Source organism: Pseudomonas jilinensis (assembly GCF_003586265.1).
Classification (GTDB): Bacteria; Pseudomonadota; Gammaproteobacteria; order Pseudomonadales; family Pseudomonadaceae; genus Halopseudomonas; species Halopseudomonas phragmitis.
On sequence record NZ_QJSA01000007.1, the window covers coordinates 111,770 to 168,167 of the forward strand.

Consider the following 56,398-nt stretch of genomic DNA (forward strand, 5'->3'; position numbering starts at 1 on the left):
ATCGGTCAGAATCACCCCGCGCTCAATGACGTTTTCCAGCTCGCGGATATTGCCGGGCCAGCGATAATGCAGGCACAGTTCCAGCGCCTTGTCGGACAGGCCCAGGGTGCGTTTGTTGTATTCGCGGTGGAACTTGCGCAGAAAGTGCTCGGCCAGCAGCGGCAGATCTTCGATACGCTCGCGCAGTGGCGGAATCTTCACCGGGAATACGTTGAGTCGATAGAACAGGTCGGCGCGGAATTTTCCCGCTTCCACTGCGTCAGCCAGGCTTTCGTTGGTGGCGGCAATCACCCGCACATCAATCTTGCGGGTGCGAGAATCACCAACGCGTTCCAGTTCGCCTTCCTGCAGCACACGTAGCAGGGTGGCCTGGGCCCGGGGCGTCAATTCAACCACTTCATCCAGGAAAATGGTGCCGCCATGGGCGCGCTCGAAGCGTCCGGCGCGAGTCTGGCTGGCGCCGGTGTAAGCGCCTTTCTCGACCCCGAACAGCTCGGCCTCGATCAGGTCCGGGGGGATCGCTGCGCAATTGATTGCGATGAATGGCTGCTCGGCGCGCTCACTGCGCAGGTGTACGCTGCGCGCGATCACTTCCTTGCCGACCCCTGTTTCGCCCAGTAGCAGTACCGAGACCTTGCCGTGAGCGGCCTTGTCGATCATCTTGCAGACCTTTTTGTAGGCCAGCGACTGGCCGATACCGTAGTACTGACCTTCCTGTTGCTCCAGACTGGTACGCAACGAGCTGAGTTGTGATTGCAGATCGTAGAGCTCTTCGATGATCGGGTCGGCACGGAAATACTGCTTGAATTCGGCAGTATCCTCCCACTCTTCGGCCGGCTTGCCGACGATCAGACATTTTTCATCGCCGCAGCCTTTGCAGCTCACTTCGCGGAAGATGATTTCCCGGCCCATGAACGAGGAGGTATAGGCGCAGGCATAGCCAAGCAGTGACCAGCACACCGGTTCGTCCATCATGCCCAGCTCGGTCTGGCAGATTTCCACCTCGAACGAGTCGATCCACTCCAGCTCGCCATAGAAGTGGCCGGACTGCTGATCGAGGTCGATCTGGATCGGCCGGACCTTGACCATGCCCTTGAGCGAGTGCAATTGCGGGCCGGCGAGGAAAATGTCGAGCTCGCTGCAGTCCGGGCGCAGCTTGCGCGCCAGCTCGGCGTCCTTGAGTCCGGACTGGTAGCCCAGGCGCAGAAAGAAACCCTTGGCCCGTTCGATGCCCAGGTTGTTGACCAGCTCACGGCGGAAGTTGGCCATGGCCGAGACCTGCATCAACAGCATGCGCTGTTCGCCGAACCAGATCTTGCCATCCGTGCTCTGGAAACGGATCTGTTCACTCAGATCCTGGAAATCCGAATACTGCAGCTGTGGCTTATAGTTGATCGCCATGGCGTCGGGCCCCGGTTGTTGTTGTGTGGGGTGGTGGTCAGTCTGTCTTGGCTTGAGACAGTGATCGCAAGGGTGCACTTTTCATCATCGCCTTGATCGTGCTCAAAAATCAATCAAATGATCAGTCGCGCAGAGGCTCATTAACCATATTAGGCCGCGTCTGAGCATTTGCTCAGATGCTTTGGTGGATTTGATCAAATCATCAAAGTTCACCTGCCGGCAATCATCCTCAATGGCTGGGAAAACGTCGCCGGCAGCATGAATGAAAAGAATTTTTCCTTTTTATATCAATATCTTGACTTGTGGTCTGGGTGCGTGAAGGCAACTCTGGCACAGCCGTTGCTCTATCACCCGTAGACAACAACGAGCACAGGTTAACGACCATGAGCCAACCCCAGCAGAGCTTTGACGAGATGACCCGCTATATCCGGGTTCGCAGTGAACCGGGTGCCCGCTTTGTCGAATTCGACTTTGCCATCGGTCATCCCGATCTGTTTGTCGAGCTGGTACTGCCACAGGCGGCTTTCGAGCAGTTCTGCAAGCACAACCATGTGGTGCACATGGACGAGGAAATGGCCCGTCAGGTCGATAAAGAGATGGTCAAGTGGCGCTTTGGCGAGAAGGGCCATCGCTGACCCGGTACTGCACACCCCTCTACAAAAACAAGATGGTACGGTTGCTATGAGTATTGAAATCAAAACCCATGCGGTGGAGCCGATCCGCCACACCTACGGCAATATCCAGCGCCGCTTCGGCGACAAGCCGGCTTCACGTTATCAGGAAGCCAGCTACGACATCGAAGCGACCACCAATTTCCATTACCGGCCGCTGTGGGACCCCCAGCATGGTCTGAATGACCCCAGCCGCAGCGCGGTACGCATGGCCGATTGGCACGCGGTGACCGATCCGCGCCAGTTCTACTACGGCGCCTACGTGCAAAACCGGGCCAAGATGCAGGAAGCCACCGAGTACAACTTCAGCTTCTGCGACAAACGCGGACTGCTGACCCGCTTGCCTGATGCCGTGCAGGAAAACCTGCTGCGTCTGCTGGTGCCGCTGCGCCATGTCGAGTTGGGCGCCAACATGAATAACAGCAGCGTGGCCGGTGACTGCGTGGCCGGGACCATGACCCAACTGCATATCTATCAGGCCATGGACCGTCTGGGTATGGGCCAGTACCTGTCGCGTATCGCCCTGCTGATCGATGGGGGTACCGGTGAGGCACTGGATCGCTCCAAAACCTACTGGCTGGATGACGCCTTGTGGCAGCCGCTGCGCCAACTGGTCGAGGACAGTCTGGTGATCAAGGACTGGTTCGAACTGACTCTGGTGCAGAACCTGATTATCGACGGTCACCTGTATCCGCTGATGTATCAGCACTTCGATCAGTGGCTGGCCGAACAGGGTGCCGAGGATGTGTCGATGCTCACCGAGTTCATGCGCGACTGGTTCAGCGAGTCCAGTCGCTGGGTCGATGCCATGGTCAAAACCGTGCGCGCCGAGAGCGAGGCCAACGCCGAGCAGTTGCAGGCCTGGATCGAGGTCTGGCAGCCGCGGGTGATCGCTGCGCTGGCGCCGCTGGCTGAGGCCAGTGTTGGTGCCCCGGCGCTGACCGAGGTAGCAGCCCAGTTTGCTGCGCGCCTGAAGAAACAGGGTTTCGCTGCACAGGAGATCGTCGCATGAGCCAGCTCGCTTTCATCGTGTTTCAGGACAGCGACAACGCCCGCTATCTGGTCGAGGCGATTGCCGAGGACAACCCCCACGCCGAAGTGCAGCACCACCCGGCCATGATCCGCATTCAGGCCGAGCAGCGCCTGGTGATCAACCGCCACACGGTTGAAGAAAAGATCGGCCGCGAGTGGGACGTGCAGGAAATGCTCCTGGACGTGATCAGTATCGGCGGCAACGTGGATGAGGATGACGATCACTTCATCCTCGAGTGGAAAAACTAGGAGATTCGTCATGGCGACCAAGAACAAGAAACTCAGTCTCAAAGACAAGTACCAGTACCTGACCCGCGACATGGCCTGGGAGCCTAGCTATCAGAAGAAGGAAGACATCTTTCCCTACGAACGCTTTGAGGGGATCAAGATCACCGACTGGGACAAGTGGGAAGATCCCTTCCGCCTGACCATGGATGCCTACTGGAAGTATCAGGCCGAGAAGGAGAAGAAGCTGTACGCCATCTTCGACGCCTTCGCCCAGAACAACGGCCACCTGAATATTTCCGATGCGCGCTACGTCAACGCCCTCAAGCTGTTTCTGACCGGTGTTTCGCCGCTGGAATACGGCGCGTTTCAGGGCTATGCCAAGGTTGGCCGGCATTTCAGTGGTGCCGGTGCGCGGGTAGCCTGCCAGATGCAGTCGATTGACGAGCTGCGTCACGTGCAGACCCAGCTGCACGCCATGAGCCACTACAACAAGCACTTCAACGGCCTGCACGATTTTGCCCACATGCACGACCGGGTCTGGTTCCTGTCGGTGCCCAAGTCGTTCTTTGACGACGCCCGTTCGGCCGGCCCGTTCGAGTTTCTGACCGCCATTTCGTTCTCGTTCGAATACGTGCTGACCAATCTGTTGTTCGTGCCGTTCATGTCTGGCGCGGCGTACAACGGCGACATGGCCACCGTGACCTTCGGCTTCTCGGCGCAATCGGACGAAGCCCGTCACATGACCCTGGGCCTTGAGGTCATCAAATTCATGCTCGAACAGCACGAGGACAACGTGCCGATCGTGCAGCACTGGATCGACAAGTGGTTCTGGCGCGGTTACCGCCTGCTGAGCCTGGTCAGCATGATGATGGACTACATGCTGCCGAACAAGGTGATGTCCTGGAAAGACGCCTGGGAAGTCTATTACGAGCAGAACGGTGGTGCGCTGTTCAAGGATCTGGAGCGCTACGGCATCCGTCCGCCCAAGTATCAGGACGAGGCCAACAAGGGCAAGCACCATATCAGCCATCAGCTGTGGTCGACCTTCTATCAGTACTGCCACGCGACCAACTTCCACACCTGGATTCCCAGCGAGGACGAAATGGCCTGGCTGTCCGAGCAGTATCCGGACACCTTTGACAAGTACTACCGCCCGCGCTTCGAGCACTGGCAGGCACTGCAGGAAAAGGGTGAGCGTTTCTACAACAAGACCCTGCCGCAACTGTGCCAGGTGTGTCAGGTACCGGCCCTGTTTACCGAGCCGGATGACCCGACCCAGCTCAGCCATCGCAGCCTGGTGCACGACGGTGAGCGCTATCACTTCTGCTCAGATGGTTGCTGCGACATCTTCAAGCACGAGCCGGAGAAGTACATCCAGGCCTGGCTGCCGGTGCACCAGATCTATCAGGGCAACTGCGAAGGTGCGGATGTCGAGACCGTGGTCGCCAAGTACTACCACATCAATATCGGCCAGGACAATTTCGAGTACCTCGGCTCGCCCGATCACCGGCGCTGGCAGGCGATCAAGGGTAACAAGCCGCTGGGTGCCGATGACTCCAAGGATGCCGCCTGAAACCAGAACCTGAACTGCCGCCCCGGTCACCGGCCGGGGCCACTACAAGAACAAGGTGACACCCCATGAGCGTAAAAGCCCTTTATCCCTACAGCGCCGAACCCAAGGACCTGCAGGCCAACTTCAACGGCATGCAACTGGTCTATGTCTACTGGCGCAAACACTTGATGTTCTGCTCGCCGTTCGCCTTTCTGGCGGCGCCGGACATGCCCTTGGGTGACTTCTTCGAGCAGGTCCTGCGCCCGGCCATTGCCGCGCACCCGGACAGCGCCGATCTGGATTTCAGCCGTGTCGAGTGGCAACTGGATGATCAGCCGTTTACCCCGGATCTGGCGGCCAGCCTCAAGGACAGCGGCATTGGCCACAAGAGCATGCTGACTTTGACTACCCCGGGCCTGGATGGCATCGGCGGCAGCGCAACCTGAGGGTATTGTCATGAGCTACACAGTCACCATCGAGCCCACCGGCGAGCAGATCGAAGTCGATGACGGCCAGACTATTCTTCAGGCTGCCCTGCGTCAGGGCGTCTGGCTACCGTTTGCCTGTGGCCACGGTACCTGCGCCACCTGCAAGGTCCAGGTGCTGGACGGCGATGTGGATATCGGCGAAGCCTCTCCGTTCGCGCTGATGGATGTCGAGCGTGACGAAGGCAAGGTGCTGGCCTGCTGCGCCACGGTGCAGAGCGATGTAACCATCGAGGCCGACATCGACGTTGATGAGGACTTCGAGGGCTATCCGGTCGAGGACTATCAGGCCACGGTCAGCGAACTGGTCGAGCTGTCGCCGACCATCCTCGGTGTCCGCTTGACGCTGGACCGGCCCATGACCTTCCAGGCCGGGCAGTACATCAACCTGGAGCTGCCAGGCATCGAGGGTAGCCGGGCGTTCTCGCTGGCCAACCCGCCGAGCCGGCCCGACGAGGTCGAGCTGCATGTGCGCCTGGTCGAAGGCGGTGCCGCTACCACGCATATCCATCAGCAGCTCAAGGTTGGCGACAGCCTCAAGCTGTCCGGCCCCTACGGCATGTTCTTCGTGCGTAGCTCGCAGCCCGGCGATCTGATTTTTATCGCTGGCGGTTCCGGACTGTCCAGTCCGCAATCGATGATCCTCGATCTGCTGGCGCAGGGCGATACGCGCCAGATCACCCTGTTTCAGGGCGCGCGCAATCGGGCCGAGCTGTACAACCGCGAGCTGTTCGAGCGCCTGGCCGCCGAGCATGCCAACTTCACCTATGTCCCGGCACTCAGCCAGGCCGCCGAAGACAGCGACTGGCATGGTTTCCGCGGCTATGTACATGACGCTGCCAAGGCCCATTTCGACGGCCGTTTTGCTGGCCACAAGGCTTACCTGTGCGGGCCGCCGCCGATGATCGATGCTGCCATCACTGCCCTGATGCAGGGCCGGTTGTTTGAGCGTGACATCTTCATGGAACGCTTCTACACCGCCGCCGATGGCGCCGGGGAGACTCAGCGCTCGGCCCTGTTCAAGCGCATCTGAAACAAAGCTGCGCGGGAGCGCAAGCGCCTGCGCAGCCGCGATAACCGCCGGCGCGCCAGCTTTCGCAGACTGGTGTGCCAACCATACGAACGGCAGTCGAGAACAACAACCATGACTGACACATTCGAAATGATCGAGCTGGTCAAGGGCCTGCACTTCAGTTGCTCACGTGAGCAGTCCCTGCTCAAGGCCATGGAGCTGGCCGGCAAGCGCTGCATCCCGGTCGGCTGTCGCGGCGGTGGCTGCGGCCTGTGCAAGGTGCAGGTGGTCAGCGGCGAATTCAGTTGCGGCCCGATGAGCAAAAAGCATGTCGATGAGCAGTCCCGCCGCTGTGGTCAGGTGCTGGCCTGCCGGGTCTACCCGTTGACCGATTTGACCTTTGAATACCGGCCGGCCGCCGAGCTGGCCAGCACCCAACAACAAGTCCAATGAGGTGATGAGATGAGAAAAGGTGTGATGCGTCCCGGCCACGTACAGCTCCGGGTGTTGGATATCGATGCAGCGGTCCGCCATTACGCGGACCTGATGGGGCTGATCGAGATGGACCGCGACGACCAGGGCCGGGTCTACCTCAAGGCCTGGACCGAAGTCGACAAATTCTCCGTGGTACTCAGGCCCGATGACGAGCCGGGCATGGATTTCATGGGCTTCAAGGTCGTCGACGATGCCACCCTCACCCAATTGGGCAAAGACTTGCAGGCCTGGGGCTGCGCGGTGGAAGAAATCCCCGCCGAAGAACTCAAGGGCTGCGGCCGCCGCCTACGCTTCCAGGCCCCGAGCGGGCACTTTTTCGAGTTGTATGCAGACAAGGAATACACCGGCAAGTGGGGCGTCTCCAACGTCAATCCGGAAGCCTGGCCGCGCGATCTGACCGGCATGAAAGCGGTACGTTTCGACCACTGCCTGCTGTATGGCGACGAACTGGCCGCCACCTATGACCTGTTCGTCAATGTGCTGGGTTTCTATCTGGCGGAACAGGTACTGGACGACAACGGCGACCGTATTGCCCAGTTCCTCACGGTGTCGATGAAAGAGCATGATGTCGCCTTCATCATGCACCCGGAAAAGGGCAAGTTCCACCACGCCTCGTTCTTCCTCGACACCTGGGAGCAGGTCTTGCGCGCCGCCGACCTGATCTCGATGACCGATACCTCGATCGATATCGGCCCGACCCGCCATGGCCTGACCCACGGACAGACCATCTATTTCTTTGACCCCTCGGGCAACCGTAACGAAGTGTTCTGTGGTGGTGACTATCACTACCCCGACCACAAGCCGGTGACCTGGATGGCCAAGGATCTGGGCAAGGCGATTTTCTACCACGACCGTCAGCTCAACGAGCGTTTCCTCAGCGTGCTGACCTGATACACCCCTGTTCGACGAGACTTGCGCAGCCATGAAAGAGATCAAGCATTACATCAACGGTGAATACGTCGGCTCGGCCAATGGCCGGCTGTTCGACAACGTCAACCCGGCCAACGGCAAGGTCATCAGCCGGGTGCACGAGGCCGGCCGCGAAGAAGTCGACGCTGCCGTCAAGGCTGCGCGTGCCGCGCTCAACGGCCCGTGGGGGCGGATGACGGTGGAGCAGCGCACGGCGATCCTGCACAAGGTTGCCGACGGCATCAACGCCCGCTTCGACGAGTTCCTCGAGGCCGAATGCCAGGACACCGGCAAGCCCAAATCGCTGGCCAGCCACATCGACATTCCGCGTGGTGCGGCCAACTTCAAGGTGTTTGCCGACCTGATCAAGAATGTCGCCGCCGAGGCCTTCGAAATGGCCACCGACGATGGCACCGGGGCTCTCAACTATGCGGTACGCCGGCCCAAGGGCGTGATCGGGGTGATCAGTCCGTGGAACCTGCCGCTGCTGCTGATGACCTGGAAGGTCGGCCCGGCGCTGGCCTGCGGCAACACCGTGGTGGTCAAGCCATCGGAGGAAACCCCGACCACCACTGCACTGCTCGGTGAAGTAATGAAAGAAGCCGGAGTGCCGGACGGTGTCTATAACGTGGTGCACGGCTTTGGCGGCAACTCGGCTGGCGCCTTCCTGACCGAACACCCGGACGTTGACGCCTATACCTTCACCGGCGAGACCGGCACTGGCGAAACCATCATGAAGGCCGCCGCCAACGGCGTGCGTCAGGTATCGCTGGAGCTGGGTGGCAAGAACGCTGGCATCGTGTTCGCCGACTGCGATATGGACAAGGCCATCGAGGGCACCCTGCGTTCGGCGTTCGCCAACTGCGGTCAGGTGTGCCTGGGCACCGAGCGGGTGTATGTGCAGAGACCGATCTTTGACGAGTTCGTCGCCCGCCTCAAGGCCGGCGCTGAAGAGTTGGTGATCGGCCCGCCGGACGATGAGCGCAGCAACTTCGGCCCGCTGATCAGTCTCAAGCACCGCGAGAAAGTGTTGTCCTACTACCAGAAGGCGGTCGACGACGGCGCTAACGTGATCACTGGTGGCGGCGTGCCGGACATGCCGGCCGAACTGGCGCATGGCGCCTGGGTACAGCCGACCATCTGGACCGGTCTGCAGGACGACTCGGCGGTGGTCACCGAAGAGATCTTCGGCCCCTGCTGCCATATCCGCCCGTTCGATACCGAGGAAGAGGCCATCGAGCTGGCCAACAGCCTGCCCTACGGCCTGGCTTCGGCGCTCTGGACCGAGAACGTGACCCGCGCCCATCGCGTTGCCGGGCAACTTGAAGCCGGCATCGTTTGGGTCAACAGCTGGTTCCTGCGTGACCTGCGTACCGCCTTCGGTGGCAGCAAGCAGTCAGGTATCGGTCGTGAAGGCGGTGTGCACTCGCTGGAGTTCTACACCGAACTGAAAAACATCTGCGTGAAGCTGTGAGGCGCCCATGACCGCACCTGTCAACAGCCCGGAAGTTGGTCGCAGCATCACTGCTGCCGGTTTCCAGACCAACCTGCACGACAGCGGCACAGGTTTTCCGCTGATGCTAATTCACGGCTCGGGGCCCGGCGTGACTGCCTGGGCCAACTGGCGCCTGATCATGCCGACCCTGGCAGAGTCGCGCCGTGTCATTGCCCCGGACATGCTCGGCTTCGGCTACAGCGAACGCCCGGAGCAGCCTGACTACCGCCGCGATGTCTGGGTCGAGCACGCCATCGGTGTACTCGATACCCTGGGCATCGAACAGGCCGATCTGGTCGGCAACTCCTTCGGCGGCGGCATCGCCCTGGCGTTGGCGATCAAGTACCCCGAGCGTGTGCGTCGGCTGGTACTGATGGGCAGCGTTGGGGTCAGCTTCCCGATTACTCCCGGCCTGGATGAGGTCTGGGGCTATGAGCCGTCGTTCGAGACCATGCGCCGGTTGATGGATACCTTCGCCTACGACCGCAGCCTGGTCACCGACGAGCTGGCCGAGTTGCGCTACCAGGCCAGCATTCGCCCGGGCTTCCAGGAGTCCTTCGCGCAGATGTTTCCGCCCCCGCGCCAGCGCTGGGTCGATGGTCTGGCCAGTGCCGAGGCCGACATCCGCAACCTGCCACACGAAACCCTGGTGATTCATGGCCGCGAGGATCAGGTGATCCCGCTACAGGCGTCACTGCGACTGGCCGAGCTGATTCCCAACGCCCAGTTGCATGTATTCGGCCATTGCGGCCACTGGACCCAGATCGAACATGCCGGTCGCTTCGCGCGGCTGGTGGAAGATTTTCTCAGCGAAGCCGACAGCGCTTCAGGAGCACACTGACCATGGATCAGACCCAGATCAACCAACTCGGCGACGAGCTTTACCAGGCCATGCTCAAGCGTGAAGCAGTCAGCCCACTGACCAGCCGTGGCTTCGATATCAGCATCGAAGACGCCTACCACATTTCCCTGCGCATGCTGCAAAACCGGCTGGATGCTGGTGAGCGGGTGATTGGCAAGAAGATCGGTGTCACCAGCAAGGCAGTGCAGAACATGCTCAATGTGCACCAGCCGGACTTCGGCTACCTGACCGACGCCATGGTTTACAACAGCGGCGAAGCCATGCCGATCAGTGAAAAGCTGATGCAGCCCCGCGCCGAAGGCGAAATCGCCTTCATCCTGAAAAAGGATCTGACCGGCCCGGGCGTGACCAACGCCGATGTTCTGGCCGCCACCGAATGTGTGATGCCGTGCTTCGAGGTCGTCGATTCGCGCATCCAGGACTGGAAGATCGCTATTCAGGACACAGTCGCTGATAACGCCTCCTGCGGCCTGTTCGTGCTCGGTGACCAGGCGGTCTCTCCGCGCCAGGTCGATCTGGTCACCTGCGGCATGGTGGTGGAAAAGAACGGCCAGGTCATCAGCACTGGTGCCGGCGCTGCGGCGCTGGGTTCACCGGTCAACTGCGTCGCCTGGCTGGCCAATACCCTGGGTCAGTTCGGCATTTCGCTGAAGGCCGGTGAAGTCATCCTGTCCGGTTCGCTGGTGCCGCTGGAGCCGGTCAAGGCGGGTGACTTTATGCAAGTCAGCATTGGTGGCATCGGTACAGCCAGCGTGCGCTTTACCTGACTGGATTGCCACGGGCCTGCGGCCCTCGCAATGACGAGCTAGTGCTACCGGCCTCTCTGCCGTCATTGCTAGCGCAGCGAAGCAATCCATGGTTGGCGACCTGAGCTTACCCGGGCGGTTGACTGGACTGCCACGGGCCTGCGGCCCTCGCAATGACGTAGTGGTTTATTCGCACCCACGCCGTCATTGCGAGCATAGCGAAGCAATCCATGGTGCAGGCAATGCCAGCCGCCACAACAGAACAAGTATTACCCCAACGAGGGCATAAACATGAGCAAGAAACTGAAAGCCGCGATCATCGGCTCGGGCAACATCGGCACCGACCTGATGATCAAGATCCTGCGCAACAGCGAGCATATCGCCATGGGCGCCATGGTCGGCATCGACCCCGAATCCGATGGCCTGGCGCGCGCTGCGCGCATGGGCGTGGCTACCACCCACGAAGGGGTGGATGGCCTGGTCAAGATGGCGGAATTTGCCGACATCGACTTTATCTTCGATGCCACTTCGGCCGGTGCCCACCGGCACAATGAGGTGTTTCTGCGCGGCCACAAGCCGGACCTGCGGATCATCGACCTGACCCCGGCGGCCATCGGGCCCTACTGTGTGCCGGTGGTCAACCTTGAGCAACATATCAACGAAACCAACGTCAACATGGTCACCTGTGGTGGCCAGGCCACCATCCCCATGGTCGCCGCGGTCTCACGGGTGGCCAAGGTGCACTACGGCGAAATCGTCGCCTCGATTTCCTCCAAGTCAGCCGGCCCTGGTACCCGCGCCAATATCGACGAGTTCACCGAAACCACCGCCAAGGCGATTGAAGTGATCGGCGGTGCCAAGCGTGGCAAGGCCATCATCATCATGAACCCGGCCGAACCGCCGTTGATCATGCGCGATACCGTCTATGTACTCAGCGAACTGGCTGACCAGGCCGCGGTGGAAGCCTCGGTGGAAGAGATGGTCCAGGCGGTGAACAGCTATGTACCCGGCTACCGCCTGAAGCAGAAGGTGCAGTTTGACGTCATCCCCGAAGACCAGCCACTGAACGTCCCCGGCCTTGGTCACCTGAGCGGGCTGAAAACCTCGATCTTCCTCGAAGTCGAAGGCGCTGCCCATTACCTGCCGGCCTACGCTGGCAACCTCGACATCATGACCTCCGCTGCGCTGGCTACCGCCGAGCGTATGGCGCAGTCGATGACCCAGGCCTGAGGAGACCATCATGAGCTTCAATCCCGGCAAGAAACTCTACATCTCTGACGTCACCCTGCGTGACGGCAGCCATGCCATCCGCCACCAGTACTCGATCAAGAACGTGCAGGATATTGCCCGTGCACTGGACCAGGCCAAGGTCGACTCGATCGAAGTCGCCCACGGTGACGGCCTGCAGGGCTCCAGCTTCAACTACGGCTTCGGCGCGCATACCGATCTGGAATGGATCGAAGCGGTCGCTGAAGTAGTGACCCACGCCCAGATCGCCACCCTGTTGCTGCCCGGCATCGGCACCATCCACGACCTGGATAACGCCTACAACGCCGGTGCGCGCATTGTGCGCGTCGCCACCCACTGCACTGAGGCCGATGTGTCCAAACAGCACATCGAACACGCGCGCAAGCTGGGCATGGACACCGTCGGCTTTCTGATGATGAGCCACATGCAGACCCCGCAGGGTTTGGCCCAGCAGGCGAAGATGATGGAAGACTACGGCGCCACCTGCCTGTATGTCGTCGACTCTGGCGGCGCCATGGGCATGCAGGATATCCGTGACCGCTTCCGCGCCCTGAAAGACGTACTCAAGCCCGAAACCCAGACCGGCATGCACGCCCACCACAACCTCAGTCTCGGGGTGGCCAACTCCATCGCCGCGGTGGAAGAGGGCTGTGACCGCATCGACGCCAGCCTGGCCGGCATGGGTGCCGGAGCCGGCAACGCACCGCTGGAAGTCTTTATTGCCGCCGCCGAGCGCCTCGGCTGGGAGCATGGCACCGACCTGTACACCCTGATGGATGCCGCCGATGACATCGTCCGGCCGCTGCAGGATCGTCCGGTGCGGGTCGACCGCGAAACCCTGGCCCTCGGTTATGCCGGGGTCTACTCCAGCTTCCTGCGTCACTCGGAAGTGGCGGCACAGAAGTATGGGCTGAAGACCGTCGACATTCTGGTCGAGCTGGGCAAGCGCCGGATGGTCGGCGGTCAGGAAGACATGATTGTGGATGTGGCACTGGATCTGTTGAAAAAACAGGAGCAATCGGCATGAAAGAGCAGAAAAGAACCCTGACCCGTGAGCAGGTGCTGGCGCTGGCTGAGCATATCGAGAATGCCGAACTGCAGGCCCACGACATTCACAAGATCACCAATGACTACCCGGACATGACCTTTGCCGACGCCTACGATATCCAGTGGGAAATCCGTCGGCGCAAGGAGGCCCGCGGCAACAAGATTGTCGGCCTGAAGATGGGCCTGACCTCCTGGGCCAAGATGGCGCAGATGGGGGTGGAAACCCCGATCTACGGGTTCCTCGCCGATTACTTCAGTGTGCCGGATGGTGGCGTGGTGGATACCAAAGAACTGATCCACCCGAAGATCGAGGCAGAAATTTCCTTCGTTACCAAGGCTCCGCTCAAGGGCCCGGGCTGTCATATCGGTGATGTGCTGGCAGCCACTGATTATGTGGTGCCGACTGTCGAGGTGATCGATTCACGCTACGAGAACTTCAAGTTCGATTTGATCAGCGTGGTGGCCGATAACGCTTCTTCGACCCGTTTCATTACCGGCGGGCAGATGGCCAATGTCGAAGACGTCGACCTGAAGAACTTCGGTGTGGTGGTGGAAAAGAACGGTGAGGTAGTCGATGTCGGTGCCGGTGCCGCAGTACTCGGGCACCCGGCCTCCAGCGTCGCCATGCTGGCCAACCTGCTGGCCGAGCGCGGCGAACACATCCCGGCTGGCAGCTTCATCATGACCGGCGGCATCACCGCGGCGATCACGGTCGAGGCCGGGGACAATATCAGTGTGCGTTACCAGGGGCTGGGCAGTGTGACCTGCCGGTTTGTCTGAGGAGAGAACTATGCCGATTGCACAATTGCACATTCTTGAAGGCCGCAGCGACGAGCAGAAGGAAACGCTGATCCGCGAGGTCAGCGAAGCCATCGCCCGGGCGCTGGATGCGCCGCTGCCGAGTGTCCGGGTAATCATCAGTGAGATGCCGAAAGCACATTTCGGGATTGGTGGCGAGCCGGCGAGCAAGGTCAGACGCTAAGACGGCTCCGGGAGGCAGCTATGGCATCCACGCGCACGTTACCGGCGCTGTTTCTGTCCTGCCGCGATGGCCGGCCTGCAGTATCTCGTCCGGCACCGTTGATCAGTCGGCTGGTTGAGCCGGGCACGGCGGTCGAGGCTGTGGTGTTCATCACCATTGAGCACACCGGGTGTGGTGCGCGGCTGTCCGCCGGCCCTGCCGGCAGTGAGCGGCTAGAGAGCCTGGCCAATCTGCTGGCTGAGCAGGGGCTTGCGGTCCAGGTCGAACGCTTGCCGCACCCGGCGCTGGCGGATGTCGCGGCGGAGTTGTGTGAACCGGCCCCGGGTGAATGCATCGTGCTGTGTTTGAGCCGGGACTTGGGCGCATGGCGGTGTCGCCAGGTCGGTCAGGCCCTGAGTACCTGGCGTGATGACCGTGTTTTGCTGGTGTGTCTGGATCGGGTGCGCGAAGACGCCCGGGCCGAAGCCCAACGACCGCTGCATGACCCGTACTGGCGTGGCTTGATGAGTCACTGGGTCGAGCAGCAGCAATGGCAGCAGGCTATGAGCGGCAATGTCGAGCTGGCCTATGAGTCGGGGTTCGACGATGACGGTACCGATACCTTGTGCCTGTTGCAGGCGGCATTCGGTCTGGGTGGTCAGCATATGCCCGAGCGCCTGTTTGGCTTCGACCTGGATGATCATCAACGCGCTCTGGCCGGTTACGGCTGGATGAACTGAGGAGGTCTGTATGGCTGAACTGAGTCAGCAGTCCAGCTTGCACTGGGAGGTGGCGCTGGCGGCGGCCCAGGCGGCAATGGCGCATGCCCGACAGCTGAACATCAAGGTGCATGTTGCCGTGGTGGACCGGGCCGGGCTGGAACTGGCCTATCTGCGCCACAACGACGCATTCCTGCATTCGGCCGATATCGCCCGTGACAAGGCCTATACCGCCGCCGGTTTCGGTTTCCCGACCAGCGCCTGGCTCGGCATTCTCGAGGCCAACCCGGCCATGCGTCTGGGTTTTCCCCAGCGCCCCCGGCTGGTGGTGTTTGGCGGAGGGCTGCCGGTTCTGGTCCAGGGGCAGTGCGTTGGCGGTATCGGTGTCTCCGGTGGTTCGGAAGCCGAGGACGAGGCCTGCGCCCGGGCCGGGCTACGGGCTATCGGTCTGGAGAGCGACTGACCGTCGGTCAGCGCAGTATATCGACTCAGGTCCATGGGCGTACCATGGGCCTATTGCCGTTTTGGCTGGACCACACAGCCCATAACAACAATGACAAGGAGGGAGCATGGCTACCCATCCGCTACCCCAACTGCCTTTCGCCAGCCGCAGCATTCTGGCTTCGACCGATTATGCCGAGGCCGAAGCGCTGATCAACAGCAATCTCAATGAGCAGCGCAGCGTGCTGCCCAGCCGGGCGCGGGCCCAGGCCGACATTCAGATCACCTTGCAAGCCCTGTCTGAAATCAAGCTGTTCGGTGCCCATTGGGGCGATGCCGTGACCGTGCGTTCCTCGCCATTGGCCTGTTGGCCCGGCATTTTGCCGTTGACCGGCGGCGTCAGTTGTCGTCAGGGTGGCCAGAGCGCTGGCGCCGGCGAACTGCTGCTGTTTGCCCCCGAACATGAGATCGACATTACCTGGCACGATGACACCCGTGCGGTGGTCATGGCGCTGAACACCGGTTTGTTGCGTGAACATCTGGCAAGCCAATATCAGCTGGAGTTGCCGCAGGTGCGCCAGCGGGTGCTGAGCATCGGTCGCGAGCATCCGGCCCTGGCCAGTCTTGGTCACCTGTTGCAATTGACCGATGCCGAATTGCGCCAGGGCGGTGGCCTGCTGAACTCGGCGCTGGCGCAGCGCCAGTTCCAGTCGCTGTTCTGTGAGACTTTGCTGCAACTGGTGCCGGAGTTGCAGGCTCTGCCTGAGCGCCAGGTCTTGCCCGGTTTGGTCAAGCGTGCGGTGGATTTCATTCATGCCCATCTGGATCAACCGCTGGGTATCGATGATCTGGTGCGGATCAGTGGTGCCAGCCGTCGCAGCCTGGAACAGGCTTTCCGCTTCAGCCTGCAGACCAGCCCGATGCGCTATGTTCTGCACTGCCGGCTTCAGGCGGCCCACCAATGCCTGCGTCAGGCCCATCCCGGTGAGCTGCAACTGGCCGACGTGGCTTTTCGCTTTGGCTTCTCCCAGCCTAGTCATTTCACCACTGCCTACAAGCAGGCCTTTGGCGAACTACCGTCGCAGACATTGGCGCGTTAGGAAAACACTGATTAAATCAGTTCCGGTGCTGGCCCAATTGTCGCAGACCTGTTCTGGACACGCCGTGAACCCATCCATGGGGGCTTGACGATACCCGTCCGGGGCATCGACAGTCCAGAACAGGTCTGCGCCAACAGGGCTTCTGGGCTTGCGTGCAATTAATCAGTGTTTCCTTAGACGACAACACCCGGCCAGGCCGGGTGTTGTCGTTAGTGCCGGTCGAATTGTTTACTTGAAGCAGTACTCGAACAGGCAGGTCTCGAAGCCGTAGCGGATGTTGAATTCGCCTTCCAGCACGTTGTTGCGCTCGACATAGGCGTCCCAGTCCTTGAGCAGTTCGGCCAGCTTCTCGGGCTTGGCCTCGGCCAGGTCGTTGCTTTCGGTCGGGTCGTCGGCCAGGTTAAACATCTGCCAGGCGCCCTTGCCGTAGGGTGAGGTCATCCAGCTCAGTTTCCAGTCACCCTTGCGCAGCGCCTTGCGTCCGAACAGTTCCCAGCCGATCGCGTGTTCCGGCAGGCTCTGGCCCTGCAGCGCCGGCAGAATCGAGATACCCTGCATTGGCTCGACCGGGCGCCCCTTGAACTCGGGGGCTGGATGCTCGACCCCTGCCAGTTCGAGGAAGGTCGGCATCAGATCCATGACATGCATGATCTCGCGGTTGATGCCGCCAGGCTGGTCAACACTGGCATGACGGATGATCGCCGGTACCTGTACGCCACCCTGGGTGGTCAGACCCTTGAAATACGGGAGTGGGGTCGAACCGACCTGGGCCCACTGGGCGCCGTAGTCGATGTAGGAACCCTTGCGGCCCATGTTTTCCAGGCTGTTGTCGAACGCCTCGTTCATCCACACGTCGTTGCCAGGCAGGCCCAGCGGGCTGTTGCCGTCGGCGCCATTGTCAGACAGGAAGATGATGAAGGTGTTGTCGTACTGCCCGGTCTGTTTCAGGTAGTCGAACAGCCGACCGATGTGATGATCCATGTTGTCGACCATTGCCGCGTAGACTTCCATGCTGCGCGCTTCGCGGGCTCTTTGCTCGTCGCTTAGTTGATCCCAGCTCGGCAGTACACCCTGCATCGGCAGGTGCGGTTCGACATTGGCGTCGATCAGCCCCAGGCGCTGCATGTTTGCCAGTCGCTGCTGGCGGATCGCTTCATAGCCGGCGGCATAACGCCCTTCATATTTGTCCAGCCACTCATCCGGTGCATGCAACGGCCAGTGCGGTGCGGTATAGGACAGCAGGGCAAAGAACGGCTTGCCGGTTTCCCGGTCGGTTTCGATGTAGTCGATCAGTTTGTTGGTGTGAAACTCGGTGGAGAAGAAGCCCTTGGGCACTTCGACCTGCTGGCCGTCTTCGCGGTAGATGGCCTTGGGGTCGACGCTGATGATCGCGGTCATGTCGTCGAAATGGCTGGCACCGCCTTGGACCAGAATGTATGAGCGGTCAAAGCCACGGTTTTTCGGGCTCAGTTCTTCAGTGCGGCCCAGGTGCCACTTGCCGGTGGTATAGGTGCTGTAACCAGCGTCCTGCAGCACTTCGGCCAGATTGGCCACGCGCTGATTTAGATAGCCCTCATAACCGGGCTGGCCCTGCTGGAACGGCTGCATCAGTTCGGCCATGTTGCCCAGCCCGGCAATATGGCTGTCAGTACCGGACATCATCATGGCCCGGGTTGGCGAGCAGGTCGGCGCAGTGTGGAAGTTGGTCAGGCGCAGGCCTTCGCCAGCCAGCGCATCGAGGTTGGGGGTGTCGATCTCACCGCCGTAGCTGCCCAGATCGCTGTAGCCCAGATCGTCAGCCATGATGATCAGGAAGTTGGGCCGCTCGGCGGCGTGGCTGGTGGCGCTGATGAGGCCGCAGGTGAGGGCGGCCAGGGCCAGGTGCTTGAACTTCATTGAGGTGTCCTCTCTTGTTGTTGTGACTCAGAAACGGAATGAACTGCGCAGGGCAACGAACTGGGTACTTTGCCCGCCGGCGCTGCGCACCACGCTGCCGGCCTTGAAGTACTGGTAGTCCAGATCCAGGGTCAGGTTGGCGGTCGGGGTCCAGCGGGCATTGAGCCGGTAGTTGGTGCCGATGTCGCGGCCGCCGACGGCGGTGCTGCCCGGCACTACCTGCATACCGGGCAGGTAGATGGCGTCGTCACTGCTCTGGCGCCAGTGCTTGAAGATCGCTGGTTCGATACGCAGATCGTGGCGTGGCGAGAAAGCCAGCATCGGGCCGACCAGCAGCAGGTTGGCCGGGTTGGTCAGGCCGGTTTCGCCATACACACCGCCACGCGGGAAGTGCGGGTCGAAAGTCTCGGCGCGGCCATCGGTGGGGTCGTCATCACCGGAAGACAGATCGACCCGCACCGCCAGACGCGGCTTCCAGACCTGGTCGAAGGTGTAGCCCGACTCGCTCCAGATACCCCAGGCGCGAATCGACTGACCGGCGAAGTGGCCGCGTTGATGCATGAAATCCCAGCTCCAGTCGTAGCCGTCATGCCGACCGAACAGCCGGGTACCGAGGGTGTAGCGTTTTTCCCGGCCAAGCGTGCCGAGCAGGGGGCGTTGCTTGCGTTCCAGACCCATGGCGTACAGGTCGATGCCGGTAACCTGGGTCTGCGGCAGGCTGGCGTAGAGGCCGTAGAAGCGGGTGTTGTTGTCGGACTTGTCATCGAAGTTGCCATCTTCGTGGCGCACGGTGCGCATGGCAAAGGCGTCCAGTGTGCGACCACCCTGACCGTTCAGGGTCAGGCGCAGGCCGTCGAAGGTCTGGCGGATATTCGGGGTTTCGGCGTAAGTCACCAGCGCGTGCACGCCATAGGCCATTTCCTGGCGTCCGGCGCGAACCCGCAGGCGCTGCTGGCCCAGATCGAGGTTGCTTTCAACGAAGGCCTGATGAATGTCGTTACGACTTTCATCGCGCGGGTTTTGCAGCTCCTTGCCCCAACTGCGGGTGTTTTCCAGTTGTACAAAGGCGCGCAGGCGGTCATCCAGCAGGTGCAGGTCGGCATGCAACTGGGCGCGTTGTTGCAGGTAATTGTCCTTGTGCACCGGGGTCAGGCCGAACAGCGGCTGGCGCACATTGTCGGCCCGGTAGCGCAGCTCGCCGCCCAGTTGCAGCCAGGCCGAGTCGTTCAGGCGGTGATAACGGTAGCTGTCGAACCAGTCGGTACGTTTGGCCGGGTCGTCGAGGAAGCGGTAATCCTCCAGCCAGCGCGGCAGGCCGGGGCGTAGCGGCCGGCTCTGCTCCAGCGGGTTGGCTCCAGGTGCCTGGGCCTGGGCCGGCGGGCTCACGGCGCCAGCTACCAGCAGGGCAGGGATGGACAGGGCAGTAATCAAGGTACGCATGTGCTTGTGGTCCCATCATTGTTGTTATCGGGACCTTGAGTATCCTGCGTGGACTGCGCCGGCGTTATCGCCAGTGCGCAGTGACTTGCGACGCTGCGCAACAAGCTGCGCTATGGCAGCTCATATCCGCGGTCGATATGGCTTCTCGACGAGACATGGGCGCGCTACTTTCGGGCATATACAAGAACAACATCACTCCATGGAGGCGTGTCGTGAGCTCAGAACTGCGCTGGTTGAATGCCTATCCCGATAGTGTGCGCTGGGACGCGCCGTTGCCACAGCGCAGCGTCGATGCGCTACTGGCCGAGGCGGTAGCGGCTTATGCCGAACGCCCGGCGCTCGACTTTCTCGGCAGCAAGCTCAGCTATGCCGAGCTGGACCAACTGATCCAGCGGGCCGCCTGTGGGTTGCAGCGCCTGGGCGTCGGCCCCGGCGTGCATGTGGGGCTGTATCTGCCCAACTGCCCGCATTACTTCATCAGTTTCTTTGCCGTGTTGCGGGCCGGCGGCACGGTGGTCAACTATTCGCCGCTGGATGCCGAGCGTACTCTGGCGCACAAGATCGAGGACAGTCAGACCGACATCATGGTCACCCTGGATCTGGCCGCGTTCTACCCGAAAATGGCTGCGCTGCTGACCAGCAGCCGTCTGCGCGCGTTGGTGGTGGGCCAACTGACCGAATTCAATACGGCGGTTGAGCCGGCGGTCGCGACCCAGTTGGGGCCGTCTGCCGAGGTGATCTATAGCGCCGATTGTCAGCGCTTCACCGCCCTGCTGGATAACAACGGCGAGCTCAAGGCCCATCCGTTGGATGATCCGAAAACCGTGTTGGCGGTGCTGCAATATACCGGTGGCACCACCGGTCTGCCCAAGGGCGCTATGCTGACCCACGGCAATATCAGCAGTTCCTGCGCGCAATTGCGCGAGATTCTCGCCAGCTATCTGCAGCCGGGCCAGGAGCGGGTGCTGGCGGTGCTGCCGCCATTTCATATCTATGCGTTGATGATCAACATGGTGTTCAGTCTGCACCTGGGAGCGGAGATCTACCTGCATCCGCGCTTCGATGCCGAGACGGTGCTGCGCGAGATCGACCGCAACCGGATCACCACCTTCCCCGGGGTGCCGACCATGTTCATCGGTCTGCTGGCCCATCCGCTGACTGCTGAGCTGGATCTGACTTCGCTGAAGATGTGCAACTCCGGCGGTGCTCCGCTGCCGCTGGATGTCCAGCAGCGTTACCAGCAGGTCGCCGGTTGCGCCCTGCGCGAAGGCTGGGGCATGACCGAAACCACCACCACCGGGACTTTTACGCCCAAGGATGCTGAGCCGCATCCGGGCTCCTGTGGTTTGCCGGTGCCGGGCTGCCGGATCAGGATTTTGCCGCTGGATGGCAGAGATCGTGAGCTGGCGCCGGGTGAGCGCGGCGAGGTATGCATCAGTGGTCCGAACATCACCGCTGGCTACTGGAAACGGGCCGACGCCAGCGCCGAGGCCATGACCGCCGACGGCTTTTTACGGACCGGAGATGTCGGCTATATGGATGCCGACGGCTGGGTGTATATCGTCGACCGCACCAAGGACATGATTCTGTGCAGTGGCTATAACGTCTACCCGCGGGTGATCGAGGAAGCCATCTACGAACATCCGGCAGTCGAGGAGGTTTCGGTGATCGGTATCGACGATCCCTATCGCGGTCAGGCACCCAAGGCCTTTATAAAGCTCAAGGCTGGTGCCGAGGCATTCGACTTCGCCACGCTGCAGGCGTTTCTTGAGTCGCGTCTGGGCAAGCATGAACGGCTGGCGGCCATGGAGATTCGCGAAGCGTTGCCCAAGACCCCGGTGGGCAAGCTGTCGAAGAAGGAACTGGTCGACGAGGAGCGCCAGCGCAGTCAGGCTTGCGCCTGAGCGCCCGGCCTTGCGTCAGCGCGCAAGATTTGCTGACGCCGGGCTGGACGCAGAGCCGTTGACCGGCGACCATGCCTGCAAACAATAACCCACAGGCATTCGGTTGATGGCTCATTCCAGCTGGTCACGCTCACTGGCCCCGATGCTGGCACTGTTGCTGCTGGGGCTGGCGATTGCCGGCTGGTGGTGGACCCAGAGCCCACGGTCGCCGGTAACGGTGTCCCAGCCCGAATCGGTGCTAGCCAGCCCGGCACCCTTGACCGCCGAGTTCGTCGGTAGCCAAACGTGCGCTGGCTGTCACACCAAGCAGCACAGCGCCTGGCAGGCGTCCCAGCATGCCCATGCGATGGCCCACGCCAGCGTCGAGACGGTGCTCGGCGACTTCAACGATCAGCATTTTGACTATGCCGGTGTGCGCTCGCGCTTCAGTCAGCGTGACGGCCGTTTTTTCGTCAACACCGATGGTCCCGACGGCAGTCTGAGCGAGTTCGAGGTGCTCTATACCTTTGGCCTGGAGCCGTTGCAGCAGTATCTGGTCGATCTTGGCGCTGGCCGCTTGCAAGCGCTGTCGATTGCCTGGGACACGCGCCCGGCAGAGCAGGGCGGGCAGCGCTGGTTCCACATCTATCCGGATGAGGCGATCAGTCATGCTGACCCGCTGCACTGGACCCGGCCGAGCCAGAACTGGAACTTCATGTGCGCCGACTGCCATGTCACTGACTTTCGCAAGCAGTACGATACCCAGAGCGACAGTTTCGCCAGCACCTGGGCCGAACTCGGGGTCGGCTGCGAGGCCTGCCATGGTCCTGGCAGTGCGCATCTGACCTGGGCCGCTGGCGAACTGGAACACCAGGATCAGGGGCTGCTGCGCCAGTTCAGCGAGCGCCGCGACATGCACTGGCTGTATGAGCTGGAGCGGGTCACTGCGCGGCGCAGTGTGGCGCCGGGCGAGCGCACCGAACAGGCCGTCTGCGCCCAGTGTCACAGCATGCGCAGCCAGGTGACCGAAGGTTTCCAGCACGGCGGCGCACTGCTCGATCACTACCGCCCGGAGCTGTTGCGTGATCCGCTCTATCATGCCGACGGTCAGCAACGTGAAGAGGTGTTCATCAGCGCCTCCTTTGCCCAGAGCCGAATGCATGCGGCCGGAGTCACCTGCAGCGATTGCCACGAGCCACACAGCCAGCGTCTGCGCGCCGATGGCAACGCACTGTGTGCCACCTGCCACAGCCCCAGGCATTTCGATCAGCCCAGTCATCATTTCCACTCGCCGGGTTCGCCCGGTGCCCAGTGCGTCAACTGCCATATGCCGCAAACCACTTACATGGTCATCGACCCGCGGCGCGATCATCAACTGAGTGTGCCGCGTCCGGACCTGACCCTGGCGCTTGGCACGCCGAATGCCTGCAGTGGCTGTCATAGCGATCAGACGCCGGACTGGGCCGCGCAACATATTGAAAACTGGTTCCCCTCCGGCCAGTGGCGTCAGGCCCATTTCGCCAGCGCCTTTGCCGCTGCCGACGCCGGTGATCCGGCGGCCCAGACTGATTTACAGGCCCTGGTGCGCGACCCGGCGCTGGCCCCGGTGGTGCGCGCCAGTGCTGCCCGGCGTCTGCTTCCTGGCATAGACCCGCAGGCCTGGGCCCTGTTGGCAGAGCAACTGCGCAGTGACGATCCGCTGCTGCGTCAGGGCGCGCTGGAAGCGTTCGAAAATGCGCCGCAGGAGCCGCGTCAGCAGTGGTTGCCAGCGTTGCTGGACGATCCGCAGCGCAGCCTGCGGGCCAGTGCCGCCAGGCTGCTGGCCGATGTGTCCTTGCCGGCGGCCCGGCAGCCGGCTTTCACCCGGGCGCTGGCGGAATACGAGGCTGAGTTGGGGCTGCATGCTGACCGGGCCGACTACCTCAACCAGTTCGGCCTGCTGCGTCTGCGCCAGGGCCGCGCCGGTGAGGCCGAGCAGTACTGGGATCAGGCGCTGCGCCGCGATCCGCAACATAGTGCCAGCCGCCTCAATCTGGCCGACCTGTTACGGGCTCAGGGCCGTGAGCTGGCGGTTGACCGGTTGCTGCGTGATGGGCTGCTGGCGCAGCCGCAAGAGGGGCTGCTGCATTATGCGTTGGGGCTGTCGCTGGTTCGTCAGCAGCGCAGCGATGAAGCTATCGCCGCGCTACGCCAGGCCTATCGGTTGCGCCCTGAGGATCCACGCATGGGGTATGTGCTGGCCGTAGCACTGGAGCCGCAGCGTCCCGAGGAGGCCTTGAGCTTGTTGGCGCAGGCCAGCGAACGTCACCCGTTCGACCGCAACCTGCTGTGGGCCGGGGCCAGCTTCAGCGTCAGGCACCAACAGCTGGCGGCTGCCCGTGACTATGCCGAGCGGCTTTTGGCGCTGGAGCCGGAGCACCCGGGGGCCCGGCAGCTGTTGCGGCAACTGCCGGCGCTGGATTCAGGCCGATAGCTGGTTAGGCCTTGCCCAAGCTTCGCGGGTTTTAAGACCGCTGGTCGGGCTGCCTGGCTTTGCCGCATAATGCCGACTTTTATCCGGGAGATGGATCGCTCATGTTGCTGGCTCTGGGTGCGGTGATTGTCGGACTGGCCTTGTTGGTCTGGAGTGCTGACCGGTTTGTCGATGGTGCTTCGGCAACGGCTACCCATGCCGGTGTGCCGCCCTTGTTGATCGGCATGCTGATCATCGGTTTTGGCACCTCGGCGCCGGAGATGGTGGTTTCGGCGCTGGCGGCGATGCAGGGCAATCCTGGCCTGGCGCTGGGCAATGCCTATGGCTCGAACATCGCCAATATAGGCCTGGTGATTGGTCTGGTGGCGCTGATCAGTCCGATTACCGTGCACTCTCAGGTGATTCGCAAGGAGCTGCCGATCCTGCTCGGGGTCACCGCGCTGGCCGGCTGGCAACTGCTCAATGGCCAGCTCAGCCGGCTGGATGCCTGGGTATTGCTGGCAGCGTTCTTTCTGCTGATGGGCTGGTCGGTCTGGCAGGGCATCCGTGGCCGTGGCGATGCCTTGGGCAGCGATCTGGAAGCCGAGGTCAAGGACCATGCCATGCCGTTGGGCCGGGCGCTGTTCTGGCTGTTGTTCGGCCTGGTCTTGCTGGTGGTCAGTTCGCGGATTCTGGTCTGGGGCGCGGTCAGTATCGCTCAGGGCCTGGGAGTCAGTGATCTGATTATCGGTCTGACCATAGTCGCGGTTGGCACCTCGCTGCCGGAACTGGCCTCGTCACTGGCGGCGATCCGCAAGAACGAGCACGATCTGGCCTTGGGTAACGTGATTGGCTCGGGCCTGTTCAATACCCTGGCGGTGGTCGGGATTGCTGCCGGCATCATGCCGTTGGCGGTTGAGCCGGCGGTACTGTACCGCGATTGGGTGCTGATGGCGGGCCTGACCGTGGCACTGTTTGCCATGGGCTTTGGCCTCAAGGGCCGGCAGGGGCGGATCAGCCGTCTGGAAGGCGGGCTGTTGCTGGCGGTGTATATCGGCTACAGCGGTTATCTGGTTTCGACCATCCTCAGTCCCTGAACTCTGCCGCCAGGGCTTGAAGCATCCGGTATGACTTTTGGTCGGCTTGACTGGGGCTCTGGGGTCGGCCCCGTGTATCATGCCTCACTGAACAGCCTGGAGTGTGATTCCGTTGAGCGATATGACTGACAGTAGCCGCGCCACCCCGCAGCACAAACCCCGGCCGATGATCGACCTGCTGGTCAGCATCGTCATCCCCTCGGTGATCCTGATGAAATTCAGTGGCGAGCAGCACCTGGGGCCAACGCAAGGCCTGCTGGTCGCCCTGGTATTTCCGTTGGGCTGGGGCCTGTTCGAGCTGGTGCGCTACCGCAAGTACAACTTCATCGCTTTGCTCGGTCTGATCAGCGTCGGTCTGACCGGCGGTATCGGCCTGCTCAAGCTTGATCCGCAGTGGCTGGCGATCAAGGAAGCGGCGGTACCTGGCATCATCGGCCTGGCGGTATTGATCTCGACTCGCACCCGCTATCCGCTGATTCGGACCCTGCTGTACAACAAGAAGGTACTCAATGTCGAGCTGATCCACGAGCGTCTGGTCGAGCGCGGGCTGGTCGAGGTGTTCGAAGCGCGTCTGCTCAAGGCCACTTATTTCCTGGCCGGCACCTTCTTCTTTTCCTCGACCATGAACTACATTGTCGCCAAATGGATTGTGGTCAGCCCGGCCGGCACCCAGGCGTTCAATGAGGAGCTGGGCAAGATGACCCTGGTCAGCTATCCGATGATTGCGATTCCGTCGATGATCATGATGATGCTCATCCTGTTCTACCTGTGGCGTACCATCCACGGCCTGACCGGGCTGAAGATGGAAGAGATTGTGGCCGAGCATCTGACTGAAAAGGCTTAATGCTCAAGGGCTGGGAGGTGTGATCACACCTCCAGCCAGTCTCCTCAGGCTACAGCCCCTCCAGCGCCGCGCGCAGGGTGGCGACGGTACGCTCGGGGTTGTGCAGCTTGTCCAGCCCGAACAGGCCGATGCGGAAGGTGCGGAACCCGGCCGGCTCGTCGCACATCAGCGGTACGCCGGCGGCGGTTTGCAGGCCATGGGCCAGGAAGGCGCTGCCATTGTGGATGCGTTCGTCGCCTGTATAACTGACGACTACGCCCGGCGCGCCGAAGCCTTCGGCGGCAACACTCTTGAAGCCTTTTTCGGCCAGCAGCTGGCGTACCGCCTGACCGAGCGCCAATTGCTCCTGCTTGACCTTGTCGAAGCCGTAGTCGCGGGTTTCCAGCATGGTGTCGCGGAACTGCTTGAGCGCATCGGTAGGCATGGTCGCGTGGTAGGCATGACCGCCGTTCTCGTAGGCCTGCATGATTTGCAGCCACTTCTTCAGGTCGCAGGCAAAGCTGTTGCTGGTGGTGTCCTGGATAGCTTCAAGAGCGCGTTCGCCGAGCATTACCAGGGCGCTGCAGGGTGATGCGCTCCAGCCTTTCTGCGGGGCGCTGATCAGGATGTCGACGCCGCAGGCCTGCATGTCGACCCAGACTGTGCCGGAGGCGATGCAGTCGAGTACGAACAGGCCGCCGACCTCATGTACCGCATCGGCGACTGCGCGCAGGTAGTCATCGGGCAGGATGATCCCGGCGGCGGTTTCCACGTGCGGGGCGAAGACCACGGCGGGCTGGTGCTGGCGGATCGCAGCGACGACCTCGTCAATTGGGGCCGGGGCGAAGGCACCCTGGCCACCGGCTTCGATCTGGCGAGCCTTGAGCACGATTTCCTCGGCCGGCAGGCGGGCCATTTCGAAGATCTGGCTCCAGCGGTAACTGAACCAGCCGTTGCGGATCACCAGGCAGCGCTGATCCTGGGCAAACTGGCGGGCTACCGCTTCCATACCATAGGTCCCGCCACCGGGTACTACGGCTACGGCGGCGGCGTTGTAGACATCCTTGAGGGTGCCAGAAATGTCGCGCATGACCTGCTGGAAGGTTTGCGACATGTGGTTCAGTGAGCGGTCGGTGAAAACCACCGAGTATTCGAGCAGGCCTTCAGGGTCGATGGCGGGAACCAGCTTGGACACGGGCATTCTCCGGATTCAGACGGACAAGACGCCCGGGCTTGCCCGGGCATTGATGCCACATCCTAACCTGATTTGCCGCAGGAATCAGTCTTGTTCGCGGCTCAAATGGAAGAAGAAGTCAGTCGGCTTGCCCTTGATGTCACCCAGGCCGATGACCACCTCGTCATTGACCTTGCGAAAATAGTCCATGATCGGTTGCTGGTCGTAGATCAGCGCTGCAGAAACCACTCCGGCGTATTTCATTTCACGCATCTGGGCTCGGCCCAGGCCCTCGAAGGTGGCTACGGTGCCGTCCGGGCCATGGACCAGCAGGGGCTCGACATCGGTCAGGGAGTTGAAGCGCTTGCCGTACCAGTTGATCGGGTCCGGTTCAGCGCCGCCGCCGAATTTGCCGCCTTTCCAGGTACCGAGCATGAGCTCGGGGCTGACCGGTTCGAGCTGCTCGAACAGCGGCATCAGCGTCTCGGCCTGGTAGGCCTGGCCGCTGGCGATCATCTCCAGCCAGCGCTGCTCCAGCTCATCAGCCAGGGCTGGGCTGCTCAGGACGGCACTCAGGCCGAGTGCGGTCAGGGTTTTGCGGGTCTTGCTCATGTCATGTCCTCGTGTTGTGACGGGGCATGAACGGACGGTCAACCGGTACACAGACTCCAGCAAGCATCACGGGCCGCATCGATGTCGGCCTGATCGAGCGTGATGTGGCCATCGCGCTCGCTCTTGATCAGGTGCACGAAGGCCCCCCAGACCAATGACATCAACACTTCCGGCCGCACATCCTGGCGGAAGGTGCCCTGCTGTTGCAGGCTGCGGTACTGGGCCAGGATCGGACGCAGGAGGTCGTGCTCCAGCGTGCGGCTGGCCTCGTCCAGATATGGACGATGGTCCTGCAGCTCAAGGAAACGATAAGCGTGCGGTGCTTCACGAGTGAAGGCCAGCATGCGCTGCCAGATCACATCGAACAGTTCTCGCGCCGGTCGGCTCAGGTCAAGGTCGCGGTACAGGCTCAGGTGCAGGGCCTGTTTTTCTTCGCGGAACAGTTCGTTGACCAGGGTTTCCTTGCTGTCGAAATACCGGTAGATGGTACCGGTGCCGACACCGGCCTGTTCGGCCAATACCGGCATCGGTACGCCATTGACGCCGCCTTCGGCAAAGACCTTGAGCGCCGCCTGAAGAATGGCGGTGCGCTTGTCCTTGATCCGTGGGCGGGGTTTGCGGGTAGCTGCTGAACGAGTATTCATTGGCGCATTCTACCTGCAATTGACCGTCTGTCCATCCCCTGGGTTTCAGGTGTAGAAGGTTTGGTAGGGCTGGAAAATGCAGATGTTGGTGCCGCCCATGCTGTTGCCGTCGGTTAACTCGGAAAAGTAGGTAAAGGCGCTGCCGGCCTTGAGTTCGACCGGGATGCGAATGCGATTGCGGTTCTTGCCGGCCTCCGGGTTGCTGAAGCGCTCAAGAAAGATGTTGTCCCACCAGTACAGGTTTTGCGGATCGAACTCCTTGCTGTTGCTGGCCTCGCAGATGCGGAAGACGGTCCAGCAATCGACGCCGCTTAGTTCCTTGAGCGAGTCGCAGGTCACTTCGACGCCGGTCAGCGCAGTGCCGGCTGGCAGCTGCTGGCCCTGACCGGGTTGATAGCTGGCCTTGAGCCGTTCGCGCTGCGGCAGATAGGCGGCCATCAGTTTGTCTGACGGGGCATTGTCCTGTACCCGGGAAATGGTCTTGACGCTGCCATCCTTGCACTTGACTTCGATGACGTACTCGCCGGGCTCCATGAATCCGCTGTAGAGGTTGATCATGTACCAGTGCGAGTTGGTGGTGCGGTCGAAGATATGGCCGTTGAGGTTGCTGATGGTATAGGGCTGGTTGGCGACTTCGGCCACGTAGCCGTTGGGGCCGCGGGCGGTGATGCTGTCGATCAGCTCATGCACCGGGTCGCCGCCGGTGGGATAGAAGGCGATCAGGAACTTGTGTTGTTCCTTGGGCAGCCCGGTGTTTTCGAAGTCCATGTAGACGTTGCAGGCCATCAGATCGTACAGCTCGACTTTACCTTGAGGCATGGTGTTCTCCTGGTTGTTGTGCTTATGAATGAATGTTCATTCAATATAGGAAGAGTAATCGCTGAGCCCGGGCTTGCCAAGTGTTTTCCTGACCAGAGGCTGTAAATGACAACGGGGCGCCAGGCGCCCCGTTGGGAGTTGAGCCGAGGCTCAGTTGCGGCGGCTTTCGACGACCGCTTTCCAGGTCACCGGATCATCTTCCGGCGGTGGCATGCGTGCGCGCTTGTCGGCACTGCGGATCAGGAACCAGGCCAGCAGGGTGAACAGGCCCACCGCCAGCAGGATCAGACTGGCAATCGCATTGATCTCCGGCTTGACCCCCAGACGCACCGAGGAGAACACCTCCATCGGCAGGGTGGTGGCGCCGGGACCGGAAACGAAGCTGGCCAGTACCAGGTCATCGAGTGACAGGGTGAAGGACAGCAGCCAGCCGGCGGCGATCGACGGTGCGATCATCGGTACGGTGATCAGCAGGAAGGTCTTCCACGGCGGCGAACCCAGGTCCATGGCCGCTTCTTCGATCGACTGGTCGAGCTCGCGCAACCGGCCGCTGACGACGATGGCGACATAGGCGGTACAGAAGGTGGTATGCGCGATCCAGATGGTCATGATGCCGCGCTCGGCCGGCCAGCCAATCAGCTGAGCCATGGCCACGAACAGCAGCAGCAGTGACAGACCGGTGATCACCTCGGGCATGACCAGCGGCGCGGTGACCATGCCGGAGAACAGCGTGCGGCCCTTGAAACGCTTGATCCGGGTCATCACGAAGGCGGCCAGGGTGCCCAGCGCCACCGCCGCGTTGGCGGTGTAGAAGGCAATCTGCAGGCTGCGTTTGACCGCATTGATCAGTTGGGTGTTGTCCAGCAGGCCAACATACCAGTGCACTGACCAGCCGCCCCAGACGGTTACCAGCCGTGAGGCATTGAACGAGTAGATGACCAGAATGACCATCGGGATGTAGATGAACGCCAGCCCGACCCAGAGCATGATGGTGGAGAAACTGAAGCGTGAACTGTTCATGCGTTCTTCTCCATTTCCTTGGCCTGGTTGTAGTGGAAGAAAATGATCGGGATCAGCAGGATCAGCAGCATCACGATCGCCAGCGCCGAGGCTACCGGCCAGTCGCGGTTGTTGAAGAACTCCTGCCACAGCACTTTGCCGATCATCAGGGTTTCCGGGCCGCCCAGCAGTTCGGGAATCACGAACTCGCCGACCACCGGGATGAACACCAGCATTGAGCCGGTGATGATGCCGGTCTTGGACAGCGGCACGGTGACCTTCCAGAACGCTTTGATCTTGCTGGCACCCAGATCCATTGCCGCTTCCAGCAGAGTGTCGTCATGCTTGACCAGGTTGGCGTATAGCGGCAGAACCATGAACGGCAGGTAGGCATAGACCACGCCGATATACACCGCGGTATTGGTGTTAAGGATCTGCATCGGGGTGCTGATCAGGCCCAGCGACATCAGGGTCGAGTTGAGCAGACCGTTGGTGCTGAGGATGCCCATCCAGGCATAGACCCGGATCAGGATCGCGGTCCAGGTCGGCATCATGATCAGCAGCAGAAACACCAATTGCTTGTCACGCGGGGCTTTGGCGATGGCATAGGCCATCGGGTAGCCGAGCACCAGGCAAACCAGGGTCGAGTAGAAGGCGATCTTCAGTGAGCCCAGATAGGCTGAGAAATACAACGCATCCTGGGTCAGGAACAGGTAGTTGCCCATGTTCAGTACGATATTCAGCGACTGCTGGGCGTACTGGAAAATCGGCTCATAGGGTGGAATGGCAATGGCGGCCTGCGAGAAGCTGATCTTCAGCACGATGGCGAAGGGCAGCAGGAAGAACAGGAACAGCCACAGATAGGGAACGCTGATGACCCAGAAGCGTCCCCGCGGCAACAGTCTGGAGAGCATCTTGTTCATGAGTGCAGTACCACCCCGCTGTCATCGTCCCAACTGACATAGACCTGATCTTCCCAGGTCGGGCGTGGGAGCCTGCGTTCGGAATTGGCGAAGAAGGCCTGGACGATCAGCCCGCTGTCGAGCTTGATGTAGTACACCGAATGGCCCCCCAGGTAGGCGATATCGTGGACCTTGCCGTGCGCCCAGTTGTACTCCTGCTCGGGCTTTTCAGTGCTGACCATGACCTTTTCCGGGCGCAGGGCGTAGGTGATGCTTTTTTCCTGGGCGCGGGTGGTGATGCCGTGGCCGACATAGATTGGGCGATCCAGCTGCTGGCACTCGATGATCGCATGGTCTTCCATGTCGGCGGTGATCTGGCCCTCGAAGATGTTGACGCTGCCGATGAACTCGGCGACGTGACGGCTGGCCGGGCTTTCGTAGATGTCCATCGGGGTGCCGACCTGGGCGATCCAGCCCTGATGCATGATGGCGATGCGCTGGGCCATGGTCATGGCCTCTTCCTGGTCGTGGGTCACCATGATGCAGGTCACGCCGACCCGTTCGATGATTTCCACCAGCTCCAGTTGCATCTGGGTTCGCAGCTTCTTGTCCAGTGCGCCCATGGGCTCGTCGAGCAGCAGCAGCTTGGGCCGCTTGGCCAGCGAACGGGCCAGGGCCACCCGCTGGCGCTGGCCACCGGAGAGCTGATGCGGTTTGCGCCGGGCGTATTCGGTCATGTGCACCAGCTTGAGCATTTCTGCTACCCGCTCCTTGACCTCGGTCTTGGACAGTTTGTCCTGCTTGAGGCCGAAGGCGATGTTCTGCTCCACACTCATGTGTGGAAACAAGGCGTAGGACTGGAACATCATGTTGATTGGCCGCTCGTAGGGCGGCAGGTTGGTAATATCCTGACCGTCGAGCAGGACTCGACCTTCTGTTGGTCGCTCGAAGCCGGCCAGCATGCGCAGCAGGGTGGACTTGCCGGAACCAGAGCCGCCGAGCAGGGCGAAGATTTCCCCGCGGTTGATGGTAAGGCTGACATCATCGACGGCCAGCGCTTCGTCGAAACGCTTGCTGACACGGTCGATCTTGACGAATTCATCGGGTTTTACCTTGGCCATGGCTTGCTTCATGGCACCTGCTGCACCAACCATAGGATTTCTCCGCTAAACAGCTTTCTTATCTTTCTCTCGTTACCTGGCCCGTCATCGTGCGGGCGGCGATGGAGATGGTTTCAGTTGAAAAGGCATGGCCTGACCGCAAGGGGGGTTGCCAGTGGCAACCCCCTCGAGGTGGATCAGCGACCGGATTTGATCCGGTTCCAGGAGCGCGTGATGATGCGCTGGCTGGCCAATGGCCGGGGCTTGGCTACATACAGATTGGCCATCACCTCTTCGGTCGGGTAGATCGACTCATCCGCCAGAATGTCGGCATCGACCAGTTCGTCAGCCGCCTTGTTCGGATTGGCGTAGGACACATAGTCGGTGATCGGCGCGATCACTTCCGGGCGCAGGATGTAGTTGATGAAGATGTGGGCGTTTTCGGCGTTCGGTGCATCCTTGGGGATCGCCATCATGTCGAACCACAGTGCGGTGCCTTCCTTGGGGATGGTGTAGCCGATGTTGACGTTGTTGCCGGCTTCCTCTGCGCGGTCGGCGGCCTGGAATACATCACCGGAGTAGCCGACGGCAACACAGATCTCGCCATTGGCCAGATCGGAGATATAGCGTGAGGAGTGGAAGTAGGTGACGTGGCTGCGCACGCTCATCAGCAGGTCTTCGGCCTTTTTCAGGTCGTCGGCGTCATTGCTGTTGGGGTCCAGGCCCAGATATTTGAGCGCGGAGGTGAGCATTTCATCACCGGAGTCGAGCATCGACACACCGCAGCTCGACAGCTTGCTGACCACTTCGGGGTTGAATACCAGGTCCCAGGAGTCCAGCGGCGCGTCTTCGCCGAGGATGGCGGTGACCTTGTCGATGTTGTAGCCGATACCGTTGGTGCCCCACAGGTAGGGGATAGAGTAGGTGCTGCCCGGGTCCACGGTTTCCAGGTCGTCCATCAGGGCCGGGTTGAGGTTGGCCATGTTGGGCAGCTTGCTGTGATCCAGCGGCAGGTAGACGCCAGCCTCGATCTGCTTGCTCAGATAGTGATTGGACGGCACCACGATGTCGAACCCGGAGCGACCGGTCAGCAGTCGCGCATCGAGCACTTCGTTGGAGTCGTACACGTCGTAGGTCACCTTGATGCCGGTCTCTTTCTCAAAGTTGGCAATGGTGTCCTCGGCGATGTAGTCCGACCAGTTATAGATCTTCAGCTCGCCAGCGGCCTGGGCTGCACCGGCGAACAGGCCAGCGGTGGCCAGGGCCAGCAACGTCTTCTGCATTGGTTGTTTCATGGTGTCTCCTGTTGCAGACTCCAGCCAACGCCTGTGGCCTGGTCTGCCTTGTTGGTGTTGGCCGGGTGCTGAACCCGGCCGTTTCAGGGTAAATGGGTTCAGCGTCCGGCTTTGATCCTGGTCCATGAGCGGGTGCGTACGCGCTCGATATTCACCGGCAGTTCGGCCAGGGTGAAGAGTTTATTCAAGGTCTCTTCGGGCGGATAGATGCTCGGATCATTTAATACTTCAGGGTCAATCAGCGACTTGGAGGCCAGGTTGCCATTGGCGTAGGCGACATAGTTGCTGATCTCGGCAATGACTTCGGGTTTCATGATGTAGTTCAGGAACGCATGGGCGTTGTCGACGTTGCGTGCATCCCTGGGAATGGCCATCATGTCGAACCACATTGGTGCGCCTTCCTTGGGAATCACGTACTCGATGACCTGGCCGTTCTCGGCCTCTTCGGCGCGGTCGGCGGCCTGGATCACGTCGCCTGACCAGGCTACGGCTACGCAGATGTCGCCATTGGCCAGATCGGTGATGAACTTGGACGAGTGGAAGTAGGTGATGTGTGGGCGAATGCTCATCATCAGCTCTTCGGCCTTGGCATAGTCATCGGCATTGGTGCTGCTGGGCGGCAGGCCCAGGTAGAACAGTGCGGCCGGGGTGATCTCTGACGGTGCATCGAGGAAGGCGACACCGCAGGAGGCCAGCTTGGCGATGTTTTCCGGTTTGAACACCAGATCCCAGGAATCGACCGGGGCGTCTTCACCCAGCACGGCCTTGACCTTGTCGACGTTGTAGCCGATGCCGGTGGTGCCCCACAGGTAAGGGAAGGCGAACTGGTTGCCAGGGTCATTGGTTTCCAGGGCCTTGAGCAGGACCGGATCAAGGTGCTCCCAGTTCGGCAGTTTGCTGCGATCCAGTGGCAGGAAAGCGCCGGCCTTGATCTGTTTGGCCAGGAAGCTGTCACTGGGCACCACGATGTCGAAGCCGGAGTTACCGGACAACAGCTTGGCTTCCAGCACTTCGTTGCTGTCGAAGACGTCGTAGACCACCCGGATGCCAGTCTCGGCCTGGAAGTTGGCCAGAGTGTCTTCAGCGATATAGTCGGACCAGTTGTATACGTTTACTACGCCCTGGGCTTGAACGCCGGCACTGAGTGTCAATGCCATGGCGCTGGCCAGCAGGGTCTTGCTCAGATGCTTTTGCATTGGTTCTTCTCTCCATCCGTTTTGTAAACGCGGTGCCGTGTGCGACACGCTCCCTCCCCAGCACATGCCCGGGGACCGGGCATGCTCCAGTGTAGTCGCTGGTCCGGCCCTGGCTCAGACGCCGAGCTGTTCGGCGGCCAAATCCAGACAACGCCAAGCCTTGGCGACCAACTCGTCGATTTCCTCCGGCTTGATCACCAGCGGCGGCGACATGATCAGGGTGTCACCGACCGCGCGCATCACCAGGCCGTTGCGTACGCACAGGTCACGACACAAGGTCCCGGTGCTGCCCTTCTCGGCGAAGCGCTCCCGGGTAGCCTTGTTCTTGACCAACTCGATAGCGCCGAGCAGGCCAACACCGCGTACCTCGCCAACCAGACGGTGTTCCGCCAGACTGGCGATTTTGCTCTGCAAATACGGTGCCGCTTCCTGCTTGACGTAATCGACGATCTTTTCTTCGCGCAGAATGCGCAGGTTTTCCAGGCCGACTGCGGCCGCCACCGGATGTCCGGAGTAGGTGTAGCCGTGGAAGAACTCGCCGCCGTGTTCGATCAGAGTGTTGGCTACCCGGTCGCCGACGATCACTCCGCCCATGGGCAGATAACCGGAGGTCATACCCTTGGCAATCGGCATCAGGTCCGGCTTGAGGTCGAAGTACTGGCTGCCGAACCATTCGCCGGTGCGACCGAAGCCGCAGATCACTTCGTCTACCACCAGCAGAATGTCGTACTTGGCGAGAATCCGCTTGATCTCCGGCCAGTAGGTCGATGGCGGAATGATTACCCCGCCGGCGCCCTGGATCGGTTCGGCGATAAAGGCCGCGACCTTGTCCTCGCCCAGTTCTTCGATCTTGGCCTCGAGCTGACGTGCAGCCCACAGGCCGAACTCCTCGGGATCCATATCACCGCCTTCGCCGTACCAGTACGGCTGCGGGATATGCACGATGCCGGGAATCGGCAGGTCGCCCTGTTCGTGCATCACCGACATGCCGCCGAGGCTGGCGCCGGCCACGGTTGAACCATGGTAGCCGTTGATCCGGCTGATGATGGTCTTCTTGCCCGGCTTGCCCTTGAGGTCCCAGTAGCGGCGGACCATACGCAGCACGGTGTCGTTGGACTCCGAGCCCGAGCCGGTGAAGAACACGTGGTTCATGTGCGCCGGAGCGATCTCGGCAATCGCCTTGGCCAGTTGTACCGCCGGCGGGTTGGCGCACTGGAAGAAGCTGTTGTAGTAGGGCAGCTCAAGCATCTGCTTGTAGGCCACCTCGGCCAGTTCGGTACGGCCGTAGCCGATGTTGACGCACCACAGCCCGGCCATGCCATCGAGAATCTGGTTGCCTTCACTGTCCCACAGGTAAACCCCCTGAGCCCGCTCGATGATGCGCGCGCCCCGGGCGCCCAGGTCTTTGTGGTCGGTGAACGGATGCAGGTAATGGGCGGCATCCATGGCTTGCAGCTCGGCGGTGGTATGTCGGATCTGACTGCTCATTGATTCTTCCTCCATGCCGGCCCAGGGCGATACGCCGGCAAGTTGCCTTCAACCGCGCCCGGCCCGGGCGCTTCTATTTATACGCTCAGCAGCAGGAACTCACGTTCCCAGGAACTGATTACACGTTTGTAGTTTTCGTGCTCGACCCGCTTGACCGCGACATAGCCACGGCAGAACTTCTCGCCCAGCACTTCCTGGACCTCGTGACACTGCTCCATGCGCTCCAGTGCCGACTCCAGGGTCAGCGGCAGGCGCAGGTTGCGGCGCTCATAGGCACGGCCCTTGACCGGCGCCGATGGGGTGATCTTGCTGACCATGCCCAGGTAGCCGCACAGCAGGCTGGCGGCAATGGCGATATAGGGGTTGGCGTCGGCCCCGGCCAGGCGGTTCTCGACCCGGCGGTTCTGCGGATCGGAGTCCGGCACGCGCAGGCCGGCAGTGCGGTTCTCCTCACCCCATTCGACGTTGACCGGTGCCGAGGTGTCGGGCAGGAAGCGGCGGAATGAGTTGACGTTCGGGGCGAACAGCGGCAACACCTCGGGGATGAAACGCTGCAGGCCGCCGATGTGATGCAAGAACAGTTCGCTCATGGTGCCGTCGGCATTGGAGAACACGTTCTTGCCACTCTTGCGGTCGATGATGCTCTGGTGCAGGTGCATGGCGCTGCCCGGCTCGTTGGTGATCGGCTTGGCCATGAAGGTGGCGGTCATGTCGTGCTTGAGTGCAGCCTCGCGCATGGTGCGCTTGAACACCAGGATCTGGTCGGCCAGTGACAGTGGGTCGCCGTGACGGAAGTTGATCTCCATCTGCGCGGTGCCTTCTTCGTGGATCAGGGTATCCAGATCCAGGCCCTGGGCCTCACACCAGTCGTACATGTCTTCGAACAGCGGATCGAATTCGTTGGCAGCGTCGATCGAGAACGACTGCCGGCCGGTTTCCTGGCGTCCGGAACGTCCGATCGGCGGCTGCAGCGGCAGGTCCGGGTCCTCGTTGCGGCGGGTCAGGTAGAACTCCATCTCCGGCGCCACCAGTGGCTGCCAGCCCTTGTCGGCATACATCTTGAGCACTTTCTTCAGGATGTTGCGCGGTGACATGTCGATGGGGTTGCCCATCTTGTCATAGCAGTCGTGGATGATCTGTGCGGTTGGCTCGATAGCCCACGGCACCAGATAGATGGCGCTTTCATCCGGCTTGCAGACCATGTCGATGTCGGCCGGGTCGAGCAGCTCGTAATAGATGTCATCTTCGACGTAGTCACCGGTCACCGACTGCAACAGAATGCTTTCGGGCAGGCGCATGCCTTTTTCCGAGATGAATTTCATCGTCGGCGCGATCTTGCCGCGGGCAATGCCGGTCAAATCCGAGACCATGCATTCCACCTCAGTGATCTTGTGTTCCTTGAGCCATGCTTCAATCTTGTCCATACAATCCTCAGGAGTGCCTGGCTGCACGTGCCCGGCAGGCGTCGCCAAACGCCTTGAATATCGACAGGTAGAAGGGGTTTTTCGTGACCTTCCACTCTGGATGCCATTGCACGCCCAGCGCGAAGTTGGGAGCTTGGCTGACCGAAAAGGCTTCGATCAGTCCATCGGGCGCAGTTGCTTCGGGCCGCAATCCGGGCGCCAGCTGGTCCACGCCCTGGGTATGCAGGGAGTTGACCTGTGCCGAGTTGCGGCCTGACAGTTCATAGAGTAGTCCTCCCGGTTCGATCTGAACCTCGTGGGACAACCCATATTGGACATCAACTGGCTGCTCCTTGTCTTCACGATGCTCGATGAATCCACCGACTTCGTGCAGGCGCTGGTGCAGGCTGCCGCCAAAGGCGACATTCATTTCCTGAAAACCGCGACAGATACCCAGCACCGGGATGCCGCGCTCGACGGCGCGCTTGATCAGCGGCAGGTTGGTGGCATCGCGTTTGGGATCATGTTTGGTGCCCTCGACACTGGCTGGGCCCTGATAGTGATGCGGTTCGACATTCGAGGGCGAGCCGGTGAACAGCAGTCCGTCAAGATTATCGAGCAGTTGCTCGGCATCCAGGCGCTCGCCCAGTGCCGGGATCAGCAGAGGCAGGCCGCCGGCACCATCGACCACGCCGAGAATGTATTTCTCACCGACGATGTGGAACGGGTGAAGGCCAAGCTGGTCGGTGCAACAGGAGATGCCGATAAGGGGTTTGCGTGTCGTGGACATGATGCTGAGTCTGTGTTGTATATCTGACATGACGTCATTGTTGTTCGATTTTTTACACAATAGCAATAAAAAATAATTAACACAAAGCCCGTTTTTTTTGACAGATAAAACCGCTTTGCCGTGAGTGTTAGGGATCCTAATGGGCCTAAATGGTGCAGTGTGCACCGCGATTGGGCGGGTGCGGCTCTATTGACTCCCCAAGGCCTTTCGGATTTACTCTCATCTTAGAGCTAACGTGATTGATATATTTTACAAATAACAGGTGACAAACCATGCAAGCCCAAGCCGGAACGGACGCTACCGCAGTGAAGGCTGTCGCAGCCGCCATCAAGCCTGCCAGTGTCCAGGAAGCTGAGGCGTTCCTCGCCAAGCATCCGGAAATCCACTTCATCGATCTATTGATCGCCGATATGAACGGCATCGTGCGCGGCAAGCGCATCGACCGCTCCGCCCTGGTCAAGGCCTATGAAAAGGGCATTGCCCTGCCGGCTTCGATCTTTGCCCTGAACATTCAGGGCACAACGGTTGAAGAAACCGGGCTGGGGTTGGAAATCGGTGATGCTGATCGCATTTGTATGCCAATCCCCGGGACGCTGAGCATCGAGCCCTGGCAGAAGCGTCCAACCGGACAGTTGCTGATGACCATGTTCGAGCTGGATCGAACGACGCCCTTCTTCGCTGATCCCCGTTATGTCCTGCAACGCATCGCCCAACGCTTCGAAGAGTTTGACCTGAAAATTGTTTCAGCTTTTGAGTTGGAGTTTTACCTGATCGACCAAGAGAACATTACCGGTCGCCCTCAGCCCCCCCGTTCCCCTATTTCCGGCAAGCGCCCCAACTCGGTTCAGGTCTACTCGATGGATGATCTGGATGAGTACGCCGAGTTTCTCGAGGACGTCATCGAAGCTGCCCACGAACAGGGCATCCCCGCTGACGCCATCGTCGCCGAATCGGCGCCTGGTCAGTTCGAGGTCAACCTGCATCACGTCGATGATCCGGTGAAGGCTTGTGACTACAACGTCTTGCTCAAGCGGGTGATCAAGAGCGTGGCCTATGATCACGAGATGGACACCACCTTTATGGCCAAGCCTTATTACGATCAGGCAGGCAATGGCATGCATGTGCACATCAGCCTGGTCGACAAGGATGGCCGCAATGTGTTCGCGCCCAATCCCGATGGCAGTCTGAGTGATCTGCTGCGCTGGTCGATTGGTGGTCTGCTCGAGTGCCTGCCGCAGTACATGGCGTTCCTGTGCCCGAACGTGAATTCCTACCGCCGTTTCAGTGCCGGCTTCTATGTGCCCTGTGCGCCGACCTGGGGGATCGACAACCGTACCGTGGCAGTTCGGGTGCCCGGTGGCGAGCCGGAAGCGATGCGGATCGAGCATCGCCTGGCCGGTGCCGATGCCAACCCTTATCTGCTCATGGCCGCGCTGCTCAGCGCCATCCACTACGGCATCAGCAACAAGATCGAACCGCCAGAGATGACTGAGGGCAATGCCTACGAGCAGCACGAGGTGTCGCTGCCAACCAACCTGCGTGATGCGCTGCGGGAGTTGGAAAACTCCGAGGTGATGAAGGCCTACATCGGCGAGGAGTATCTGGACGTGTTCGAGCTGTGCAAGGAAAGCGAGCTGGACGAGTTCGAGAAAACCATCTCTGATCTGGAGTATATGTGGTATCTGCATACGGTCTGAGTGTGGCCTGCTGCTGATACGAAAATCCCGCCTGCGTGGCGGGATTTTTGTGTCCCCCCGGATGGTCCGTGCCATTGCTTGGGGCCAACACCAAAACTGATTTAATCAGTGTTTCCTTAATCGTTTGCTCAAGGAAAAACCTATGATCGCTCAACCTACCTGGTATCAGGCCAGTGCCCATTCAGCACCGGCGCATCCAGCGCTCAGCGGCGAGCGCCGCGCCGACGTCTGTATCGTCGGCGGTGGCTTTACCGGGGTCTCGGCAGCGCTGGAACTGGCCCAGGCCGGGCGCCGGGTCATCCTGCTGGAGGCCGAGCAGATCGGCTGGGGCTGCTCCGGGCGCAATGGCGGACAGATCAACCCCGGGCCGGCCTGTGACTATGCAACCCTGGTGCGTCAACTGGGCGCGGCCGATGCGCGCAAGGTCTGGGCCTTGTCGGTCGAGGGGGTTGAACTGTTGCGCCGGCGGGTGGCCGAGCATGCCATTGACTGTGATTTGAAGGCCGGCATCCTGCTGGTGGCCAACAAACTCCGCCAGGTCGATGAACTGCAGCAATGGCAGGCCTCGTTGCAGGCGCTGGATTACCAGCAGCTGGAGTTTTATGACCGGGCCAGTCTGCAGCAGTTGCTGCGCGCCGATTATCAGGCCGGGGTCATGGACTGGGGGGGTGGTGACCTGCATCCACTCAATTATCTATTGGGCCTGGCGCGTGCGGCGCAGGCGTGCGGTGCCGAGCTGTTTGAGCGCTCAAGGGTGCTGGACTGGCAGCAGGATGCTCTGGGGGTGACTGTACGCAGCTCGCACGGGCAGGTACGGGCCGAGCAACTGATTCTGGCCGGCAATGCCTATGTCGGAAAGCTGTTGCCCTGGACCCAGCGACGCTTCATGCCGATCGGCAGCTATATCGGTGCCACGGCGCCGCTCGGAGATCTGGCCGGACAACTGATTCCGTCGCGCGCGGCGGTCTGCGATATGAACCATCTGATCGACTATTACCGCCTGACTGCCGACAACCGGCTGCTGTTCGGTGGCCGGGCCAGTGCCCGCGACGGCCATCCGAACCGCTTGCGGGCGGTCATGCGCACACGCATGGCGCAGGTATTTCCGGCGCTGGCCGAGCAGGACTTCGAATATCTGTGGGGCGGTCAGGTGGCGATGACCGCCACCAAGGCGCCGCAGTTTGGCCGCATCGGCAGCCGGGTGCTGTTTGCCCAAGGTTATTCGGGGCAGGGGGTGGCGCTGGCTGGGCTGGCCGGACAATTAGTGGCCCAGGCATTGATCGGCCGGGCTCAGGGCTTTGATCTGTTTGCCCGGCTGCGGCATCCGCTGGTGCCGCCGGGGGCACCGTTGCAGGTGGCGGTCCGGGCTTTGGCCTTGCTGTGGTATCGTCTGCGCGATATGCGATAAAGCGGCCAAACCATGACCAAGCCCAAAGTCCCGAAACGTCGAGCCAGCAGCCAGGATCGGATCGAACGGATTCTCGATGCTACTGTGCGCCTGCTCAGCCGCCAGAGCCTGGCGGAGCTGTCGATCTACACCATCGCCGAGGAGGCCGAGATACCACCTTCATCGGTCTATCACTTCTTCCCGCAGTTGGGTGATGTGCTGGCGGCTTTGGCTATGCGGGTGTTTGCCGAGCTGGATGAAGTGCTGAATGCACCGTTCCAGCAGCCGGCTCCTGCCACCTGGATGGCGCTGGTCGAGCAGTTGGAGGCGCGTTTTCAGCACTACTACCAAACCCATCCGGCAGCCTGTGAACTGATCCTCGGTGCCTATGAGTTGGCGGCGATCCGTCAGGCCGACCGCCAGCATGACCGGCAGTTGGGCGATAGCCTGCGGGTATGCCTGGAGCGTCATTTTCAGCTGCCGGTGCTGCCGGAGCAGGTTGATATCTTTACCCTGGCCATGCAGGCAGCGGACAAGCTGCTGGCGGTCGATTACCAGCAGCACGGGCGCCTGACGCCAGCCATGTGTCAGGAAGCGACCCGCATGATGCTGGCCTATCTGGGCCTGTATCTGCCGCCGCTGTTGGCGCCGGTGCGAGCTGACTGATGGGGCTGTGGCGGCGCTGGAAGCTCTGGCGCGAAAATCAGCGTCTGGCCCGTTTGCAGGTCGGGCCGCAGGATTGGCAACGGGCGCTGGGTGACTGGCCGGCCTGGCAACGTTTGCCGGCCCCGCAGCGCCAGCGTCTGCAGGATCTGGCTCTGCGCTTTCTGCTGCGCAAGCATCTGGTGGCCGTGCAGGGCGCCGAGCTGGATGACCGGTTGCGCCTGCGAATTGCTGGCATGGCGGCGTTGCCGGTGCTGGAGTTGGGCCTGGACTGGTATGCCGGCTGGCACACTCTGATCATTTATGACGGGCCGTTTGTTACCGAGCACCAGTGGATGGACGAGGCTGGCGTGGTCCATGAGGAACTCAGTGAACGCAGCGGCGAAGCCTGGGAGCGCGGGCCGGTGGTGTTGTCTCTGGCCGATGTCCTGGCCTCTGGTCAGGGCCAGGGCTACAACGTGGTAATCCATGAGTTGGCGCATACCCTGGATATGCGCCAGTCCGGCGCCAATGGCGCGCCACCGCTGCATGCCGGGATGGATGCCGATGCCTGGCAGCGCGATATGCAGGCCGCCTGGGATGATCTGGCCCGGCGAGCTGAGCAGGGCGACTGGCTGCCGGTCGACGAATACGCTCTGGAAGATCCGGCCGAGTTCTTCGCGGTACTCTCGGAAAGTTTCTTTGAAAACCCCGCACCCTTGCATCAGGCCTGGCCGCGGGTCTATCAGCATCTGTGCGCGTTTTACCGCCAGCAACCGCGGTAGTGCCCGACGCGATTTACTGGCCTGTTGCTCGGTTCGGCGTACGCGGCCTTAGCGACTATTCTGAATGCAGCAGATCAGGTTTTTTGCAGATAAAAATCGGCATTTTTTTGTCACTTGAAAGCTGTAGTGTGTTTTTTAGCTTGTAAGGCAGATATTTATCGAATATAAAGGTTGAAATCCTCTCACCTAGGAGTCTGTCATGTCTCGTCTCGTCAGCGTTGCCGCCACCCAGATGAGTTGTAGCTGGGATCGTCAGGACAATATCGCCAAAGCCGAACGCCTGGTGCGTGAGGCCGCCGCCAAGGGGGCGCAGATCATCCTGATTCAGGAGTTGTTCGAGACTCCGTATTTCTGCCAGAAACCCAATGCCGACTACCTGCAACTAGCGACCACAGTCGATGAAAATCCGGCTATTGCGCATTTCCAGCAACTGGCCCGGGAGCTGGAAGTAGTGCTGCCGATCAGTTTCTTCGAGCTGGCCGGTCGGGCCCGGTTCAACAGCATTGCGATCATCGATGCCGATGGACGCAACCTTGGGGTCTACCGCAAAAGCCATATTCCCGACGGCCCGGGTTATCACGAAAAGTACTACTTCAACCCCGGCGATACCGGGTTCAAGGTCTGGGATACCCGCTATGCACGGATTGGGGTCGGGATTTGCTGGGACCAGTGGTTCCCCGAATGCGCCCGGGCGATGGCGCTGCTGGGCGCGGAAGTATTGTTCTATCCGACTGCGATCGGCACCGAACCGCATGACCCGAACATCAATTCCCGGGAGCATTGGCAGCGGGTCCAGCAGGGCCATGCCGGTGCCAACCTGATGCCGTTGGTGGCCAGCAACCGGATCGGCAAGGAGGTTCAGGGCGATTACGACATCAGCTTCTACGGCTCTTCCTTTATTGCCAACCAGTTGGGCGAGAAGGTTCAGGAGCTGAACCAGACCGAGGAGGGCGTGCTGGTCCAGCAGTTCGATCTCGATCAGCTGGAACATATCCGCAGCGCCTGGGGTGTATTCCGTGATCGTCGGCCAAATCTGTACGGGCCGATCAAGACCCTGGATGGTTCGCTGGAGTCCTGAACATGTATACCCTGCATTCCACCCCGCGGGCCGATGGCTTTTACATGCCCGCCGAATGGGCGCCGCACGGCCAGACCTGGATGGTCTGGCCAGAGCGCCCGGACAATTGGCGACTTGGGGCCAAGCCGGCTCAGGCGGCGTTTGCCGAAGTAGCCAAGGCGATTGCCGGATTCGAGCCGGTCAGTGTCTGCGTCTCCGCCGGCCAGTACGAAAATGCCTGCGCTCAGCTCGACCATCCGGGAATTCGGGTACTGGAGATGAGCAGTGACGATGCCTGGGTACGCGATACCGGGCCGACCTTTGTCATCAATGGTCAGGGCGGGTTGCGTGGCGTCGACTGGACCTTCAACGCCTGGGGCGGCTTCAATGGCGGCTTGTATTGGCCCTGGCAGCGTGACGATCAGGTGGCCGGCAAGATCCTCGGGCTGGAGCGCTGCCCGCGCTACCGTACTGACGGTTTTGTGTTGGAGGGTGGCGCCATTCATGTGGATGGCGAGGGTACGCTGATTACCACCGAGGAATGCCTGCTCAATCCCAACCGCAACCCGCATCTGGTGCGCGAGGAGATTGAGCTGCGGCTCAGCGACTACCTGGGCATCGACAAGGTGATCTGGTTGCCGCAGGGGCTTTACAACGACGAGACTGACGGGCACGTCGACAATTTCTGCTGCTTCGTGCGGCCCGGTGAAGTGCTGCTGGCCTGGACCGATGACGAGGCTGATCCCAACTATCCGCGTTGCCAGGCTGCGCTCAAGGTGTTGCAGGCCAGTCGCGATGCAAGGGGCCGGGAGCTGTTGGTGCATCGGATGCCGATTCCTGGGCCGCTGCAGGCCTCGGCCGAAGAGTGCGCCGGGGTGGATCGGGTAGTCGGCACTCAGCCGCGTGATCCGTCGATCCGCCTGGCCGGGTCCTATGTCAACTTCCTGATCGTCAACGGTGGCATCGTCGCCCCCAGTTTTGCTGATCCCGCCGATGAACAGGCCCGCGAGATATTGGCCCAGCTGTTTCCCGAACGCCGGGTCGTGATGGTTCCGGGGCGGGAAATTCTGCTCGGCGGCGGCAATATCCACTGTATTACTCAGCAACAACCTCAGCCTTGACACCACCCCGGTCCTGAATTCGGTTATAGTCAGGCCGGGGCCAGCCCCGTGTTGCCAGCGCCACCCCGTTCGGTGTGGCGCTGTTCAGGTCCAAGAGCGGACCAGTATCTTGCATTGTAAGGATTAGCATGCACTCCATATCCCTCTTTCGTTTTGCTCCGCTAGGCACTCTGGTTCTTGGTCTGGCGTTGTCCGGTTGTGCCGTGACTCAAACAGCTACCACCCCGGCAGATGGTGTCAGGACGCTGGCTGGTGAAATCACCACGCGCAGCGCCGTTAACCACAAGGACGGTACGCGCTACCAGAGCTTTACTCTCAATCTGCGTCAGGGCGAAATGATCCGGGTCAGCCAGGAAGGTGCGCTGAGCGCCCCGGTGTTCACTTTGCTCGACCAGCAGCAACAACTGATCAATGGCCCGCGCCCCGGAACGCTGTACCTGACGCCGCCTGCCGATGGACGCTACACCCTGACTGTCAGCGGTGCCGACAGTAGTGCCTATGGCCCCTTTCGTCTGACCCTGGAGCCGGTGATCCCGCACAATCAGGGTGAGCTGGTCGTGGGTGAGCCGATCCACGGGGTGCTGACGGGCAGTGCCAACCAATATCAGTTGACGGTCAGCGAGGCCGGCCTGTACGAGCTGACGCTGGATTCCGATGAGTTCGACGCAGTGCTGAAGCTGCAGGGCAATGGCCTGGAGCTGGAGGATGACGATGGCGGCACTGGCACCAACTCTCGGCTGTCGACCCTGTTGCAGGCCGGTAGTTATCAGGTTATCGCCGGTAGTTGGGGTGACTCGGAAGCGGGTGTCTACAGCCTGGCATTGAATCGCCGGACGTTGCCGGCCGATCTGGTGCTGGTCAATGAGGGCGCCTTGCGTCTGGGTGATGAAATCACTGGCCTGGCTACCAGCGAGGCGCGGACCTACAGCCTGAATGTGCCCAGCCGCGGCATGCTGCGTTTGCGCATGAGTTCGGTTGAGGTCGACAGCTACCTGCAACTTGAAGGTCAGGGGCTGAACGTGACCGACGATGACGGTGCCGGCCAGGGCTATGACGCCCAGATCGTTACCCTGGTTGAGCCGGGCAGCTACAGCGTCAAGGCCTCCAGTGTCGGCAGCGACAGCGGCCTGTTTACCCTGAGCAGCAGCCTGAGCCCGGTGCGTTCGGTCGGTAGTCTGGTGCGGCCGGGGGATGCCGTGGCCGGGTCTCTGAGCAATGGCCGTACGGCGACCACCACGCTGCGTATCAGCGAGGCTGGCAGCTATCGCATTGAGCTGTACTCAAGTGCCTTCGATGCCTATCTCAAGCTGGAGGGCAATGGTCGTCAGGAAGAGGATGATGATGGTGCCGGTGGGACCAATGCTGGTCTGAACCTGCATCTTGAGCCGGGCGACTATCAACTGATCGGCTCGGCCTACGGTAATTCGGGTAGTGGCGATTATCTGTTATTGGTTGAGGCGCGCTAAACGAGCGACCGAGGCTATTTGCCCGGTGCTATCTGAACGCCCTGGCCCGCCGCGAAGCGACTGGCCAGGGCGGCGCGTTACTCAGCCCGCCAGAAGTTGCCGTCCACGGCCTACCGCCGCCAGCACCTGAGCCGGTGCGGTGCCGCCGATATGGTCGCGGGCATTGACCGAGCCTTCCAGAGTCAGCACTTCGAATACATCCTCGCCGATCTGGTCGCTGAAGCGGCGCAGCTCATCCAGGCTCATCTCGGCCAGATCCTTGCCGCTGTCCACTCCGTATTTCACCGCGTGGCCGACGATCTCGTGGCAGTCGCGGAACGGGATGCCCTTGCGCACCAGGTAGTCAGCCAGGTCGGTAGCGGTGGAGAAGCCACGCCGTGCCGCCTCGCGCATCACGTCCACGCGCGGCTTGATCGCCGGGATCATGTCGGCGAAGGCGCGCAAGCTGTCGCGCAGAGTGTCGACCGCATCGAACAGCGGTTCCTTGTCTTCCTGATTGTCCTTGTTGTAGGCCAGTGGCTGGCTCTTCATCAGAGTCAGCAGGCCCATCAGGTGGCCGTAAACCCGGCCGGATTTGCCGCGTACCAGCTCCGGCACATCGGGATTTTTCTTCTGCGGCATGATCGAAGAGCCGGTGCAGAAGCGGTCGGGCAGTTCGATGAAGTTGAACTGGGCGCTGGTCCATAGCACCAGCTCTTCGGAGAAGCGCGACAGGTGCATCATCGCCAGGGCAGCAGCGGCGCAGAATTCGATGGCAAAATCGCGGTCGGAAACGCCGTCCAGCGAGTTGCCCGAGACAGCCTCAAAACCCAGCAGTTCGCAGGTGATGCTGCGATCAATCGGGTAGGTGGTGCCGGCCAATGCCGCCGAGCCCAGCGGCATGCGGTTGACCCGCTTGCGGCAGTCCTGCAGGCGCTCACGGTCGCGCTGGAGCATTTCGAACCAGGCCAGCAGGTGGTGGCCGAAAGTGACCGGTTGAGCGGTTTGCAGATGAGTGAAGCCGGGCATGATCACTGCCGCGTGCTGCTCGGCCTGATCCAGCAGGCCGCGCTGCAGGCGTTCGAGCTCGGTGACGATGACATCAATTTCTTCGCGCAGCCACAAACGGATATCAGTGGCGACCTGGTCGTTGCGCGAACGGCCGGTGTGCAGTTTTTTGCCGGTGATGCCGATACGCGCGGTCAGGCGCGCCTCGATGTTCATGTGCACGTCTTCCAGATCCACCCGCCAGTCGAACTGCCCGGCCTCGATCTCGGCCTGAATCTCGGTCAGCCCGTCGATGATCGCGTTGCGCTCGGCTTCGCTCAGCACGCCAACCTTGCAAAGCATGGTTGCATGGGCGATCGAGCCCTGGATGTCGTGTTTGTACAGGCGTTGATCGAAGTCCACCGAGGCGGTGAAACGGGCGACGAAGGCGTCGACCGGCTCGCTGAAGCGGCCGCCCCAGGATTGGTTGGTTGTCTTGTCTTGGCTCATGTCCGGAAGATCCCGCATTACACTGGATGAAAGCGCCATAGCATACCACTTCAGGCTTGCGCGAGGGCGCCCGGCTGGCGGACACTGCGCGAATGGCGAACGGATTCTGGAAACTGCTCAAACAGCCCTATGTCGGGGAGGATTTTTTCCTCCCCGATCTGTGCTCATCTTTGGCGGTCTTCACCCTGGTGGTGCTGGCCGAGCTGGTGGTGCTGTTGTGGGTGCTGGCGCAACCGGCAACCGGTGGTTTCGACTGGCTTGGATTGGCCATGGCTTCGCTGTTCGTGCAATGGATAGTGCTGTTGTCGGCGGCGGTACTGTGCCGGCTGCGCGGCTGGATGCAGCGCCGGGCTCTGGGGCTGGCGATTGCGGTCTGTTATGCGGTGGTCATTGGTCTGACCCTTGCGTTTACCATTCTTGGCGAGTGGCTGCAGCAGGGCATGCTCGGCCCATTGCGCTGGCAGCCCGAGCAATTGCTGCGCCATGGCGTGATTGCACTGATCATGACCAGCCTGCTGCTACGCTACTTTTACCTGCAACAGCAGTGGCAGCGCCAGAACCAGGCCGAGACCCGGGCCCGGTTGCAGGCGCTGCAATCGCGTATTCGCCCGCATTTCCTGTTTAACAGTCTGAACAGCATTGTCAGTCTGATTGACTCTGACCCACGCAAGGCGGAAAACGCAGTGCTGGATCTGTCCGATCTGTTCCGGGCCAATCTGTCCGACGCCGACGGGCTGGCCGACTGGGCGGCTGAGCGGCGGCTGTGCGAAGGCTACTTGCGTATCGAACAATATCGCCTGGGTGACCGGCTCAAGGTGGACTGGCAGGTCGAGCAACTGCCGCCGGACACCCCCATGCCTCTACTGACTCTGCAGCCGCTGCTGGAGAACGCTATCCTGCATGGCTTGCAGCCCAGCGTCAGCGGTGGCGATATCAGGATCAGCGGCCACTGGCATGACGGACAGGTCGAACTGGAAGTCTCAAACAGTTGTCCATTACAGGATGACAGCCATCAGGGGGCGCGGATGGCGCTGGATAATATCCGGGCCCGATTGGTGGCGCTGTTTGGCGCATCGGCGCGGGTTGAAGCCTGGCGCCAAGGGCCGCGCTTCTTTAGTAAGCTGGTCTATGCTTGTAAGCAACCCTCTCATTTATCGCAGAGAAGTCACTGAGGCATGAAAGTACTGATCGCCGATGATGAACCCCTGGCCCGTGAACGGCTGGCTCGCCTGGTGTCGGCCATGCCGGGCTACAGTGCTTTGCCGGATATGGCTTGTAATGGTCATGAGGTGCTGCAACTGGTTTGCGAACAGCACCCGGACATCGTTTTGCTGGATATTCGCATGCCCGGACTCGATGGCCTGCAGGTGGCCGCCCGGCTATGTGAGCTCAATGACGCACCCGCGGTGGTGTTCTGTACCGCTCATGGTGAGTACGCGCTTGAGGCATTTAATGTCAGTGCTGTGGGCTATCTGCTCAAGCCCGTGCGCAGTGAGGCGCTGGCTGAGGCGCTGGCCAAGGCGCAGAAGCTCAATCGCATGCAACTGGCCAGTCTTGGCAAGTCCAACGGCTTGGCCGAGGAAGGACTGGTGCGCAGTCATATCAGCGCCCGCACCCGCAAGGGCGTGGAGTTGGTGCCGATCGAGGATGTGTTGTACTTCATTGCCGACCACAAATACGTCACTCTGCGTCACAGCGGTGGTGAAGTGCTGCTGGACGAGCCGCTCAAGGCCCTTGAAGAAGAGTTTGGCGATTATTTTGTCCGGATTCATCGCAATGCGCTGGTGGCCCGTGCCCGGATCGAGCGTTTGCAGCGCAGTGCCGTTGGCCACTTTCATCTGTATCTCAAGGGCTTGCCCGAGGAAACCCTGACGGTCAGTCGCCGGCATGTGCCCGGGGTTCGCAAGTTGATGGAGAAGCTGTGAGATCTCTGCGGCAACCGCCCGCGTGGATGCAGGGCAGGGCATGGCGTATCATGCCCCTTGGCTTTGAATGAGAATCCCATGACTCGACATCTGCGAATTGCCACCCGCAAGAGCGCCCTGGCCCTGTGGCAGGCCGAATACGTCAAGGCGCGCCTGGAACAACTGCATCCTGAGCTGAGTGTCAGCCTGGTCCCCATGGTCAGTCGGGGTGATAAGCTGCTGGACTCCCCGCTGGCCAAGATCGGCGGCAAGGGACTGTTCGTCAAGGAGCTGGAAACCGCCATGCTTGAGGGTGAGGCGGATCTGGCTGTGCATTCGATGAAGGATGTGCCCATGGCGTTCCCCGAGGGGTTGGGCCTGTATGTCATCTGTGAGCGTGAAGACCCGCGGGACGCCTTCGTTTCCAACCATTTTGACAGTCTGGACAGCCTGCCTGAGGGCAGCGTGGTCGGTACTTCCAGTCTGCGCCGGCAGGCGCAGTTGATGGCCCGCCGCCCGGACCTGGCGGTGCGCTTTCTGCGCGGCAACGTCAACACCCGGCTGGCCAAGCTGGATGCCGGCGAGTACGACGCCATTATCCTCGCCGCCGCCGGGCTGATGCGCCTGGGCTTCGAGCAACGCATTCGCTACGCCATGCCGCCGGAAGAGAGTCTGCCGGCCGGTGGCCAGGGCGCGGTCGGCATCGAGTGCCGCAGCGATGATCTCGAACTGCAGGCGCTGCTGGCGCCGCTCAATGATCAGGACAGCGCCCTACGGGTGCGTGCTGAGCGGGCGCTGAACCGGCGTTTGAATGGTGGCTGCCAGGTGCCGATTGCCTGTTATGCCGAGCGCGCCAATGGCCAGCTCTGGCTGCGTGGGCTGGTTGGCGACCCGGATGGCAAGCAACTGCTGCGCGCCGAGGCTCGCGGCGATGAGCAGGATCCCGAAGCGCTGGGTGTGGCGGTTGCCGAGCAATTGCTGGCCCAAGGGGCCCAGGCGATTCTGGACGCGGTTTACGCGCAGTGACGCCATTGGTTCTGCTGACCCGGGCCGAGGCGGATAACCAGCGCCTGGCCGGTCAGCTTGAGCAGCGAGGGATCAGTAGTCTGAGCATGCCTTTGCTGCATATAGAACCAGAACCGGAAACTCCGGAGCAGCGCAGTCTGATGCTGGAACTGGATCGTTATCGGGCAGTCATGGTAGTCAGCCCGGTGGCCGCCCGGCTGGGGCTGGAGCGCCTGGATCGCTACTGGCCCCAGGTGCCGGTCGGGATCGACTGGTTTGCCGTAGGCGCTGCGACGGCTGCCGAGCTTGAGGCCTATGGCCTGCGTGTGCATATTCCGCAGGACGGCCAGGACAGCGAAGCCCTGATGCGTCTGGCGCCGTGGCGTGCGGTCTTGGCCGCGCCTGAGCCGCGGCTGCTGATCTGGCGCGGCGTTGGTGGCCGTGAGTTGTTGGCCGGCGAGGTGCGTGCGGCAGGCGGAACGGTGGATTACCTGGAGCTGTATCGGCGTTTGCCTGTACCGGACTTGCCCCGCCAATTGGCGGCTGCGACGGCGGCCGGTGTGCGGGGAATACTGATATTGAGCGTCCAGGCGCTGGAGTTCTGGCATCAGGCTGCCGGTGCAACCTGGGCAGAGCAGCGCCATTGGCGCTGCTGGGTGCCGGGCGCGCGGGTGGCCGAACGGGCCAGGGCCCTGGGCTGTGATGATGTGATTGTGTGCCATGGCGCGGATGATGCGGCGGTGGTAGCGGCGTTGGCTGCTCATCCGCTGGGCTGAAATAGGGGAACAGCGTGGAACCGACTGATCAGAACAACAGGGAAACCCGGGAAGGGGGGCAGCCGGACGAGCCGGTGGCCAAAACGACAGCCCCGGTAGCCGGCGCAGGCAAGGCCGAACCGCCTAAAACGTCACCCAAGCCTGTCGCCAGTGAGCGCAAGAGTGGACGCGGGTTGGGCATGCTGGCCCTGCTGGTAGCGTTGGCGGCCCTGGGGCTGAGCGCCTGGCACTGGTATCAGACTCAGGCTTTCATGGCTGAGCAGGTGGCGGTGGATGCGCAGCTTGAGCGTCTGGCTGAACTTCAGCAACACAATGAGCAGGTGTTGGCCAGCCGGTTGGAAGGCCTTCCGCAAGCGGCCGACTGGCAGCGATCTGAGCGTCTGCTGGCTGATCTGCAGCGTAGTCAGCAAGCACTGAGCCAGCGTCTGGAGACCTTGCAGGGTGACGCACGGGCCGACTGGAAACTGGCTGAAGCCGAGTTTCTCCTGCGTCTGGCGTCGTTGCGCCTGTTGGCCACTCAGGATGTAGCTTCGGCCCGTGAGTTGCTGACGGCGGTTGATGCAATCCTGCAAAGTCAGCCTGATAGCGGCGTGTTCGCCGTGCGCGAGCAACTGGCCGGTTATCAGGCCCAGCTCGATGCTTTGCCAGTGCTTGACCGTCCGGGGTTGTTCCTGCGCCTGAGTGCTCTGCGTGATCAGGTCGGCCGGCTGGTCGCGCTCCCGGTACCGGTGTTCGACCCGGATGAGGTCACCGTGGAAGACGAGTATGAAGACCGACTGGCCCGGCGCGACCGCTGGGAGCGGGTGTTGATGCGTCTGGAACGTTATGTGCGGGTCGATTTCCAACGCGGCAAGGTGATCACTCCGCTACTCGACGAAGCCGAGATGCAGCGGGTGCAGCGTACTCTGCAGCTGACCCTAGAGCTGGCCCAGTGGGCCGCGCTGCGCGGCGAGAGTCAGGTTTATCGCAATAGTTTGGAGCGGGCCGACGCCATCCTGCAGCAGTTCTTTGAGCTGGATAACCCCCAGGTGCGGGCGATGCAGGGCCAGTTGGCTGGCCTGATCGATGTGCCAGTTGGTATCGAGCCGCCTGACCTGGCGCCACTGCAGCAGGGGCTGGCGGCCTACATTCAGAGTCGCCGTAGTCTGCCGACTGGTAACGCGGAGGCTGACTGATGAGCAAGAGCTATCTGGCAGTCCTGGCGGTCCTGCTGGTCGCCGCGCTGCTGGGCATGGCAGTGGCTGAAGATCCTGGCTATCTGCTGATCGCCTGGCGCAACATGTCGATTGAGACCAGTATCTGGGTTGGGGTCGGTTTTCTGCTGGCGCTGTGGTTGCTGTACGGTCTGCTGCGGGCTCTGGTTCGCCTGCTCAATGCCTCTGGCCGGCGAATCAATCCCTGGTCACGCCGCAACCGCCAGCGTCGGGCCAACGAGGTCGCTACCCGGGGTTTGCTGGAGTTCGCCGAGGGCCACTGGGCGACTGCCTTACGTCTGCTCAAGCGTTCGGCTCCGCAGGCCGAGTTGCCGTTGATCAATTATCTGGCCGCCGCCCGGGCTGCGCATGAAATGGAAGATTATGCCGAGTGCGACAGCCTGCTGCGCGAAGCCTACGAAAGCAATCCCAAGGCCGATGTGGCGATCGCGGTAACCCAGGCTCAACTGCAGATTGCCCGTGGTCAGTTGGAGCAGGCTCTGGCTACCCTGACCCGGCTGCGCAAGCAGCATCCCAAGCATCTTTATGCCCTGAAGCTGATGAGTCAGCTCTACCTGCGGCTTGAGGACTGGGACCGGCTTGAGCAGTTGTTGCCGGACCTGCGCCGGCACAAGGTGCTTAAGGCTACTGATCAGCAGGCACTGGAACATCAGGTTTACGTCGCCTTGCTGAGCCAGGCCGGTCAGCGTAGCCGTCAATTGGATGCCGGTCAGTCCAGTCCGCTCAGCCAGGTCTGGGAGAAGCTGTCCAGGGAGTTGCGTCAGGACCCGGCGCTGATTGAGGCCTATGCTCTGCAACTGCGTGCAATCGGGGCAGAGGCGCAAGCTGAGGAACTGCTGCGCGAGAGTCTGCGCCAGCATTATCACGACCGGCTGGTACACCTTTATGGTTTGATCCAGGGTAAAGATCCTGCACGGCAGTTGGCTGGGGCTGAGCGCTGGTTGGCCGAACACCCGCATAATCCGACCCTGTTGCTGGCGCTTGGCCGCCTGGCCCTGCGTAACAGCCTGTGGGGCAAGGCTCGAGAGTATCTGGAGGCCAGCTTTGCCAGTCGCAAGGATATTCAGACCTGCGCCGAGCTGGCGCGCATGCTGGAGCATATCGGTGAGCACCAGGCCAGTCAGCGTACGCTGCAGGAGGGCTTTGAGCTGATGCTGCACGATCTGCCGCAACTGCCTACGCCCAAGTCGCGTTCGGCCTAAAGTTGACGGTCCAGCTTGTCTCGGGCGGCGCGGCCGGCCTGGGTGTTGTTGAAGCAGACATGCAGGCTCAACTCACCCAGTAGTCGGGGGTGAAACTGTAACTGGTCTCGGGCCCGGCGCAGGCTTGGTAGCTGATTCTGCCAGTGCCGCATGACCTCACGATCGACCACTACCAAATCAACTCGCCGATACAGTAACTTGAGCAGGTTGATCTGGTCGTTGACCCCTTCTTCGACCTGTAGCAGGCCTGCCGCGACCTGCTGATCAAAGGCCGGGGTTTGGTGATAACCGCTGACCACGCCGATCCGGTAGGGGCTTAGATCCTCCAGCGTTTCCCAGTGCAGGGCCTGGTCACTATGGTAGGCCAGGCCCAGCGAGCTGGTACCCAGAGCCTTGGAGTACAGGCAGTCAGAATTCGGGGACAGGTATTCGGGATAGTAGCCCAGGTAGTGGGGGTCTTCGGTCGCCTGCTTTACCGCCCGGTTCCAGGGCAGGAAACGAACTGCCAGATCAAGGTCATAGTTGGCCAGCGCTTGGCGAATCCGGCTGGTGATGCTGCCCTGGCCAGGCAGAGACTCGGCGCTGTACGGTGGCCAGTTCAGGCTGGTCAGGTTCAACTGGTTGCCCTGGGCCAGAAGGCCAGGACTCAGGCCCAGCATCAGAAGCAGCAGAGGCAATGATCTGATCAGGCGCATGCGTTGTCAGTCTGTCCGTATACTGTCAAATGGCGTGGGCTTCCCAAATGGTGGAAAGAGTTTGTGGCTTTATAGTGCGACCTAAAAGTTGGTTTGGTGAAGCCCTGATGGAGAATTAATTCGCTTTTGGTCTTTCAATGACCTCTTGGTGCATAAGCGAACACGTCTGCGTGCATGCGTTCGGCAGGCATTCCGGCAGCCACCAGAGCGTCGAGCGTGGCATAGACCATCACTGGTGAGCCGCTCACATAGAACTCGTAATCGGCCAGGTCTGCCAGGTCTTCGCAGACGGCCTGGTGCAGCATGCCCTGGCGTCCGGGCCAGTCCGGCTGGTCGCTAACCACCTGCTCCAGATACAAGTTGGGATGCGCTCGCCACTGTTCCCAATAGGGGGCTTGATACAAGTCGGCGGTCTTGCGCACTCCCCAGTACAGATGGATCGGGTGTTCAAAGCCGCGGTTCAGAGCATCCTGGATCAGGCTTTGCATTTGTGCCAACCCGGTGCCAGCGGCAATCAGTACCAGTGGGCGGTTGGGCAGCTCCAGTAGGTGGCAGTTGCCAAAGGGAACCTTGACCCGGGCCAGACGCTGTTGCTGCAACTGTTCTATCAGTTGCTGGGCCGAAGCTTCCCGGCTCAGGATGTGCAACTCCAGCAGCCGTGGTTCCGATGGTGCGGAGGCGATGGAGAAGGCTGAGGCCTCGCCGTCGTCGCGCTCGAGTAGCAGATACTGGCCGGCATGGTAGTGCAGGGGTTTGCCGGCCGGGGTGCGCAGGCGCACGCGCCAGACATCGCCGCCGAGTTCCTGGAGCTCTTCGAGCTGACAAGCCAGGCTGCGCAGTGGCAGCTCGCCGGGGGCCAGGACGCCTTCCCAGTGCAGTTCGCAGTCTTCCAATGGCTCGGCCAGGCAGGTGAAGAGTTCACCTTGGGCAAGCTGTGAGTCGCCCTGGCGCACCCGGCCGCTGATCAGGTTGGCGGCGCAGATGTGGCAGTTGCCATTGCGACAGCTTTGCGGTGCATCAAAACCCAGACGCCGCGCCGCATCAATGATGCGCTCGCCGGGTTGTAGTTCCAGTACGTGCCCCGAGGGTTGCAGGGTTACTTTCATCAATCGATTCCCAGCTCGGCCCAGAGTGCGTCGATTCGTTGCACCACGGTGGGGTCCTGGGCAATGGCTACACCCCATTCGCGGGTGGTTTCGCCGGGCCACTTGTTGGTGGCATCCAGACCCATTTTGCTCCCCAGGCCAGAAATTGGCGAGGCGAAATCCAGGTAGTCGATCGGGGTGTTGTCGATCATCACCGTGTCGCGCTTGGGGTCCATGCGGGTGGTGATGGCCCAGATCACATCGTGCCAGTCGCGGGTGTTGATGTCGTCATCGACCACGATTACGAACTTGGTATACATGAACTGGCGCAGGAAACTCCAAACTCCGAGCATGACCCGCTTAGCGTGACCCGGATACTGCTTCTTCATTGACACCACCGCCATCCGGTAGGAGCAGCCTTCCGGCGGCAGGTAGAAGTCGGTGATCTCCGGGAACTGCTTCTGCAAGA

Annotated in this window: 54 protein-coding genes (2 of these 54 cut by a window edge); 35 read left to right on the plus strand and 19 right to left on the minus strand. The window is 61.3% G+C overall.

Features of this window, described 5'->3' with window-relative positions; genetic code table 11:
- Positions 1-1,401, minus strand: the 5' portion of a protein-coding gene (locus C2846_RS09290; RefSeq protein WP_119701309.1) for a sigma-54-dependent Fis family transcriptional regulator. 309 nt of this gene lie to the left of the window's left edge; 1,401 of the gene's 1,710 nt are visible here — the first part of the coding sequence; it begins with the start codon at positions 1,399-1,401; the stop codon falls past the left edge of the window.
- Positions 1,402-1,784: 383 nt separating this feature from the next.
- On the opposite strand from C2846_RS09290, the gene C2846_RS09295 reads away from it, so the two are divergent.
- The 18 genes from C2846_RS09295 to C2846_RS09380 all read left to right on the plus strand — a co-directional run bounded on the left by C2846_RS09295 (position 1,785) and on the right by C2846_RS09380 (position 16,404).
- Positions 1,785-2,036, plus strand: coding sequence for a phenol hydroxylase subunit (locus tag C2846_RS09295; RefSeq protein ID WP_119701310.1), 252 nt, complete (start codon positions 1,785-1,787; stop codon positions 2,034-2,036).
- 46 nt (positions 2,037-2,082) lie between these two features.
- The gene (locus C2846_RS09300) at positions 2,083-3,084 is read left to right on the plus strand and encodes an aromatic/alkene monooxygenase hydroxylase subunit beta (RefSeq protein ID WP_119701311.1); all 1,002 of its coding nucleotides are present in this window, start codon (positions 2,083-2,085) and stop codon (positions 3,082-3,084) included.
- Positions 3,081-3,353, plus strand: a complete 273-nt coding sequence (locus tag C2846_RS09305; protein ID WP_119701312.1) for an MmoB/DmpM family protein — start codon at positions 3,081-3,083, stop codon at positions 3,351-3,353. The genes C2846_RS09300 and C2846_RS09305 overlap by 4 nt, the downstream gene beginning before the upstream one ends.
- 10 nt (positions 3,354-3,363) lie before the next feature.
- Positions 3,364-4,905 carry an aromatic/alkene/methane monooxygenase hydroxylase/oxygenase subunit alpha gene (locus C2846_RS09310; protein WP_119701313.1) on the plus strand — a complete coding sequence of 514 codons (1,542 nt, stop codon included), beginning with the start codon at positions 3,364-3,366 and terminating at the stop codon, positions 4,903-4,905.
- A 65-nt stretch (positions 4,906-4,970) separates the two neighbouring features.
- Positions 4,971-5,330, plus strand: coding sequence for a phenol hydroxylase subunit P4 (locus C2846_RS09315; RefSeq protein WP_119701314.1), 360 nt, complete (start codon positions 4,971-4,973; stop codon positions 5,328-5,330).
- Between the two features lie 10 nt (positions 5,331-5,340).
- On the plus strand, positions 5,341-6,402 hold the full coding sequence (locus C2846_RS09320; RefSeq protein WP_080049209.1) for an NADH:ubiquinone reductase (Na(+)-transporting) subunit F: 1,062 nt from the start codon (positions 5,341-5,343) through the stop codon (positions 6,400-6,402).
- A 111-nt stretch (positions 6,403-6,513) separates the two neighbouring features.
- Positions 6,514-6,834, plus strand: coding sequence for a 2Fe-2S iron-sulfur cluster-binding protein (locus tag C2846_RS09325; protein ID WP_080049210.1), 321 nt, complete (start codon positions 6,514-6,516; stop codon positions 6,832-6,834).
- 9 nt (positions 6,835-6,843) lie between these two features.
- Complete coding sequence (locus C2846_RS09330; RefSeq protein WP_119701315.1) at positions 6,844-7,767, plus strand: catechol 2,3-dioxygenase; 924 nt, start codon at positions 6,844-6,846, stop codon at positions 7,765-7,767.
- Positions 7,768-7,798: 31 nt separating this feature from the next.
- On the plus strand, positions 7,799-9,259 hold the full coding sequence (locus C2846_RS09335) for a 2-hydroxymuconic semialdehyde dehydrogenase (protein ID WP_119701316.1): 1,461 nt from the start codon (positions 7,799-7,801) through the stop codon (positions 9,257-9,259).
- Positions 9,260-9,266: 7 nt separating this feature from the next.
- Positions 9,267-10,121 carry an alpha/beta fold hydrolase gene (locus tag C2846_RS09340; RefSeq protein ID WP_119701317.1) on the plus strand — a complete coding sequence of 285 codons (855 nt, stop codon included), beginning with the start codon at positions 9,267-9,269 and terminating at the stop codon, positions 10,119-10,121.
- Positions 10,122-10,123: 2 nt separating this feature from the next.
- On the plus strand, positions 10,124-10,909 hold the full coding sequence (gene dmpE / locus C2846_RS09345) for a 2-oxopent-4-enoate hydratase (RefSeq protein ID WP_119701318.1): 786 nt from the start codon (positions 10,124-10,126) through the stop codon (positions 10,907-10,909).
- A 270-nt stretch (positions 10,910-11,179) separates the two neighbouring features.
- Entirely contained in the window at positions 11,180-12,118 is a 939-nt protein-coding gene (locus tag C2846_RS09350; protein ID WP_119701319.1) for an acetaldehyde dehydrogenase (acetylating), read from the plus strand.
- Positions 12,119-12,128: 10 nt separating this feature from the next.
- Entirely contained in the window at positions 12,129-13,163 is a 1,035-nt protein-coding gene (gene dmpG / locus C2846_RS09355) for a 4-hydroxy-2-oxovalerate aldolase (RefSeq protein WP_119701320.1), read from the plus strand.
- On the plus strand, positions 13,160-13,963 hold the full coding sequence (dmpH, locus tag C2846_RS09360) for a 2-oxo-3-hexenedioate decarboxylase (protein ID WP_080049217.1): 804 nt from the start codon (positions 13,160-13,162) through the stop codon (positions 13,961-13,963). Before dmpG ends, dmpH begins: the two co-directional genes overlap by 4 nt.
- A gap of 10 nt (positions 13,964-13,973) precedes the next feature.
- A complete protein-coding gene (locus C2846_RS09365; RefSeq protein ID WP_080049218.1) occupies positions 13,974-14,165 on the plus strand; it encodes a 2-hydroxymuconate tautomerase in 192 nt (63 codons plus the stop codon).
- Between the two features lie 20 nt (positions 14,166-14,185).
- Positions 14,186-14,884: a hypothetical protein gene (locus C2846_RS09370; protein WP_119701321.1), complete on the plus strand. Its 699-nt coding sequence runs from the start codon at positions 14,186-14,188 to the stop codon at positions 14,882-14,884.
- Between the two features lie 10 nt (positions 14,885-14,894).
- The gene (locus tag C2846_RS09375; RefSeq protein WP_080049220.1) at positions 14,895-15,326 is read left to right on the plus strand and encodes a GlcG/HbpS family heme-binding protein; all 432 of its coding nucleotides are present in this window, start codon (positions 14,895-14,897) and stop codon (positions 15,324-15,326) included.
- A 106-nt stretch (positions 15,327-15,432) separates the two neighbouring features.
- Complete coding sequence (locus C2846_RS09380) at positions 15,433-16,404, plus strand: AraC family transcriptional regulator (protein WP_119701322.1); 972 nt, start codon at positions 15,433-15,435, stop codon at positions 16,402-16,404.
- A gap of 228 nt (positions 16,405-16,632) precedes the next feature.
- On the opposite strand, the gene C2846_RS09385 is transcribed toward C2846_RS09380, so the two are convergent.
- Positions 16,633-18,300, minus strand: coding sequence for an arylsulfatase (locus tag C2846_RS09385; protein ID WP_119701323.1), 1,668 nt, complete (start codon positions 18,298-18,300; stop codon positions 16,633-16,635).
- Positions 18,301-18,327: 27 nt separating this feature from the next.
- Positions 18,328-19,740, minus strand: coding sequence for an alginate export family protein (locus C2846_RS09390; protein WP_119701324.1), 1,413 nt, complete (start codon positions 19,738-19,740; stop codon positions 18,328-18,330).
- A gap of 212 nt (positions 19,741-19,952) precedes the next feature.
- Here C2846_RS09390 and C2846_RS09395 point away from each other — a divergent pair, with 212 nt between their 5' ends.
- The 4 genes from C2846_RS09395 (at position 19,953) to C2846_RS09410 (ending at position 26,016) form a co-directional block, all read left to right on the plus strand.
- The gene (locus C2846_RS09395) at positions 19,953-21,644 is read left to right on the plus strand and encodes a long-chain-fatty-acid--CoA ligase (RefSeq protein WP_240638184.1); all 1,692 of its coding nucleotides are present in this window, start codon (positions 19,953-19,955) and stop codon (positions 21,642-21,644) included.
- Positions 21,645-21,750: 106 nt separating this feature from the next.
- Complete coding sequence (locus tag C2846_RS09400; RefSeq protein WP_119701326.1) at positions 21,751-24,096, plus strand: multiheme c-type cytochrome; 2,346 nt, start codon at positions 21,751-21,753, stop codon at positions 24,094-24,096.
- Positions 24,097-24,197: 101 nt separating this feature from the next.
- Entirely contained in the window at positions 24,198-25,172 is a 975-nt protein-coding gene (locus C2846_RS09405; protein ID WP_080049226.1) for a calcium/sodium antiporter, read from the plus strand.
- A 121-nt stretch (positions 25,173-25,293) separates the two neighbouring features.
- Positions 25,294-26,016 (plus strand): VC0807 family protein, encoded by a 723-nt coding sequence (locus tag C2846_RS09410; protein WP_095624636.1) that lies wholly within the window; start codon positions 25,294-25,296, stop codon positions 26,014-26,016.
- 49 nt (positions 26,017-26,065) lie between these two features.
- Here C2846_RS09410 and C2846_RS09415 read toward each other — a convergent pair whose 3' ends face one another.
- The 12 genes from C2846_RS09415 to C2846_RS09470 form a co-directional block, all read right to left on the minus strand.
- Positions 26,066-27,190 (minus strand): aminotransferase class V-fold PLP-dependent enzyme, encoded by a 1,125-nt coding sequence (locus C2846_RS09415; protein WP_119701327.1) that lies wholly within the window; start codon positions 27,188-27,190, stop codon positions 26,066-26,068.
- 84 nt (positions 27,191-27,274) lie between these two features.
- Positions 27,275-27,781 carry a DUF4334 domain-containing protein gene (locus C2846_RS09420; protein ID WP_119701328.1) on the minus strand — a complete coding sequence of 169 codons (507 nt, stop codon included), beginning with the start codon at positions 27,779-27,781 and terminating at the stop codon, positions 27,275-27,277.
- A gap of 38 nt (positions 27,782-27,819) precedes the next feature.
- Positions 27,820-28,425: a TetR/AcrR family transcriptional regulator gene (locus C2846_RS09425; RefSeq protein WP_119701329.1), complete on the minus strand. Its 606-nt coding sequence runs from the start codon at positions 28,423-28,425 to the stop codon at positions 27,820-27,822.
- A 45-nt stretch (positions 28,426-28,470) separates the two neighbouring features.
- On the minus strand, positions 28,471-29,244 hold the full coding sequence (locus C2846_RS09430; RefSeq protein ID WP_119701330.1) for a hypothetical protein: 774 nt from the start codon (positions 29,242-29,244) through the stop codon (positions 28,471-28,473).
- Between the two features lie 150 nt (positions 29,245-29,394).
- Complete coding sequence (locus C2846_RS09435) at positions 29,395-30,264, minus strand: ABC transporter permease subunit (protein WP_080049232.1); 870 nt, start codon at positions 30,262-30,264, stop codon at positions 29,395-29,397.
- Entirely contained in the window at positions 30,261-31,142 is an 882-nt protein-coding gene (locus tag C2846_RS09440) for an ABC transporter permease subunit (RefSeq protein ID WP_165443800.1), read from the minus strand. Before C2846_RS09440 ends, C2846_RS09435 begins: the two co-directional genes overlap by 4 nt.
- A 20-nt stretch (positions 31,143-31,162) precedes the next feature.
- Positions 31,163-32,299: an ABC transporter ATP-binding protein gene (locus C2846_RS09445; RefSeq protein WP_119701331.1), complete on the minus strand. Its 1,137-nt coding sequence runs from the start codon at positions 32,297-32,299 to the stop codon at positions 31,163-31,165.
- Positions 32,300-32,442: 143 nt separating this feature from the next.
- Entirely contained in the window at positions 32,443-33,540 is a 1,098-nt protein-coding gene (locus C2846_RS09450; RefSeq protein WP_080049234.1) for a polyamine ABC transporter substrate-binding protein, read from the minus strand.
- A gap of 98 nt (positions 33,541-33,638) precedes the next feature.
- Positions 33,639-34,736, minus strand: coding sequence for an extracellular solute-binding protein (locus tag C2846_RS09455; RefSeq protein ID WP_080049235.1), 1,098 nt, complete (start codon positions 34,734-34,736; stop codon positions 33,639-33,641).
- A gap of 114 nt (positions 34,737-34,850) precedes the next feature.
- Positions 34,851-36,224 (minus strand): aspartate aminotransferase family protein, encoded by a 1,374-nt coding sequence (locus C2846_RS09460; protein ID WP_080049236.1) that lies wholly within the window; start codon positions 36,222-36,224, stop codon positions 34,851-34,853.
- A gap of 77 nt (positions 36,225-36,301) precedes the next feature.
- A complete protein-coding gene (locus tag C2846_RS09465) occupies positions 36,302-37,648 on the minus strand; it encodes a glutamine synthetase family protein (RefSeq protein WP_080049237.1) in 1,347 nt (448 codons plus the stop codon).
- A 7-nt stretch (positions 37,649-37,655) separates the two neighbouring features.
- Positions 37,656-38,417 carry a gamma-glutamyl-gamma-aminobutyrate hydrolase family protein gene (locus C2846_RS09470; RefSeq protein ID WP_080049238.1) on the minus strand — a complete coding sequence of 254 codons (762 nt, stop codon included), beginning with the start codon at positions 38,415-38,417 and terminating at the stop codon, positions 37,656-37,658.
- A gap of 272 nt (positions 38,418-38,689) precedes the next feature.
- Between C2846_RS09470 and C2846_RS09475 the strand changes: the two genes are divergently transcribed.
- The 7 genes from C2846_RS09475 to C2846_RS09505 all read left to right on the plus strand — a co-directional run bounded on the left by C2846_RS09475 (position 38,690) and on the right by C2846_RS09505 (position 46,572).
- Positions 38,690-40,114 (plus strand): glutamine synthetase family protein, encoded by a 1,425-nt coding sequence (locus tag C2846_RS09475; protein ID WP_080049239.1) that lies wholly within the window; start codon positions 38,690-38,692, stop codon positions 40,112-40,114.
- 142 nt (positions 40,115-40,256) lie between these two features.
- Positions 40,257-41,522 (plus strand): NAD(P)/FAD-dependent oxidoreductase, encoded by a 1,266-nt coding sequence (locus C2846_RS09480; RefSeq protein WP_080049240.1) that lies wholly within the window; start codon positions 40,257-40,259, stop codon positions 41,520-41,522.
- Positions 41,523-41,534: 12 nt separating this feature from the next.
- A complete protein-coding gene (locus tag C2846_RS09485) occupies positions 41,535-42,167 on the plus strand; it encodes a TetR/AcrR family transcriptional regulator (RefSeq protein WP_080049241.1) in 633 nt (210 codons plus the stop codon).
- Positions 42,167-42,928 (plus strand): M90 family metallopeptidase, encoded by a 762-nt coding sequence (locus C2846_RS09490; RefSeq protein WP_080049242.1) that lies wholly within the window; start codon positions 42,167-42,169, stop codon positions 42,926-42,928. Before C2846_RS09485 ends, C2846_RS09490 begins: the two co-directional genes overlap by 1 nt.
- Before the next feature lie 199 nt (positions 42,929-43,127).
- Positions 43,128-44,006 carry an N-carbamoylputrescine amidase gene (aguB, locus tag C2846_RS09495; RefSeq protein WP_080049243.1) on the plus strand — a complete coding sequence of 293 codons (879 nt, stop codon included), beginning with the start codon at positions 43,128-43,130 and terminating at the stop codon, positions 44,004-44,006.
- Between the two features lie 2 nt (positions 44,007-44,008).
- Complete coding sequence (gene aguA, locus C2846_RS09500; protein WP_080049244.1) at positions 44,009-45,106, plus strand: agmatine deiminase; 1,098 nt, start codon at positions 44,009-44,011, stop codon at positions 45,104-45,106.
- 128 nt (positions 45,107-45,234) lie between these two features.
- Positions 45,235-46,572 (plus strand): hypothetical protein, encoded by a 1,338-nt coding sequence (locus tag C2846_RS09505; protein WP_080049245.1) that lies wholly within the window; start codon positions 45,235-45,237, stop codon positions 46,570-46,572.
- Between the two features lie 81 nt (positions 46,573-46,653).
- On the opposite strand, the gene argH is transcribed toward C2846_RS09505, so the two are convergent.
- A complete protein-coding gene (gene argH, locus C2846_RS09510) occupies positions 46,654-48,048 on the minus strand; it encodes an argininosuccinate lyase (RefSeq protein WP_080049246.1) in 1,395 nt (464 codons plus the stop codon).
- A gap of 92 nt (positions 48,049-48,140) precedes the next feature.
- Between argH and C2846_RS09515 the strand changes: the two genes are divergently transcribed.
- From C2846_RS09515 to C2846_RS09540, 6 genes are all read left to right on the plus strand, one after another.
- Entirely contained in the window at positions 48,141-49,220 is a 1,080-nt protein-coding gene (locus C2846_RS09515; protein ID WP_080049247.1) for a sensor histidine kinase, read from the plus strand.
- Between the two features lie 3 nt (positions 49,221-49,223).
- Entirely contained in the window at positions 49,224-49,973 is a 750-nt protein-coding gene (locus C2846_RS09520) for a LytR/AlgR family response regulator transcription factor (protein ID WP_080049248.1), read from the plus strand.
- A 78-nt stretch (positions 49,974-50,051) separates the two neighbouring features.
- Complete coding sequence (gene hemC, locus C2846_RS09525; protein WP_080049249.1) at positions 50,052-50,978, plus strand: hydroxymethylbilane synthase; 927 nt, start codon at positions 50,052-50,054, stop codon at positions 50,976-50,978.
- Positions 50,975-51,733, plus strand: coding sequence for a uroporphyrinogen-III synthase (locus C2846_RS09530; protein WP_231705577.1), 759 nt, complete (start codon positions 50,975-50,977; stop codon positions 51,731-51,733). Before hemC ends, C2846_RS09530 begins: the two co-directional genes overlap by 4 nt.
- 14 nt (positions 51,734-51,747) lie before the next feature.
- Positions 51,748-52,908 (plus strand): uroporphyrinogen-III C-methyltransferase, encoded by a 1,161-nt coding sequence (locus C2846_RS09535; RefSeq protein WP_080049250.1) that lies wholly within the window; start codon positions 51,748-51,750, stop codon positions 52,906-52,908.
- Positions 52,908-54,149 carry a heme biosynthesis HemY N-terminal domain-containing protein gene (locus C2846_RS09540; RefSeq protein WP_080049251.1) on the plus strand — a complete coding sequence of 414 codons (1,242 nt, stop codon included), beginning with the start codon at positions 52,908-52,910 and terminating at the stop codon, positions 54,147-54,149. Before C2846_RS09535 ends, C2846_RS09540 begins: the two co-directional genes overlap by 1 nt.
- Here the strand turns inward: C2846_RS09540 and C2846_RS09545 are convergent.
- From C2846_RS09545 to ubiD, 3 genes are all read right to left on the minus strand, one after another.
- Positions 54,146-54,844 carry a type 2 periplasmic-binding domain-containing protein gene (locus C2846_RS09545; RefSeq protein WP_080049252.1) on the minus strand — a complete coding sequence of 233 codons (699 nt, stop codon included), beginning with the start codon at positions 54,842-54,844 and terminating at the stop codon, positions 54,146-54,148. The genes C2846_RS09540 and C2846_RS09545 overlap by 4 nt on opposite strands.
- Positions 54,845-54,978: 134 nt before the next feature.
- On the minus strand, positions 54,979-55,950 hold the full coding sequence (locus C2846_RS09550) for a CDP-6-deoxy-delta-3,4-glucoseen reductase (RefSeq protein ID WP_080049253.1): 972 nt from the start codon (positions 55,948-55,950) through the stop codon (positions 54,979-54,981).
- Positions 55,950-56,398, minus strand: partial view of a 4-hydroxy-3-polyprenylbenzoate decarboxylase gene (gene ubiD / locus C2846_RS09555; protein WP_080049254.1) — the 3' portion only. Its footprint extends 1,018 nt past the window's final position; only the last 449 of its 1,467 coding nucleotides appear in the window; the start codon falls outside the window, past its right edge; its stop codon occupies positions 55,950-55,952. Before ubiD ends, C2846_RS09550 begins: the two co-directional genes overlap by 1 nt.

What these genes read in the sequence shown, in the direction of transcription:
- C2846_RS09300 (WP_119701311.1), top strand. Translation starts at nt 2,083, where the DNA reads ATGAGTATTGAAATCAAAACCCATGCGGTGGAGCCGATCCGCCACACC.
- C2846_RS09470 (WP_080049238.1), bottom strand. Translation starts at nt 38,417, where the DNA reads ATGTCCACGACACGCAAACCCCTTATCGGCATCTCCTGTTGCACCGAC.
- dmpE (WP_119701318.1), top strand. Translation starts at nt 10,124, where the DNA reads ATGGATCAGACCCAGATCAACCAACTCGGCGACGAGCTTTACCAGGCC.
- C2846_RS09365 (WP_080049218.1), top strand. Translation starts at nt 13,974, where the DNA reads ATGCCGATTGCACAATTGCACATTCTTGAAGGCCGCAGCGACGAGCAG.
- C2846_RS09425 (WP_119701329.1), bottom strand. Translation starts at nt 28,425, where the DNA reads ATGAATACTCGTTCAGCAGCTACCCGCAAACCCCGCCCACGGATCAAG.
- C2846_RS09460 (WP_080049236.1), bottom strand. Translation starts at nt 36,224, where the DNA reads ATGAGCAGTCAGATCCGACATACCACCGCCGAGCTGCAAGCCATGGAT.
- aguA (WP_080049244.1), top strand. Translation starts at nt 44,009, where the DNA reads ATGTATACCCTGCATTCCACCCCGCGGGCCGATGGCTTTTACATGCCC.
- C2846_RS09550 (WP_080049253.1), bottom strand. Translation starts at nt 55,950, where the DNA reads ATGAAAGTAACCCTGCAACCCTCGGGGCACGTACTGGAACTACAACCC.
- C2846_RS09455 (WP_080049235.1), bottom strand. Translation starts at nt 34,736, where the DNA reads ATGCAAAAGCATCTGAGCAAGACCCTGCTGGCCAGCGCCATGGCATTG.
- C2846_RS09340 (WP_119701317.1), top strand. Translation starts at nt 9,267, where the DNA reads ATGACCGCACCTGTCAACAGCCCGGAAGTTGGTCGCAGCATCACTGCT.
- C2846_RS09330 (WP_119701315.1), top strand. Translation starts at nt 6,844, where the DNA reads ATGAGAAAAGGTGTGATGCGTCCCGGCCACGTACAGCTCCGGGTGTTG.
- C2846_RS09350 (WP_119701319.1), top strand. Translation starts at nt 11,180, where the DNA reads ATGAGCAAGAAACTGAAAGCCGCGATCATCGGCTCGGGCAACATCGGC.
- C2846_RS09410 (WP_095624636.1), top strand. Translation starts at nt 25,294, where the DNA reads ATGACTGACAGTAGCCGCGCCACCCCGCAGCACAAACCCCGGCCGATG.
- C2846_RS09405 (WP_080049226.1), top strand. Translation starts at nt 24,198, where the DNA reads ATGTTGCTGGCTCTGGGTGCGGTGATTGTCGGACTGGCCTTGTTGGTC.
- aguB (WP_080049243.1), top strand. Translation starts at nt 43,128, where the DNA reads ATGTCTCGTCTCGTCAGCGTTGCCGCCACCCAGATGAGTTGTAGCTGG.
- C2846_RS09540 (WP_080049251.1), top strand. Translation starts at nt 52,908, where the DNA reads ATGAGCAAGAGCTATCTGGCAGTCCTGGCGGTCCTGCTGGTCGCCGCG.
- C2846_RS09375 (WP_080049220.1), top strand. Translation starts at nt 14,895, where the DNA reads ATGGCTGAACTGAGTCAGCAGTCCAGCTTGCACTGGGAGGTGGCGCTG.
- C2846_RS09475 (WP_080049239.1), top strand. Translation starts at nt 38,690, where the DNA reads ATGCAAGCCCAAGCCGGAACGGACGCTACCGCAGTGAAGGCTGTCGCA.
- C2846_RS09335 (WP_119701316.1), top strand. Translation starts at nt 7,799, where the DNA reads ATGAAAGAGATCAAGCATTACATCAACGGTGAATACGTCGGCTCGGCC.
- C2846_RS09490 (WP_080049242.1), top strand. Translation starts at nt 42,167, where the DNA reads ATGGGGCTGTGGCGGCGCTGGAAGCTCTGGCGCGAAAATCAGCGTCTG.
- dmpG (WP_119701320.1), top strand. Translation starts at nt 12,129, where the DNA reads ATGAGCTTCAATCCCGGCAAGAAACTCTACATCTCTGACGTCACCCTG.
- C2846_RS09390 (WP_119701324.1), bottom strand. Translation starts at nt 19,740, where the DNA reads ATGCGTACCTTGATTACTGCCCTGTCCATCCCTGCCCTGCTGGTAGCT.
- C2846_RS09310 (WP_119701313.1), top strand. Translation starts at nt 3,364, where the DNA reads ATGGCGACCAAGAACAAGAAACTCAGTCTCAAAGACAAGTACCAGTAC.
- C2846_RS09520 (WP_080049248.1), top strand. Translation starts at nt 49,224, where the DNA reads ATGAAAGTACTGATCGCCGATGATGAACCCCTGGCCCGTGAACGGCTG.
- C2846_RS09295 (WP_119701310.1), top strand. Translation starts at nt 1,785, where the DNA reads ATGAGCCAACCCCAGCAGAGCTTTGACGAGATGACCCGCTATATCCGG.
- C2846_RS09315 (WP_119701314.1), top strand. Translation starts at nt 4,971, where the DNA reads ATGAGCGTAAAAGCCCTTTATCCCTACAGCGCCGAACCCAAGGACCTG.
- C2846_RS09370 (WP_119701321.1), top strand. Translation starts at nt 14,186, where the DNA reads ATGGCATCCACGCGCACGTTACCGGCGCTGTTTCTGTCCTGCCGCGAT.
- C2846_RS09400 (WP_119701326.1), top strand. Translation starts at nt 21,751, where the DNA reads ATGGCTCATTCCAGCTGGTCACGCTCACTGGCCCCGATGCTGGCACTG.
- C2846_RS09515 (WP_080049247.1), top strand. Translation starts at nt 48,141, where the DNA reads ATGGCGAACGGATTCTGGAAACTGCTCAAACAGCCCTATGTCGGGGAG.
- C2846_RS09325 (WP_080049210.1), top strand. Translation starts at nt 6,514, where the DNA reads ATGACTGACACATTCGAAATGATCGAGCTGGTCAAGGGCCTGCACTTC.
- C2846_RS09485 (WP_080049241.1), top strand. Translation starts at nt 41,535, where the DNA reads ATGACCAAGCCCAAAGTCCCGAAACGTCGAGCCAGCAGCCAGGATCGG.
- C2846_RS09445 (WP_119701331.1), bottom strand. Translation starts at nt 32,299, where the DNA reads ATGGTTGGTGCAGCAGGTGCCATGAAGCAAGCCATGGCCAAGGTAAAA.
- C2846_RS09465 (WP_080049237.1), bottom strand. Translation starts at nt 37,648, where the DNA reads ATGGACAAGATTGAAGCATGGCTCAAGGAACACAAGATCACTGAGGTG.
- C2846_RS09385 (WP_119701323.1), bottom strand. Translation starts at nt 18,300, where the DNA reads ATGAAGTTCAAGCACCTGGCCCTGGCCGCCCTCACCTGCGGCCTCATC.
- hemC (WP_080049249.1), top strand. Translation starts at nt 50,052, where the DNA reads ATGACTCGACATCTGCGAATTGCCACCCGCAAGAGCGCCCTGGCCCTG.
- dmpH (WP_080049217.1), top strand. Translation starts at nt 13,160, where the DNA reads ATGAAAGAGCAGAAAAGAACCCTGACCCGTGAGCAGGTGCTGGCGCTG.
- C2846_RS09430 (WP_119701330.1), bottom strand. Translation starts at nt 29,244, where the DNA reads ATGCCTCAAGGTAAAGTCGAGCTGTACGATCTGATGGCCTGCAACGTC.
- C2846_RS09305 (WP_119701312.1), top strand. Translation starts at nt 3,081, where the DNA reads ATGAGCCAGCTCGCTTTCATCGTGTTTCAGGACAGCGACAACGCCCGC.
- C2846_RS09480 (WP_080049240.1), top strand. Translation starts at nt 40,257, where the DNA reads ATGATCGCTCAACCTACCTGGTATCAGGCCAGTGCCCATTCAGCACCG.
- C2846_RS09545 (WP_080049252.1), bottom strand. Translation starts at nt 54,844, where the DNA reads ATGCGCCTGATCAGATCATTGCCTCTGCTGCTTCTGATGCTGGGCCTG.
- C2846_RS09435 (WP_080049232.1), bottom strand. Translation starts at nt 30,264, where the DNA reads ATGAACAGTTCACGCTTCAGTTTCTCCACCATCATGCTCTGGGTCGGG.
- C2846_RS09380 (WP_119701322.1), top strand. Translation starts at nt 15,433, where the DNA reads ATGGCTACCCATCCGCTACCCCAACTGCCTTTCGCCAGCCGCAGCATT.
- C2846_RS09320 (WP_080049209.1), top strand. Translation starts at nt 5,341, where the DNA reads ATGAGCTACACAGTCACCATCGAGCCCACCGGCGAGCAGATCGAAGTC.
- argH (WP_080049246.1), bottom strand. Translation starts at nt 48,048, where the DNA reads ATGAGCCAAGACAAGACAACCAACCAATCCTGGGGCGGCCGCTTCAGC.
- C2846_RS09420 (WP_119701328.1), bottom strand. Translation starts at nt 27,781, where the DNA reads ATGAGCAAGACCCGCAAAACCCTGACCGCACTCGGCCTGAGTGCCGTC.
- C2846_RS09505 (WP_080049245.1), top strand. Translation starts at nt 45,235, where the DNA reads ATGCACTCCATATCCCTCTTTCGTTTTGCTCCGCTAGGCACTCTGGTT.
- C2846_RS09450 (WP_080049234.1), bottom strand. Translation starts at nt 33,540, where the DNA reads ATGAAACAACCAATGCAGAAGACGTTGCTGGCCCTGGCCACCGCTGGC.